This is a genomic window from Pseudomonas sp. MWU12-2345, assembly GCF_023242385.1.
GTDB lineage: Bacteria > Pseudomonadota > Gammaproteobacteria > Pseudomonadales > Pseudomonadaceae > Aquipseudomonas > Aquipseudomonas gingeri_D.
This window is the reverse complement of sequence record NZ_JALLJA010000004.1, coordinates 55,245-111,335: the sequence shown is the minus strand read 5'-3', so window position 1 is coordinate 111,335 and position 56,091 is coordinate 55,245. Positions and strand designations below refer to the sequence as shown.

General features: G+C 61.7%; 52 protein-coding genes and 1 tRNA gene (2 of these 53 running past the window's edge). 27 read left to right on the top strand and 26 right to left on the bottom strand.

The genetic code is table 11. The features are described from left to right. Positions 1-824, top strand: partial view of a DMT family transporter gene (locus tag M5C71_RS10700; protein ID WP_103498157.1) — the 3' portion only. Its footprint begins 88 nt before the window's first position; only the last 824 of its 912 coding nucleotides appear in the window; its start codon lies beyond the left edge, outside the window; it ends in the stop codon at positions 822-824. On the opposite strand, the gene M5C71_RS10695 is transcribed toward M5C71_RS10700, so the two are convergent. The 4 genes from M5C71_RS10695 to M5C71_RS10680 all read right to left on the bottom strand — a co-directional run bounded on the left by M5C71_RS10695 (position 812) and on the right by M5C71_RS10680 (position 4,117). Then, positions 812-2,029 (bottom strand): SAM-dependent methyltransferase, encoded by a 1,218-nt coding sequence (locus M5C71_RS10695; protein WP_103498156.1) that lies wholly within the window; start codon positions 2,027-2,029, stop codon positions 812-814. The two genes, M5C71_RS10700 and M5C71_RS10695, sit on opposite strands and share 13 nt — an antisense overlap. A 54-nt stretch (positions 2,030-2,083) precedes the next feature. Then, positions 2,084-2,701, bottom strand: coding sequence for a hypothetical protein (locus tag M5C71_RS10690; RefSeq protein ID WP_103498155.1), 618 nt, complete (start codon positions 2,699-2,701; stop codon positions 2,084-2,086). Between the two features lie 29 nt (positions 2,702-2,730). After that, positions 2,731-3,438, bottom strand: coding sequence for a TPM domain-containing protein (locus tag M5C71_RS10685; protein ID WP_248767798.1), 708 nt, complete (start codon positions 3,436-3,438; stop codon positions 2,731-2,733). Between the two features lie 67 nt (positions 3,439-3,505). Further along, positions 3,506-4,117 carry a LemA family protein gene (locus tag M5C71_RS10680; protein ID WP_248745100.1) on the bottom strand — a complete coding sequence of 204 codons (612 nt, stop codon included), beginning with the start codon at positions 4,115-4,117 and terminating at the stop codon, positions 3,506-3,508. Positions 4,118-4,362: 245 nt separating this feature from the next. Between M5C71_RS10680 and bglX the strand changes: the two genes are divergently transcribed. The 6 genes from bglX (at position 4,363) to M5C71_RS10650 (ending at position 13,308) form a co-directional block, all read left to right on the top strand. Beyond that, positions 4,363-6,654 carry a beta-glucosidase BglX gene (gene bglX, locus M5C71_RS10675; RefSeq protein ID WP_248767797.1) on the top strand — a complete coding sequence of 764 codons (2,292 nt, stop codon included), beginning with the start codon at positions 4,363-4,365 and terminating at the stop codon, positions 6,652-6,654. A 159-nt stretch (positions 6,655-6,813) separates the two neighbouring features. Next, entirely contained in the window at positions 6,814-8,577 is a 1,764-nt protein-coding gene (locus M5C71_RS10670; RefSeq protein WP_248767796.1) for an ATP-binding protein, read from the top strand. Next, a complete protein-coding gene (locus M5C71_RS10665) occupies positions 8,574-9,905 on the top strand; it encodes a sigma-54 dependent transcriptional regulator (protein ID WP_103498150.1) in 1,332 nt (443 codons plus the stop codon). The genes M5C71_RS10670 and M5C71_RS10665 overlap by 4 nt, the downstream gene beginning before the upstream one ends. A 321-nt stretch (positions 9,906-10,226) precedes the next feature. After that, entirely contained in the window at positions 10,227-11,549 is a 1,323-nt protein-coding gene (locus M5C71_RS10660; RefSeq protein ID WP_103498149.1) for an MFS transporter, read from the top strand. Between the two features lie 445 nt (positions 11,550-11,994). After that, complete coding sequence (locus M5C71_RS10655) at positions 11,995-12,438, top strand: hypothetical protein (RefSeq protein ID WP_248767795.1); 444 nt, start codon at positions 11,995-11,997, stop codon at positions 12,436-12,438. Positions 12,439-12,684: 246 nt separating this feature from the next. Then, on the top strand, positions 12,685-13,308 hold the full coding sequence (locus M5C71_RS10650) for a flavin reductase family protein (RefSeq protein ID WP_248767794.1): 624 nt from the start codon (positions 12,685-12,687) through the stop codon (positions 13,306-13,308). A gap of 132 nt (positions 13,309-13,440) precedes the next feature. Here M5C71_RS10650 and M5C71_RS10645 read toward each other — a convergent pair whose 3' ends face one another. Continuing rightward, positions 13,441-13,680 (bottom strand): hypothetical protein, encoded by a 240-nt coding sequence (locus M5C71_RS10645; RefSeq protein WP_248767793.1) that lies wholly within the window; start codon positions 13,678-13,680, stop codon positions 13,441-13,443. Between the two features lie 42 nt (positions 13,681-13,722). Beyond that, entirely contained in the window at positions 13,723-14,088 is a 366-nt protein-coding gene (locus tag M5C71_RS10640) for an antibiotic biosynthesis monooxygenase family protein (RefSeq protein ID WP_100938753.1), read from the bottom strand. A gap of 341 nt (positions 14,089-14,429) precedes the next feature. On the opposite strand from M5C71_RS10640, the gene M5C71_RS10635 reads away from it, so the two are divergent. Continuing rightward, the gene (locus M5C71_RS10635) at positions 14,430-15,359 is read left to right on the top strand and encodes an AraC family transcriptional regulator (RefSeq protein ID WP_103497877.1); all 930 of its coding nucleotides are present in this window, start codon (positions 14,430-14,432) and stop codon (positions 15,357-15,359) included. Between the two features lie 3 nt (positions 15,360-15,362). Here the strand turns inward: M5C71_RS10635 and M5C71_RS10630 are convergent, their stop codons facing one another. The 6 genes from M5C71_RS10630 to M5C71_RS10605 form a co-directional block, all read right to left on the bottom strand. Further along, positions 15,363-16,421, bottom strand: a complete 1,059-nt coding sequence (locus M5C71_RS10630; RefSeq protein WP_248767792.1) for an ABC transporter ATP-binding protein — start codon at positions 16,419-16,421, stop codon at positions 15,363-15,365. A gap of 18 nt (positions 16,422-16,439) precedes the next feature. After that, a complete protein-coding gene (locus M5C71_RS10625; RefSeq protein WP_152738047.1) occupies positions 16,440-17,288 on the bottom strand; it encodes an ABC transporter permease in 849 nt (282 codons plus the stop codon). Next, a complete protein-coding gene (locus M5C71_RS10620; protein ID WP_103497883.1) occupies positions 17,285-18,193 on the bottom strand; it encodes an ABC transporter permease in 909 nt (302 codons plus the stop codon). The genes M5C71_RS10625 and M5C71_RS10620 overlap by 4 nt, the downstream gene beginning before the upstream one ends. Before the next feature lie 211 nt (positions 18,194-18,404). Continuing rightward, positions 18,405-19,508: an extracellular solute-binding protein gene (locus tag M5C71_RS10615; protein WP_103496369.1), complete on the bottom strand. Its 1,104-nt coding sequence runs from the start codon at positions 19,506-19,508 to the stop codon at positions 18,405-18,407. 208 nt (positions 19,509-19,716) lie between these two features. Then, on the bottom strand, positions 19,717-21,165 hold the full coding sequence (locus tag M5C71_RS10610; protein WP_103496368.1) for an aldehyde dehydrogenase family protein: 1,449 nt from the start codon (positions 21,163-21,165) through the stop codon (positions 19,717-19,719). Beyond that, positions 21,165-22,802 carry a 5-guanidino-2-oxopentanoate decarboxylase gene (locus M5C71_RS10605; RefSeq protein WP_248767791.1) on the bottom strand — a complete coding sequence of 546 codons (1,638 nt, stop codon included), beginning with the start codon at positions 22,800-22,802 and terminating at the stop codon, positions 21,165-21,167. Before M5C71_RS10605 ends, M5C71_RS10610 begins: the two co-directional genes overlap by 1 nt. A 142-nt stretch (positions 22,803-22,944) precedes the next feature. Here M5C71_RS10605 and M5C71_RS10600 point away from each other — a divergent pair, with 142 nt between their 5' ends. Next, positions 22,945-23,829 carry a LysR substrate-binding domain-containing protein gene (locus M5C71_RS10600; RefSeq protein WP_248767790.1) on the top strand — a complete coding sequence of 295 codons (885 nt, stop codon included), beginning with the start codon at positions 22,945-22,947 and terminating at the stop codon, positions 23,827-23,829. Positions 23,830-23,948: 119 nt separating this feature from the next. Here M5C71_RS10600 and M5C71_RS10595 read toward each other — a convergent pair whose 3' ends face one another. Together M5C71_RS10595 and M5C71_RS10590 are read right to left on the bottom strand one after the other, a co-directional pair. After that, entirely contained in the window at positions 23,949-24,563 is a 615-nt protein-coding gene (locus M5C71_RS10595) for an NAD(P)-dependent oxidoreductase (protein ID WP_152738037.1), read from the bottom strand. A gap of 107 nt (positions 24,564-24,670) precedes the next feature. Then, positions 24,671-25,555 (bottom strand): MBL fold metallo-hydrolase, encoded by an 885-nt coding sequence (locus tag M5C71_RS10590; protein ID WP_152738034.1) that lies wholly within the window; start codon positions 25,553-25,555, stop codon positions 24,671-24,673. A gap of 112 nt (positions 25,556-25,667) precedes the next feature. Here M5C71_RS10590 and M5C71_RS10585 point away from each other — a divergent pair, with 112 nt between their 5' ends. Both M5C71_RS10585 and M5C71_RS10580 read left to right on the top strand, forming a co-directional pair. Continuing rightward, the gene (locus M5C71_RS10585; RefSeq protein WP_103496363.1) at positions 25,668-26,573 is read left to right on the top strand and encodes a LysR family transcriptional regulator; all 906 of its coding nucleotides are present in this window, start codon (positions 25,668-25,670) and stop codon (positions 26,571-26,573) included. A 422-nt stretch (positions 26,574-26,995) separates the two neighbouring features. Continuing rightward, positions 26,996-28,513 carry an MDR family MFS transporter gene (locus tag M5C71_RS10580; protein WP_248767789.1) on the top strand — a complete coding sequence of 506 codons (1,518 nt, stop codon included), beginning with the start codon at positions 26,996-26,998 and terminating at the stop codon, positions 28,511-28,513. A 26-nt stretch (positions 28,514-28,539) separates the two neighbouring features. On the opposite strand, the gene M5C71_RS10575 is transcribed toward M5C71_RS10580, so the two are convergent. Further along, entirely contained in the window at positions 28,540-29,382 is an 843-nt protein-coding gene (locus tag M5C71_RS10575) for a cache domain-containing protein (RefSeq protein WP_103496361.1), read from the bottom strand. 169 nt (positions 29,383-29,551) lie between these two features. On the opposite strand from M5C71_RS10575, the gene M5C71_RS10570 reads away from it, so the two are divergent. The 6 genes from M5C71_RS10570 (at position 29,552) to M5C71_RS10545 (ending at position 34,804) form a co-directional block, all read left to right on the top strand. Continuing rightward, positions 29,552-31,042, top strand: coding sequence for a sensor domain-containing diguanylate cyclase (locus tag M5C71_RS10570; protein ID WP_248745113.1), 1,491 nt, complete (start codon positions 29,552-29,554; stop codon positions 31,040-31,042). Next, positions 31,035-31,253, top strand: a complete 219-nt coding sequence (locus M5C71_RS10565) for a cysteine-rich CWC family protein (RefSeq protein WP_248767788.1) — start codon at positions 31,035-31,037, stop codon at positions 31,251-31,253. The genes M5C71_RS10570 and M5C71_RS10565 overlap by 8 nt, the downstream gene beginning before the upstream one ends. 34 nt (positions 31,254-31,287) lie before the next feature. Next, complete coding sequence (locus tag M5C71_RS10560) at positions 31,288-31,980, top strand: pseudouridine synthase (protein ID WP_103496358.1); 693 nt, start codon at positions 31,288-31,290, stop codon at positions 31,978-31,980. A gap of 316 nt (positions 31,981-32,296) precedes the next feature. Beyond that, positions 32,297-33,184 carry an alpha/beta hydrolase gene (locus M5C71_RS10555; protein WP_248745115.1) on the top strand — a complete coding sequence of 296 codons (888 nt, stop codon included), beginning with the start codon at positions 32,297-32,299 and terminating at the stop codon, positions 33,182-33,184. A gap of 282 nt (positions 33,185-33,466) precedes the next feature. Further along, positions 33,467-33,540, top strand: a tRNA-Gly gene (locus tag M5C71_RS10550). Between the two features lie 718 nt (positions 33,541-34,258). After that, positions 34,259-34,804, top strand: coding sequence for a hypothetical protein (locus tag M5C71_RS10545; protein WP_248767787.1), 546 nt, complete (start codon positions 34,259-34,261; stop codon positions 34,802-34,804). 38 nt (positions 34,805-34,842) lie between these two features. Here M5C71_RS10545 and M5C71_RS10540 read toward each other — a convergent pair whose 3' ends face one another. Beyond that, complete coding sequence (locus M5C71_RS10540) at positions 34,843-35,478, bottom strand: hypothetical protein (RefSeq protein ID WP_248767931.1); 636 nt, start codon at positions 35,476-35,478, stop codon at positions 34,843-34,845. Between the two features lie 188 nt (positions 35,479-35,666). Here M5C71_RS10540 and M5C71_RS10535 point away from each other — a divergent pair, with 188 nt between their 5' ends. Continuing rightward, on the top strand, positions 35,667-36,530 hold the full coding sequence (locus M5C71_RS10535) for a LysR family transcriptional regulator (RefSeq protein ID WP_152737990.1): 864 nt from the start codon (positions 35,667-35,669) through the stop codon (positions 36,528-36,530). Here the strand turns inward: M5C71_RS10535 and M5C71_RS10530 are convergent, their stop codons facing one another. The 8 genes from M5C71_RS10530 to M5C71_RS10495 form a co-directional block, all read right to left on the bottom strand. Beyond that, positions 36,531-37,655, bottom strand: coding sequence for an HPP family protein (locus M5C71_RS10530; protein WP_177099888.1), 1,125 nt, complete (start codon positions 37,653-37,655; stop codon positions 36,531-36,533). A gap of 679 nt (positions 37,656-38,334) precedes the next feature. After that, complete coding sequence (locus M5C71_RS10525; protein ID WP_177099882.1) at positions 38,335-38,760, bottom strand: hypothetical protein; 426 nt, start codon at positions 38,758-38,760, stop codon at positions 38,335-38,337. 104 nt (positions 38,761-38,864) lie between these two features. Next, positions 38,865-40,142, bottom strand: coding sequence for a GGDEF domain-containing protein (locus tag M5C71_RS10520; protein ID WP_103496371.1), 1,278 nt, complete (start codon positions 40,140-40,142; stop codon positions 38,865-38,867). An 81-nt stretch (positions 40,143-40,223) separates the two neighbouring features. After that, positions 40,224-40,862 (bottom strand): LysE family translocator, encoded by a 639-nt coding sequence (locus M5C71_RS10515; RefSeq protein ID WP_248767786.1) that lies wholly within the window; start codon positions 40,860-40,862, stop codon positions 40,224-40,226. A 40-nt stretch (positions 40,863-40,902) separates the two neighbouring features. Beyond that, the gene (locus tag M5C71_RS10510; RefSeq protein ID WP_248767785.1) at positions 40,903-42,060 is read right to left on the bottom strand and encodes a phosphatidylserine/phosphatidylglycerophosphate/cardiolipin synthase family protein; all 1,158 of its coding nucleotides are present in this window, start codon (positions 42,058-42,060) and stop codon (positions 40,903-40,905) included. A gap of 1 nt (position 42,061) precedes the next feature. Then, the gene (locus M5C71_RS10505; protein WP_248767784.1) at positions 42,062-42,640 is read right to left on the bottom strand and encodes a YceI family protein; all 579 of its coding nucleotides are present in this window, start codon (positions 42,638-42,640) and stop codon (positions 42,062-42,064) included. Between the two features lie 64 nt (positions 42,641-42,704). After that, the gene (locus M5C71_RS10500) at positions 42,705-43,034 is read right to left on the bottom strand and encodes an amidase (RefSeq protein WP_152737966.1); all 330 of its coding nucleotides are present in this window, start codon (positions 43,032-43,034) and stop codon (positions 42,705-42,707) included. Next, positions 43,031-44,131 carry a serine hydrolase gene (locus M5C71_RS10495; RefSeq protein ID WP_103496347.1) on the bottom strand — a complete coding sequence of 367 codons (1,101 nt, stop codon included), beginning with the start codon at positions 44,129-44,131 and terminating at the stop codon, positions 43,031-43,033. Before M5C71_RS10495 ends, M5C71_RS10500 begins: the two co-directional genes overlap by 4 nt. A 224-nt stretch (positions 44,132-44,355) precedes the next feature. On the opposite strand from M5C71_RS10495, the gene olsB reads away from it, so the two are divergent. After that, complete coding sequence (gene olsB / locus M5C71_RS10490) at positions 44,356-45,111, top strand: L-ornithine N(alpha)-acyltransferase (protein WP_103496346.1); 756 nt, start codon at positions 44,356-44,358, stop codon at positions 45,109-45,111. Beyond that, positions 45,111-45,923, top strand: coding sequence for a lysophospholipid acyltransferase family protein (locus M5C71_RS10485; RefSeq protein WP_248767783.1), 813 nt, complete (start codon positions 45,111-45,113; stop codon positions 45,921-45,923). The genes olsB and M5C71_RS10485 overlap by 1 nt, the downstream gene beginning before the upstream one ends. Before the next feature lie 15 nt (positions 45,924-45,938). On the opposite strand, the gene M5C71_RS10480 is transcribed toward M5C71_RS10485, so the two are convergent. Further along, positions 45,939-46,532 (bottom strand): ACP phosphodiesterase, encoded by a 594-nt coding sequence (locus M5C71_RS10480; protein ID WP_103496344.1) that lies wholly within the window; start codon positions 46,530-46,532, stop codon positions 45,939-45,941. A gap of 156 nt (positions 46,533-46,688) precedes the next feature. Here M5C71_RS10480 and M5C71_RS10475 point away from each other — a divergent pair, with 156 nt between their 5' ends. The 4 genes from M5C71_RS10475 (at position 46,689) to M5C71_RS10460 (ending at position 50,055) form a co-directional block, all read left to right on the top strand. Continuing rightward, the gene (locus tag M5C71_RS10475) at positions 46,689-46,991 is read left to right on the top strand and encodes a helix-turn-helix transcriptional regulator (protein ID WP_100938725.1); all 303 of its coding nucleotides are present in this window, start codon (positions 46,689-46,691) and stop codon (positions 46,989-46,991) included. A gap of 16 nt (positions 46,992-47,007) precedes the next feature. Further along, positions 47,008-48,174 carry an MFS transporter gene (locus M5C71_RS10470; protein WP_248767782.1) on the top strand — a complete coding sequence of 389 codons (1,167 nt, stop codon included), beginning with the start codon at positions 47,008-47,010 and terminating at the stop codon, positions 48,172-48,174. Positions 48,175-48,208: 34 nt separating this feature from the next. Beyond that, entirely contained in the window at positions 48,209-49,258 is a 1,050-nt protein-coding gene (locus M5C71_RS10465; RefSeq protein WP_103496342.1) for an alkene reductase, read from the top strand. Positions 49,259-49,536: 278 nt separating this feature from the next. Beyond that, the gene (locus M5C71_RS10460) at positions 49,537-50,055 is read left to right on the top strand and encodes a hypothetical protein (protein WP_103496341.1); all 519 of its coding nucleotides are present in this window, start codon (positions 49,537-49,539) and stop codon (positions 50,053-50,055) included. A gap of 343 nt (positions 50,056-50,398) precedes the next feature. Here the strand turns inward: M5C71_RS10460 and M5C71_RS10455 are convergent, their stop codons facing one another. Beyond that, positions 50,399-51,031 (bottom strand): TetR family transcriptional regulator, encoded by a 633-nt coding sequence (locus M5C71_RS10455; protein ID WP_103496340.1) that lies wholly within the window; start codon positions 51,029-51,031, stop codon positions 50,399-50,401. A 254-nt stretch (positions 51,032-51,285) separates the two neighbouring features. On the opposite strand from M5C71_RS10455, the gene emhA reads away from it, so the two are divergent. The 3 genes in view from emhA to M5C71_RS10440 are tightly spaced (at most 3 nt apart) and all read left to right on the top strand, a layout consistent with a single transcriptional unit that may run on beyond the window. Further along, positions 51,286-52,446: an efflux RND transporter periplasmic adaptor subunit EmhA gene (gene emhA, locus M5C71_RS10450; protein ID WP_248767781.1), complete on the top strand. Its 1,161-nt coding sequence runs from the start codon at positions 51,286-51,288 to the stop codon at positions 52,444-52,446. Between the two features lie 3 nt (positions 52,447-52,449). Further along, positions 52,450-55,602, top strand: coding sequence for an efflux RND transporter permease subunit (locus M5C71_RS10445; RefSeq protein WP_103496338.1), 3,153 nt, complete (start codon positions 52,450-52,452; stop codon positions 55,600-55,602). Further along, positions 55,599-56,091, top strand: partial view of an AdeC/AdeK/OprM family multidrug efflux complex outer membrane factor gene (locus M5C71_RS10440; protein WP_248767780.1) — the 5' portion only. The gene runs 959 nt beyond the window's last position; the window shows 493 of its 1,452 coding nt (coding positions 1-493); the start codon lies at positions 55,599-55,601; its stop codon lies beyond the right edge, outside the window. Before M5C71_RS10445 ends, M5C71_RS10440 begins: the two co-directional genes overlap by 4 nt.

Sequence of the window (56,091 nt, the reverse complement as noted above, 5' to 3'; positions counted from 1 at the left end):
TGCAGGAAATCCATCCGCTGCTCAACGGCCTCGGTCGCGCCCTGATCGCCGCCCTTCCGGCGGCGGCGCTGCTGCTGTGGCGTCGGGAAAAGTGGCCGACCTGGCGCCAGGTCAAAGGCCTGTCACTGGTGATCATCGGGGTCATCCTGGGTTTTCCGGTACTCTCGGCCTGGGCCATGCAGACCCTGCCGGCCTCCCACGGCGCCCTGGTCAATGGCCTGCAACCCTTGTGCGTGGCGTTGTACGCGGCCTGGTTGTCCCACGAGCGGCCATCAAAGGCCTTCTGGGCTTGCGCGGCCCTGGGCAGTGCGCTGGTGCTGGGTTATGCGCTGATCAGCGGGGCCGGGAGTATCCAGCCCGGAGACCTGTTGATGATCGGCGCCATCGCCCTCGGCGGCCTGGGCTATGCCGAGGGCGGTCGCCTGGCCCGGGAGATGGGCGGTTGGCAAGTGATCTGCTGGGCGCTGGTGCTGTCGGTGCCGATCCTGATCGGCCCGGTGCTGTACCTGGCCTGGCAGCACCAGGGCGCGATTTCCGGCAAGACCTGGTGGGCCTTCGGTTATGTGGCGTTGTTCTCGCAGTTTCTCGGCTTTTTTGCCTGGTACGCCGGGCTCGCCCTGGGCGGTATCGCCCGGGTCAGCCAGATCCAGCTGTTGCAGATTTTCTTCACCATTGCCTTTTCGGCGCTGTTCTTCGGCGAACACGTCGAGCCGATTACCTGGCTGTTTGCCGGTGGCGTGATCATCACCGTGATGCTCGGGCGCAAGACCAGCGTCCGCCCGGCGCAACCGGGCGGTTTGCCGGCGGGGGTTCAGCTCAAGTAGCCGTCGGCCCGCAGCAGGGTTTCCAGGCAGTGCTCCTGGATGTGATAGAACGCCTTCAACTCCTCGATCTTCACCAACAATTGCGCCGGGTCCACAGGCTCGGCGCGCTTGACCGCGAGGATCATCTTGTTCTTGTTGGTGTGTTCCAGGGAAATGAACTCGAAGACCTTGGTCTCGTAGCCGCAGGCTTCCAGGAACAGTGCGCGCAAGCTGTCGGTGACCATCTCCGCCTGCTGCCCCAGGTGCAGGCCATATTGCAGCATCGGCTTGAGCAACACCGGACTCTGGATCTGCAAGCGGATCTGCTTGTGGCAGCACGGCGAGCACATGATGATCGCCGCGCCGGAGCGGATACCGGTGTGGATCGCATAGTCGGTGGCGATATCGCAGGCATGCAAGGCGATCATCACTTCCAGTTCGCTCGGCGCCACGCTGCGCACATCGCCACATTTGAACACCAGCCCCGGATGCTCCAGGCGCGCCGCCGCCGTATTGCACAGGTTGACCATGTCTTCGCGCAACTCGACCCCGGTCACCTGGCCTTCGACCTGCAAGGTATTGCGCAGGTAATCGTGGATGGCAAAGGTCAGGTAGCCCTTGCCCGAACCGAAGTCCGCGACCCGCACCGGCTGGTCGAGCTTGATCGGCGAGTGGCTCAGGGCATGGGAAAACACTTCGATAAATTTGTTGATCTGCTTCCACTTGCGCGACATCGCTGGAATCAGCTCGTGCTGCGGGTTGGTCACCCCCAGGTCGGTGAGAAATGGCCGGCTGAGTTCCAGATAGCGGTTCTTCTCGCGATTGTGCTCGGCGGACGGCACTTCCCGCGTCTGCTGGGCCTTGCCCTTGAACAGGGTGCTCTTGCCCTTTTTGCTGTACTCCAGCTGCACTTCGTCGGTGAGTGACAGCAGGTGCGCGTTCTTGAAGGACGCCGGCAGCAGCCCGGCGATGATCGCCTGGCCTTCGGCGAGGGCGAAGTTCTTGGTGATATCACGGGTCTTGTAGCGATAGACAAAGGACAGGCACGCCTGCTCCTTGACCGTCACCTGCTTGATGATCAGCCGTTGCAGGTCCGCTTCGTCGCCCACGTACTTGGCCAGCACCAGCTTGATAAAAGCGTTCTGCGCCAGACCGGTCTCGAGCAACTCGAGAAACTGTGCGTGATGGTCCGGCACGGACTGGGCGGGGGTTGCAGTAGCTGACATGTAAAGGGCGCCTCGGGCGTGCGGGAGTCGGATCAGGGAATAGCGGCTATTGTATCAGCCCAACAGGACCAACCGGTTAGGCAACTCGTTGCGTGCCTGGGTCACCGGCACATGAGACTTGAGCAGTTCGCCGCAGGACTCGATGCAGCTGATAAAGCCCTGCAAGGTCTGCCCCTGCCTGACCCGCTCGGTGAAGGCCTTGACGATGGGCTCCCAGGCGCTGTTGTCGAGCCGCTGGGAAATCCCCTTGTCCACCAGGATTTCGACATGGCGCTCGGCCTCACAGACAAAGATCAGGATACCGGTACCGCCGACGGTATGGTGCAGGTTCTGTTCGAGAAACTGCCGCCGCGCCAGGTTCGATGCCCGCCAGTGCCGCACCGATCGCGGAATCAGCCGGCTGGTGATCGACGGGATGCGGAACACCAGGCACAACACGATAAAGCTGCTCCACTGCACTGCCAGCAGGCTGTGGCTGTTCAGCCAGCCGAAGACGAAGTTGAGCAGCCCGGGGACCAGCAGCGCCGCCAGGCTGGCCCACAGCAACGGGATATAGGCATAGTCGTCGGCACGCCGCGCCAGCACCGTCACCAGTTCCGCATCGGTCTGCTGCTCGACCCGGGTAATCGCTTCGGCAACCTGCCGTTGTTCGTATTCAGTCAGTAAGGCCATGGTTGTGCACACTCTCTAATAATGATGGATTACCAACTGCCCGATGATCCGCCGCCACCGAAACCGCCACCGCCACCGCTGAAGCCACCGCCGGAACGTCCGCCACCGCCGCCGCCAAAACCTCCCGATCCGCCCCTCGGGCCATAGCCCATCAGTTGCATCATCGCGCAGATCAGCACGAAGAGAATCATGAGGAAGCCGATCAGTACCGGGTGCCGAGATCCGAAATCCCCTTCGGGCTCGGTTTTCTCCACCAGCGGGCTGCCCAGGACCTTGAGCATCGCGTCGACCCCGGAACTGATGCCGCTGGAAACATGGTCGCGTTTGAACTGCGGCACGATCAACTGGTTGATGATCAAGGATGACTGGGCGTCGGTCAGGCGGTCTTCCAGGCCATAACCCACTTCAATGCGCACCTTGCGCTCGTCCCGGGCGACGATCAGCAGCGCGCCGTTGTTCTTGTCCTTCTGGCCGATGCCCCAGTGACGCCCCAACTGGTAACCGTAATCCTCGATGGTCGCGCCTTGCAGGTTCGCCACGGTGACCACCACGATCTGCTCGCCGGTGGCCTTCTCATGGGCCTGCAACTGCTGATTCAAGGCCTCGCGCACCGGCGCGTCGATCATCTGGGCGCTGTCCACCACCCGCCCGCTCAATTCGGGAAACTGCAAATCGGCCCTGGCCGTCAGCGCCAGCGTGCAGAGCAACAGCCACAGGGCACCTTGGAAAATACGCATGCCTACCTCGTTCGTGATGAAGCAGGATCCAGCGCTGCCACAATTCAGCACGGCAACGCCCATCGGGTTACTGGAACTTCACCTGCGGTGCTTTATCGGCGTCCTGGGCGGTCGCCTCGAACGTCGGGCGCAACGGCAGGTTGCTGTACATCAGGCTATGCCAGAGGCGGCCGGGAAAGGTGCGGATCTCGGTGTTGTACTTTTCCACACTGAGGATGAAGTCACGTCGCGCCACACTGATACGGTTTTCCGTGCCTTCGAGTTGGGACTGCAGGGCCAGGAAGTTCTGGTTTGACTTCAGATCCGGGTATCGCTCCGAGACCACCATCAGACGACTGAGGGCGCCGGTCAACTGGCCCTGGGCGTCCTGGTACTGCTTGAGCTTCTCGGGATTATCCAGGGTGCTGGCATCGACCTGGATCGAGGTGGCCTTGGCCCGCGCCTCGACCACCGCGGTCAGGGTTTCCTGCTCCTGTTTGGCGTAACCCTTGACCGTTTCCACCAGATTCGGGATCAGGTCCGCGCGCCGCTGATACTGGTTCTGTACCTGGGCCCAGTTGGCCTTCACCTGTTCATCATAAGTGGGAATATTGTTGATGCCGCAGCCGGCCAGCAACGTCGCCAGCAATGCCAGTGCGGCGAATCTGCAACTCGAACGTAAGCCCTGTTGTGCCTGCATGCTCGAAACCCTCCTTGAAACGTTAAAAAGAGAAAAATCCCAGGATTTTTCGTACGCGGGACTCAGGCATAATCCGCCACCGCCACTGGAATGTGTGAAGCCAATCAGCTAAAAGATGCCCAGCGCGAAAAACAGTTCACAACTGTGCTGGATTATTAGCACAACAAGAGTCGCTCCCTACAACTAAACAGCCCGGCTAGTGCGCAACGATTGATCGCCGGACCGGGCCCCCGAGATAATCATTCATGAAGAAGCTGTGTTTGCTGGGCCTCGCTATTGGCCTGGCCAGTCTCCCGGTAGTGGCTGACACAAAGCCCGCCTCCCTGGAAAACAAGGACGCTTTCATCGCCCAGTTGATGAAGCAGATGACCCTCGAGGAAAAGATCGGCCAATTGCGTCTGATCAGTATTGGCCCGGAAATGCCCCGGGAACTGATCCGCAAGGAAATCGCCGCGGGCAACATCGGCGGCACCTTCAACTCCATCTCCCGCCCGGAAAACCGTCCGATGCAGGACGCCGCCATGCGCAGCCGGTTGAAGATCCCGATGTTCTTCGCCTATGACGTGATCCACGGCCACCGGACCATTTTCCCCATCAGCCTGGGCCTGGCGTCGAGCTGGGACATGGACGCCATCGGCCATTCCGGACGCATCGCCGCCCAGGAAGCCAGCGCCGACAGCCTGGACATCACCTTCGCGCCGATGGTCGATATTTCCCGCGACCCGCGCTGGGGCCGGACCTCCGAGGGCTTCGGCGAGGACACCTACCTGGTCTCGCGCATCGCCCAGGTGATGGTCCACGCCTACCAGGGCAAGAGCCCGAGCGAACCGGACAGCATCATGGCCAGCGTCAAGCACTTCGCCCTCTATGGCGCGGTCGAAGGCGGTCGCGACTACAACGTGGTCGACATGAGCCCGGTGAAAATGTACCAGACCTACCTGCCGCCTTATCGCGCCGCGATCGACGCCGGCGCCGGCGGGGTGATGGTTGCCCTGAACTCGATCAACGGCGTGCCCGCCACTTCCAACACCTGGCTGATGCAGGACCTGCTGCGCAAGGACTGGGGTTTCAAGGGCCTGGCGGTGAGCGACCACGGGGCGATTTTCGAACTGCTCAAGCACGGCGTTGCCAAGGACGGGCGCGAAGCGGCCAAGCTGGCGATCAAGGCCGGCATCGACATGAGCATGAACGACTCGCTGTATGGCAAGGAGCTGCCGGGGCTGATCAAGTCTGGTGAAGTGCCGCAGAGCGACCTGGACAACGCCGTGCGTGAAGTGCTCGGCGCCAAGTACGACATGGGCCTGTTCAAGGACCCGTACCTGCGTATCGGCAAGGCCGAGGATGATCCGGCCGACACCAATGCCGAAAGCCGCCTGCACCGCAGCGATGCCCGCGACATGGCACGCCGCAGCCTGGTCCTGCTGAAGAACCAGGGCCAGACCCTGCCACTGAAGAAGTCGGCGAAGATCGCCCTGGTCGGCCCGCTGGCCAAGGCCCCGATCGACATGATGGGCAGCTGGGCCGCCGCCGGCCTGCCGGCGCAATCGGTCACCCTGTATGACGGCATGAGCCGCGCCCTGGGCGACAAGGGCCAACTGGTCTATGCCCGCGGTTCGAACATCACCGCCGACAAGAAGGTCGTGGATTACCTGAACTTCCTCAACTTCGCGGCGCCGGAAATCGTCGATGACCCGCGCCCGGCGCAGCAGATGATCGACGAAGCGGTCAAGGCCGCCGAGCAGGCCGACGTGGTGATCGCCGCGGTGGGCGAGTCGCGGGGCATGTCCCACGAGTCGTCGAGCCGTACCGACCTGAATATCCCGGCCAGCCAGCGTGAACTGATCAAGGCCCTCAAGGCCACCGGCAAGCCGTTGGTGCTGGTGCTGATGAACGGCCGTCCGCTGACCATCGGCCACGAGCAGGACCAGGCCGCTGCCGTGCTGGAAACCTGGTTCAGCGGCACCGAAGGCGGCAACGCCATTGCCGACGTATTGTTCGGTGACTACAACCCGTCGGGCAAGCTGCCGATCACCTTCCCACGCTCGGTCGGCCAGGTACCGATGTACTACAACCACCTGACCATCGGTCGTCCGTACACCCCAGGCAAGCCGGGCAACTACACCTCGCAGTATTTCGACGAGGAAAACACCCCGCTGTACCCCTTCGGCTATGGCCTGAGCTACACCGACTTCAGCCTGAGCGACATGGCGCTGTCTTCGACCACGCTGAACAAGAGCGGCAAGCTCGATGCCAGCATCACGGTGAAGAACACCGGCAAGCGTGATGGCGAGACAGTGGTGCAGCTGTATATCCAGCAGGTCGCCGGTTCCATGATCCGTCCGGTCAAGGAACTGAAAAACTTCCAGAAGGTGATGCTCAAGGCGGGCGAGCAGAAGGTCCTTCACTTCAGCATCGACGAGGAAGACTTGAAGTTCTACAACACCCAGTTGAAGTACGCCTCGGAGCCGGGCAAGTTCAACGTGCAGATCGGCCTGGACTCCCAGGATGTGACGCAGCAGAGTTTCGAGTTGTTGTAAGCCCTGCCACTGACCGCTCTTGTGGGAGCGGTGCTTGCCCGCGAAGCTTTTGGCGACCTCAAGGTCCCTTTCGCGGGCAAGCTCCGCTCCCACAAGTCAGCGCCTAGCTGATTCGACATGCTATCTTTCCCGCCCCTCCCCAAGCCTGTCGTTGCCCGTATGTCGCCGCTTCCTCGTCCCCTGCGTCTGGCGTTCTACACTCTGCTGATTGTCGCCGGTACCGTCCTGGCCGCCGGCTGGGCCGTGCATCGCGCCGAACAACAGGCCCTGGTCGACGACGCCTCGCGGGGCAAGATGCAACTGACGCTTTACGCCAACGCCCTGCACACCCTGATCGAACGCTACCGCGCCCTGCCTGCCGTGCTCGCCCTCGACCCGCAATTGCGCACGGCCCTGGCCGGCCCCATCGATGCGGCAGAACAGGACGCCCTGAACCGCAAACTGGAACGGATCAATGGCGCCGCGCGCTCTTCCACCCTGCAACTGCTGGATCGCAATGGCCTGTCGGTGGCTGCCAGCAACTGGAGCCTGCCGAGCAGCTACGTCGGTCACAACTACGGCTTTCGCCCTTACTTCAACCAGACCCGCGTCGAAGGCAGCGGGCACTTCTATGCCGTGGGCGTGACCAGTGGCATTCCCGGTTATTTTCTCGCCAGCGCGGTAACCGGCGACAACGGCGAATTCCTCGGCGCCATGGTGGTGAAACTGGAGTTCCCGGAACTCGAGCGTGAGTGGAGCAAGGGCAACGACACCCTGCTGGTCAGCGATGCCCGCGACATCGTGTTTATCGCCAACCAGCCCGGCTGGCGCTATCGCCTGCTGCGCCCGCTGCGTGACAATGACCGCAGTGAAATCGGCAGCACCCGGCAATATGACAAGCAATCCCTCAGCCCCCTCGAATACCGCCCCTTGCGAATGTTCGGCGACAACAGTTACCTGACCCGGGTCGACGGCCCGGACGGCAGTGCCGACTACCTCTGGGAGTCGCAGCCACTGCCTCCGGAAGACTGGACCCTGCACCTGCTGCGCAAACCGCAGATGGCCGCCGAGGAACGACGCAATGCCGCACTCGCCGGTGCCGGCCTGTGGCTGGCCCTGGTGTTTCTGCTGCTGTTCCTCAGCCAACGCTGGCGCCTGTCGCGCCTGCGCCAACGCAGTCGCGAAGAGCTGGAGCGTCTGGTGGAGGAACGCACCCGCGACCTGCGCACCGCCCAGGACGGTCTGGTGCAATCGGCCAAACTGGCGGCGCTGGGGCAGATGTCCGCCGCCCTGGCCCATGAAATCAACCAGCCGCTGACCGCCCAGCGCATGCAATTGGCGACCTTGCGCCTGCTGCTCGACCATGGCCGGATCGAGGACGCCTACCAGGCCCTCGCCCCCCTGGATCAGATGCTGACCCGCATGGCGGCCCTCACCGGTCACTTGAAGACCTACGCCCGACAAAGCCCCAGCGGCCTGCGTGAGCCCCTCGACCTGGCCGGCGTGGTCGATCAGGCGTTGCAACTGCTCGACCCGCGTCTGCGTGAAGACGCGGTCAGCACGGTGCTGCATCTGACCCGCCCGGCCTGGGTCCGGGGCGACGCGATTCGTCTGGAGCAGGTGCTGATCAACCTGTTGCGCAATGCCCTGGATGCCATGCACGACAAACCGCTCAAGCGCCTTGAAATCCGTATCGAAGCCCGCCCACCGGTATGGCTGCTGACCGTGGGCGACAGCGGCGGTGGGATTGCCGAGGAACACCTGGGCAAGGTCTTCGACCCGTTCTTCACCACCAAACCGGTAGGCGATGGCCTCGGCCTGGGCCTGGCGGTGTCCTACGCCATCGTCCATGAACTGGACGGTCGCCTGAGCGTCGACAATCGCCACGGCGGCGCCCACTTCAGCCTGACCCTGCCCATTGCCCCGGAGATGGACACTCGATGAACGCCGTGATCGTGGTCGATGACGAAGCCAGCATCCGCACAGCTGTCGAGCAATGGCTGAGCCTGTCGGGTTTCCAGGTGCAGACCTTCAGCCGCGCCGAAGAGTGCCTGGCGCAACTGCCCCGGGATTTCCCCGGGGTGATCCTCAGCGACGTGCGCATGCCCGGCATGGGCGGCCTGGAATTGCTGGCGCGTTTGCAGGCACACGACAGCGATCTGCCGGTGATCCTGCTGACCGGTCACGGCGACGTGCCCATGGCGGTGGAAGCCATGCGCGACGGTGCCTACGACTTCCTGGAAAAACCCTTCAGCCCGCAGACCCTGCTCGCCAGCCTCGCCCGGGCCATGGAGAAACGCCGCCTGGTGCTGGAGAACCGCCAGTTGCATCAACAGGCCGATCACCGCTCCCGACTCGAGCGCAGCCTGCTGGGGGTTTCCCGCAGCCTGCAAACCCTGCGCCGGCAGGTGCTGGAGCTGGCGGCGCTACCGGTCAACGTGCTGATCCGTGGTGAAACCGGCAGCGGCAAGGAACTGGTTGCCCGTTGCCTGCATGATTTCGGGCCGAGGGCCGCCAAGCCGTTTGTCGCCCTCAACTGCGCGGCGATTCCCGAGGCCTTGTTTGAAGCCGAGTTGTTCGGTCATGAAAGCGGGGCTTTCACCGGGGCCCAGGGCAAGCGTATCGGCAAGCTGGAATACGCCGATGGCGGCACCTTGTTTCTCGACGAGATCGAAAGCATGCCGCTGGCCCAGCAGGTGAAGCTGCTGCGGGTGTTGCAGGAGCAGAAGCTGGAGCGGCTGGGTTCGAACCAGAGCATCGCGGTGGACCTGCGTATCGTCGCCGCGACCAAACCCGACTTGCTGGACGAGGCCCGGGCCGGGCGCTTTCGCGAGGACCTGGCCTATCGGCTGACGGTGGCGCAGTTGCGCCTGCCGCCGTTGCGCGAGCGTCGCGAAGATATCCCGTTGTTGTTCGAGCACTTCGCCTACGGTGCGGCCGAGCGAATGGGGCGGCCCTCGACGCCGCTGAGCGGGCCGCAGTTGAGCCGCCTGTTGAGCCATGACTGGCCGGGCAATGTGCGGGAACTGGCGAATGCCGCCGAACGTTCGGTACTCGGCCTGGGTGAGTCGGAGCCTGACGCAATCGATCCAGGCCAATCCCTCGCGGCGCAGCAGGAGGCCTTTGAAGCGCAATGCCTGCGTTCGGCCCTGACCCGGCACAAGGGCGACGTCAAGGCAGTACTCGAAGAGCTGCAACTGCCACGCCGCACCTTCAATGAAAAGATGCAACGTCATGGCCTGGCGCGCGAGATGTTCCTCAAGGACGACTGAACCCCTGCCTGGAAAACACCGCCTATCAACCTGTGGGAGCGGAGCTTGCCCGCGAAGCTTTTAGCGTTCTCAAGGGCCTATTCGCGGGCAAGCTCCGCTCCCACAGGTTGTGCCGTGTTTGTCTGGTTCATGTTTCATCCAGCACATCCCGCATCGGCGATTTTCCGCTTATTGATTTATCGCCCATGAGCGGATTTCCGCTCACCCAATCCCGCCAGCCCCTCTAAACCGGGCCTTCCGCCGTTGGCACAGCTCCTGCTATAGCCCTGGCAGGCCGCGCTCGCGCGCGCTCCACAAAAACAATGACTTGAAGGTTCCCTGATGGAAAACTCCTCTACCCTGCCCCTGGGGTCGGCGGCCGCGCCGGCCAAAGAAAGAACCACCTCCAGCCGTCTGAAATCGATCTTCAGCGGTTCGGTCGGCAATATGGTCGAATGGTACGACTGGTACGTCTACGCCGCGTTCTCGCTGTACTTCGCCAAGGTCTTCTTCCCCAAGGGCGACACCACCGCCCAACTCCTCAACACCGCCGCGATCTTCGCCGTGGGCTTCCTGATGCGCCCGATCGGCGGCTGGCTCATGGGCCTCTACGCCGACCGCAAGGGCCGCAAGGCCGCGCTGATGGCCTCAGTCCTGCTGATGTGCTTCGGCTCCCTGATCATCGCCCTCACCCCGGGCTATGAAACCATCGGCGTCGGCGCCCCGATCCTGCTGGTGGTCGCCCGCCTGATGCAGGGCTTGTCGGTCGGCGGCGAATACGGCACCTCGGCCACCTACCTCAGCGAGATGGCGACCAAGGAACGTCGCGGCTTCTTCTCCAGCTTCCAGTACGTGACCCTGATCTCCGGCCAACTCATCGCCCTGGCGGTGCTGATCGTGCTGCAACAGACCCTGACCACCGAACAGCTGCAAGCCTGGGGCTGGCGGATTCCGTTCGCCATCGGCGCCCTGTGTGCCGTGGTCGCGCTCTATCTGCGTCGCGGCATGGAAGAAACCGAGTCCTTCACCAAGAAGAAAGAAGAACCTAAAGAAAGCCTGATGCGCACCCTGATGCGTCATCCCAAGGAGCTGATGACCGTGGTCGGCCTGACCATGGGCGGCACCCTGGCGTTCTACACCTACACCACCTACATGCAGAAATATCTGGTGAACACGGTCGGCATGAGCATCTCCGACTCCACCACCATTTCGGCGGCGACGCTGTTCCTGTTCATGTGCCTGCAACCGCTGGTCGGTGCGCTGTCGGACAAGATCGGCCGGCGGCCGATCCTGATTGCCTTCGGTATCCTCGGTACGCTGTTTACCGTGCCGATCCTCAGCACCCTGCACACCATCCAGACCTGGTGGGGCGCGTTCTTCCTGATCATGGCGGCGCTGATCATCGTCAGCGGCTACACCTCGATCAACGCGGTGGTGAAGGCCGAGCTGTTCCCCACTGAAATCCGTGCGCTGGGCGTCGGCCTGCCGTATGCCCTGACCGTCTCGATCTTCGGCGGTACGGCGGAATACATTGCGCTGTGGTTCAAGAGCGTCGGCATGGAAACCGGCTACTACTGGTACGTGACGGCCTGCATCGCCTGTTCGCTGCTGGTGTACGTGACCATGAAAGACACCCGCAAGCATTCGCGGATCGAGACCGACTGAGTGACCTGGAAACCGGCGATATACCCCGGTCTATTGCCGTACTCAAAACCTTGTAGGAGCAGGGCTTGCCCGCGAAGCTTTTGGCGGTCTTGAGGCCCCTTTCGCTGGCAAGCCAGGCTCCTACAAGGTTCGGCGTTGTTTTCAAGACCTCGTTCCCCCGTTCACTCGCGTCCTTACAGGGCGATCTCGGCGCATTTCTGCGCAATCGCAAAAGAATTATCGGCATTAATAGCCAGTTAATTTCCAAGCGACATTCTGAACCTACGTTAAATCGACCTGGCCCCGGCCCCTTGGCATCACGTTGAATACCGACCTTTTCTGGCGCCATACATATCGATTTATACGATTGATTTAAGCGTTTATTTGCGCTTTTTAATCAAATTTACAAGCGTAAAATCACTTCCACACCCACTGAACAAAACGAACACCTTTAGGAGCAACCACCATGAAAACCAAACTGATCCTCGCCTTGACCCTCTCGGTACTGGCTGCCAACACCTTCGCCGCCGATGGTTATGACAAAACCCCAGGCGGTGCCTACACCGTAGCGGCCGATGGTTACGACAAGACTCCGGGCGCCAACGCTGTTGCCGCTGACGGTTACGACAAGACTCCAGGTGCCAACGCTGTTGCCGCTGACGGTTACGACAAGACTCCAGGTGCCAACGCTGTTGCCGCTGACGGTTACGACAAGACTCCAGGTGCCAACGCTGTTGCCGCTGACGGTTACGACAAGACCCCAGGTGCCAACGCTGTTGCCGCTGATGGTTACGACAAGACCCCAGGTGCCAACGCTGTTGCCGCTGACGGCTACGACAAGACTCCAGGCGCCAACGCTGTTGCCGCTGACGGCTACGACAAAACCCCTGGCGCTGCCGCCATCAGCTAATCCGTGCGTTAGCCTTGCAGCCCGGCTTCGGCCGGGCTTAGTTGTTTCTGGGGATCCTGAAAATGCCACGCCCCCTTGTAGGAGCCGGCTTACTGGCGATGACGGCCGATCAGACGACGCAAGACTCCCTGGCCTCATCGTCAGCAAGCAGGCGCCTGCAAGGGCCAACACCTATCGCATTTCCCCGCGACGCATCGCACACTGTCGCCTTCCCTTGATGATCCGATCCCTGGAAACCCTCGAACCATGTCCGACGCCATCCACTACTACGAACCCGCCAACGGCCACGGCCTGCCCCACGACCCGTTCAATGCCATCGTCGGCCCACGGCCCATCGGCTGGATTTCCTCGCAGGATGCACAGGGCCACCTGAACCTGGCGCCCTACAGTTTTTTCAACGCGTTCAACTACATTCCGCCGATCGTCGGCTTCGCCAGTGTCGGCCGCAAAGACAGCCTGAACAACATCGAACAAACCGGCGAGTTCGCCTGGAACCTCGCCACCCGGCCCCTGGCCGAAGCCATGAACCAGAGTTCCGCGGCCGCGCCCGCCGAGGTCGATGAATTCGAACTGTCCGGCCTCACGCCCGCCGCCTCGCGGATCATCAAGGTGCCACGGGTACAGGAAAGCCCGGTGTCATTCGAATGCAAGGTCACCCAGATCATTCAACTGCAGCGGGCCGATCAGGCGTTGGTGCCTACCTGGCTGGTGCTCGGCGAAGTGGTCGCCGTGCATATCGCCAAGTGGCTGCTCAAGGATGGGGTCTACGACACCGCCGCCGCCGAACCGATTCTGCGCGGCGGTGGCCCGGCGGACTACTTCCAGTTGGGCCCGGAAGCCTTGTTCAAGATGTACCGTCCACGCGCCTAGTGACCAGCGCACGTCCGTGCAGGAGCCAGCTTGCTGGCGATGGCGGCCGAATGAGCGTTGCAAGGCTCAAGGGCCTCATCGCTGGCAAGCCAGCTACAAGGGACCGTGCCCGGCAGAGGATCAGCTGCAAACCTAGGCGACAGACCAGGCCAACTCACCCTCTTCGTCGACATCAGCCAGTCGCGCAAGCTCTTGCGCGGCAGCCTCGTCGGCCTCGAAGGCGGTCTTGAACTTCTGTTCATCGAGTATTTTGTGAAACCGTGGTGCACCGGAACCGTCCAGGGCTTTCACGGCAATCGCCGCGCTATAACCGCCCTCACCGGGAACCACCGCCGAAACGGCTTCGAAGTGTGTGAATGCTTTACGTGCCATGCCTGTTATCCCGGCCAATTGATTGGCCGGCATTCTAAACCTTCAGCTGGCCAACTGCTGCAAGGCACCTGCGCTGGACAGATGAAAATCGCACTGGGCCCGGGCCGCGCTGACATCGCTGAAGGTATGGAAGTCGAAGCTGTCGACCACCAGGTCCTGGACCAGCTCGGCAAAGACCTGCATGGCCGGGGTATTGAAGTAGGCCGTCATGGCCGGTTGGTTGACCCAGAATCCGGACACCAACCACAGGTCGGCATCGGCCAGGGAGTGCTGCAGGGAAAATTGCAGGCAACCGGGGGCCTGGCGGGAGGGTTCGATCAGGCTGCTCAGCCGTGCGCCCAGCTCGGCGGAACGCCCAGGGCGTGCACGAACAAAGGCCATATGACTGACGGGGATAGGCTTGGACATGCGCGACGCTCCCGAAGAGAAGTTGTACTCGCTCAATCAGCCCGGGGACTGACTGCGACAGGAACAGAGATTAGAGTGTTTGCCGAGGGGTCGTTAGTCGATTCCTGCCGGCTTATTGCACAATCCTGCCGCGACGCCGATTCCCGCCAGCGCCGAGGCCCCCGGACTGCCCTCCCCCTCCCCACCGCGTTTTGAGCAACTTCCCGGCGCCTGGCCGCCTGTAATATGACCGTCATATGAAAAGACTGCAGAATCAGGCAAGAATTGCGCAGTATTGTCCTGGCGCTACGGCTTGCCCAAACTTAAGCTTGCCCCATTCGCAATCACCTCCAGGGCCCGCCATGTCCTTGCTCGATCAACCCCAAGTCCCCCTGCCGGTAGAAATGGAAAAGTTGCGCGCGGAGCTGGCCGAGATCATCTACCGCAACACCGGTGAAGACGGCAGCTACGCCACCGCGGTGGGCTCGCTGCACCTGTCGCGCCATGGCCAGCCCCACGAATTCTCCCCGGTACTGGCCCAGCCGGCCCTGTGTGTCATGGCCCAGGGTCGCAAGGAAGTACGCCTGGGGGATGAGAACTTTGTCTACGACCCGCTGAACTACATGGTGGTCTCGGTTTCCATGCCGATTTGCGGGCGGATCACCAGTGTCTCGCCGGAACACCCGATCCTCGCCTTGCGCGTGGATATCGATCCGGCCGAAATCAGTGCCTTGATTGCCGAGGCCGGTCCCATGGGCGTGCCCAGCCGGCCCACCGGGCGCGGCTTGTATGTCGAGCGCCTGGACACACAGATGTTCGATGCCCTGCTGCGCCTGACCCGCCTGCTCGACAGCCCGAAAGACATCAACATGCTCGCGCCGCTGATCCGTCGGGAAATTCTCTATCGACTACTGCGCAGCCCCCAGGGCTACCGGCTGTATGAGATCGCCATCGCCAATAGCCAGAGCCACCGGGTCAGCCAGGCGATCAAGTGGTTGAACGGCAATTTCGAACAACCGCTGCGCATCGACAGCCTGGCCCGCGAGGCCAACCTGAGCGTGTCGACCCTGCACCACCGGTTCAAGGCGATGACGTCCATGAGCCCGTTGCAGTACCAGAAGCAGCTGCGCCTGCAGGAAGCGCGGCGGCTGATGCTGATCGAAGGCCTGGACGCCTCGGCGGCGGGCTACCGCGTGGGCTATGAAAGCCCCTCGCAGTTCAGCCGCGAATACAGCCGGCTGTTCGGCGCGCCACCGCTGCGCGACCTGGCGCGGTTGCGCCTGAGTGTCTAGGCGCTAAGCCGCCAGTACACGACACGCCTCGGCCGGGATGGTCACCGAGACCCTATGCCCCACCCCCAGGCCGATGCCCTGGCACGGCGTGCTCAGCGCCGTGAACGACACGCCGGAACACTCGACGATGGTTTCAATGGTCGAGCCGATATCGCGGACGAAGATCACCGTGCCGAGCAGACGATTGTGCCCTGCCGTCGACTCGGGCGTGGAGAGTTGCAGGTCTTCCGGACGCACCAGCATCCGCACCTGCTTGCCGGTCTCGACACCTGCGCTGCTCGGTACCTCGATGCTCTCGCCTCCTGGCAACCCGATCCTTCCGCCGCCCAGCACGGTGGCCGGAAAGATATTGCCCGAACCGATAAAGTCGGCGACGAACTCGTTGGCCGGGTGCCGATAGATCTCGATCGGCGTGCCCACCTGCTGCACCCGATGCTCGCCCAGCACCACCACGATATCGGCCATGGTCATCGCCTCGCGCTGGTCATGGGTGACCATGATGGTGGTGATGTTCAGGCGCTGTTGCAGCTGGCGGATTTCCACCTGCATCGATTCGCGCAACTTGGCATCCAGCGCCGACAGCGGCTCATCCAGCAGCAGGAGCTTGGGCCGCGCGGCAATCGCCCGGGCAATCGCCACCCGCTGGCGCTGGCCACCTGAGAGCTTGGACACCGGCCGGTCGATCATCTCGCTCAGTTGAATCAGTTGCAGCAGTTCGACCACCCGCGCCTGCTGTTCGGCCTTGCCGACCCCGCGCAGCTTCAGCGGATAGGCGATGTTCTCGCCCACGGTCATATGGGGAAACAGCGCCAGGGACTGGAACACCATGCCGAAGTTGCGCAGGTGCGCCGGGGTCTGGCCGATGTCCTCGCCGTCCAGGCGGATCTCGCCACCGCTGAGGGTTTCCAGGCCGGCAATCATCCGCAGCAAGGTGGTCTTGCCGCACCCCGAAGGGCCGAGGAAGCACACCAGCTTGCCCTCGGGCAGGTGCAGATTGACGTCCTTCACCGCACAGGCCATGCCGTAGTGTTTTTCGACGTTTTCCAGAATCAGTCCAGTCATGTTGCTTACCTCAAGAAATCAGAAGGAAACGCCGCCCTCGCCCACCAGCTTCTCCAACGCCCAGATCAGGACGAAGTCGATCAGCACGATCAGCACGGCAAAGGAGAAAACAGTAGGGTCCAGGGACGAGACGGTGCGGCTGTACATCCAGATCGGCACGGTCATCACGTCGATGGTGTAGAGGAAATAGGTCACGGTGAACTCGTTGAACGAGACGATGAACGCCAGCAGCATCCCGGCGAGAATCCCCGACTTCATCAACGGCACCACCACATCGAGGATCGCCCGCTGCGGCGAAGCACCGAGCATCTGCGCCGCCTCCTCGACCTCGCTGCCGATGGAGAGCATGGCCGCCGTGCAGTTCTTCACCACGAAGGGCAAGGCCAGGATCACGTGGGCAATCACCAACCGCGAGAAGCTCATCTGGAATGGCAGGCTGTCGAACACCAACAGCAACGCCAGGCCCAGCACCACCATCGGAAACACCAGGGGCAGCGACATCAGTTGCAACGCCACGGCCTTGCCACGAAATTCGCAACGCACCAGCGCATAAGCGGCGGGCACCGCCACCAGGGTCGCAAACACCATGGTCAGGCAGGCCACCAGCAAACTGGTGGTCATCGCCTTGCCCAGGCTCAGTACATCGCTGCTATCGGGTGAGACGAAGGTCTGCCAGGCCGCGCGATACCATTGCAGGCTGTAGCTGCTGGGCGGGAAGTCGAGGTTCGAGGCACCGCTGAAGGACATGACGATCATGGTCAGGATCGGCAGCACCGCCAGCAGCAGGATGATCCCCGAAAGAATCCCGGCGAAGCGCCCGGTCTCCCCCGGCAGGATCGACAGGCGTTTGGACGACGACAGGCTCATTGGCAGGACTCCAGCATCCGGCGCCGACGGCCGGTGACGTATTCGGACAAGGTCATGATCGCCAGGGTGGTGATGATCAGGACCACGCCGGCCGCCGAAGCCGCCGGCCAGTTCATCAGCGGGGCAATCTGGTCATGGACCATCACCGCCAGCATCGGTACACGCCGACCGCCCAGCAGCAGGGGCACGACAAAGCTGCTGGCGTTGTAGGCGAACACCAGGGTCGCGCCAGTGATGATGCCCGGCAGGCTCATCGGCAGGACCACTTGGCGAAACACCTGGAAGCGGCTGGCGCCGAGGGTCGCGGCGGCCTCTTCGTAGGTGCGGGCGACACCGCGCATGGCGCTGGCGATCGGCAGGACCGCAAGGGGAAAAGCGGTCTGCACCAAGCCCATCAACACGCCGTTCTGGTTGTATAGCAGCATGATCGGGCGCTTGATCAGGCCCAGGCCCATCAGCGCCTGGTTGAGCATGCCGCCGGGACCGAGAATCACCAGCCAGCCATAGCTTTGCAGCAAAAGGTTGACCAGCAGCGGCAGGAGCACCGCGGCGAGGAAGATTCGCCGCAGAAACGGCGAGGTCAGGCGCGACATGGTGTAGGCCACGGGGATCGCCAGCAGCACCGCGATCACGGCGCTGAACAGCGCCAGGCGCAGGGTCAGCAGCAACGACTTGAGGTAGTAGGGTTCAAGCAGTTGCGCATAGCTGGCGAGGCTGAAGCCGGTCCATTCGGCGCCCTTGGTGCCGACGCTCATCCTTAGCACCAGCAGGCTGGCGAGGATCAGCACGGCAAGAAACAGCATCGACGGCGAAAGGAAAAGCCAAGCCCGGGCGGTGGGCGAAATCCCCGTAGAGGGACGCGGCAAAACCACGCCGACCGGCCGGGTCAGAGGTTGGTGTTCCATAAAAAGAGTCTCGACTGAGAGAAATCATCAACAAGGCAGAAGCTGGCGGACACGCCTGATCGCCAGGATTGAACGCGGTCCCTTGTAGGAGCCTGGCTTGCCAGCGAAGGCGTCCTCAAGAACGCCAAAAGCTTCGCGGGCAAGCCGGGACGACGGACCGCCTGCTCCTACAGGTTGCGCGGTGTCTTCGAATCCTGGCGCGACCTGAACCTCAGGACGAAAAGATTTCCGTATAGCGGCGAATCCACTGGTCATGCACCGTCGCCAGGAAAGCGTTGTCGTGCATGATGGCCTTATCGGCAATCTGCTCCGGCGTCAGGATGTACGGGCTTTTGCGCGCTTCGGCGGAGATGATCGCCTTGGCATTGACTGGACCGTTGAAGATGTCTTCGGCCATCTTGCCCTGCACCAGCGGGTCGAGCGAATGGTCGATAAAGGCGTAGGCCAGGTCGGTATCGCCAGGGCGATTCTTCGGCATCACCGAGAGCATCAGGTCGGTGTAGAAGCCTTCCTTCATACCGAATGTGGCACCCAGGCCGTAGGCCGGATCACGGATCTGTTTCGGAAAGAACGCCGGGGCATACAGGCCGCCCAAGTCCAGGGAGCCGGTACGGAACAGCTCGGCGATCTGGTTGGGGTTTTCCCCGAGGGTGACCACGCGGTCCTTGAGCTCGGCGAGCTTCTTGAAGCCCGGCTCGATATTGTGCTCGTCGCCACCGGCCAGCTTGGCGGCGATGATGATCAGGTCCATGGCCTCGGTCCAGTTCGGCGGCGGCAGGAACAGATTGCTGGCGAAGTCCTTGTCCCACAACGCCGCATAACTGTCCGGCGCCTCTTTCACGGTGCGGGTGCTGTAGACCAGGCTGTTGCACCAGAGCAGGTAGCCGATGCCATGGCCGTTGGCGCCGGTACGGTATTTTTCCGGCACGTCGACCAGGTTGGGAATTCGGTTCAGATCGGGTTTTTCCAGGAGCCCGGCAGCGGCCAGGCCTTCGGCGCCGACACCGGCCAGGGTGATGATGTCGTACTGCGGACGATCACCGCCGGCCTTGAGCTTGGCGACCATTTCCGAGGTGCTGCCGGTGCGGTCGGCGATGACCTTGGCGCCGGTCTTGGCCTCGAAGGTCGCGGCGATATTGCGCAGGGCGGCAAGGCCGGTGTCATCGGACCAGGTCAGCAGCTTCAGGGTCTTGCCCTGGAAGCGGGTGTCGCTGGCATTGGCCCGGATAAACGGCATGCTCATGGCGGCGGCGGCCACCGAAGCGACGCCCACGGTCTTGATGAACTGCCTTCTGTTCAGGTCGTACTGGCCCATTTCGGACTCCCTTTATTCTTTTAGGTATGAGGTCGGTCGCAACGTCTGCGGCCGGTCTTCGATCTCGCTGGAGCCCCCGTGGACCGTGGGTCGTAGCTGAGTCGGCGGGTTCATCCTGAGGTCGCCTGGGACCGGCAACAATCGAAAGTTTGTCATTGAAGCCATGCACTCGGCGCATGCCTCATTTCGAGGCATGCACTGCCCTGTTTTACAGGGCGCGAATCACATGTTTGATTTCCTGGAAGGCCTGCAAGCCCCAAGGCCCCAGCTCACGGCCCAGGCTGCTCTGCTTGTAGCCGCCCCAGGCGGTTTGCGGGAAGATCACCTGCGGCGCGTTGATCCATACCAGCCCGGCCTGCAAGGCATTGGCGATACGTTGCGCGGTCTGGGCATTGCTGCTGACCACGCTGGCCACCAGGCCGAACTCGCTGTCGTTGGCCAGCGCCAACGCCTCGGCCTCGCTGGTAAAACTGCGCACACAGAGCACCGGGCCGAAAATCTCTTCACGCCATAACGCACTGTCCAGGGGCACTTCGGTGAAGATGGTCGGTCGCAAAAAATAACCGCGCGCGAGCTCCGGCGGACGTCCGCCGCCACAGACCAGTCGGGCACCGACACTCAGGCCACGGTCGATATGAGCGAGCACACGCTGGTATTGCGCCTGGTTGACCAGCGCGCCCATTTCCACCTCGGGGTCGAACGGGTCCGCCACACAAATGGCCTCGGCCCGCGCAGTGAGGCGCAGCAGGAATTCATCGGCGATCTCCTCCGCCACCAGCACCCGGCTGGTGGCCGAGCACATCTGCCCGGCATTGAAGAAACCGCCGCCACTGGCGAGCTCAACCGCCAGATCGAGGTCGGCATCGGCCATCACCAGCAGCGCCGATTTGCCCCCCAGTTCCAGGCTGACGCCCTTCACGGTTTCCGCTGCCCGCTGCATCACCTGGACTCCCACCGCATTGCTGCCGGTGAAGGAAATCTTCGCCACCCGAGGGTCGGCCGCCAATGGTGCGCCGACGGCCAGGCCGGTGCCGCAGACCAGGTTGAAGACCCCGGCCGGCAAGCCGCTCTCAGCGATGATCGACGCCAGTTCCAGCTCCGGCAGCGGCGTGACTTCCGACGGTTTGAGCACCACGCAGCAACCGGCGGCCAGGGCCGGAGCCAGCTTCCAGGCAGTGGTGACCATCGGGAAATTCCACGGCACGATCAGCCCCACCACCCCGCACGGCTCGCGGCGGACATGGGCGGCGAAGGCGTCGCTGGGCAGCTCGACCGTTTTGTCCTGCTGCCCGTCGAGGGCCTCGGCCAGGCCCGCGTAATATTCGAAGGTGGCAATCACATCATCGACATCGATGCCCGCCTCGAACAGCGGTTTGCCGTTGTTGCTCGACTGCAGGTGCATCAGGGTTTCGCGGCGCTCGCGCACGCCCTCGGCAATCCTGCGCAGTACAGCGCCACGCTGTGCCCCGGTGGTCGCCGACCAACCGGCAAAAGCCCGGTTCGCCGCGCTCACCGCCTGATCCACCGCCTGCCCATTGCCACCGGAAACGCTGCCGAGCAGAGCCTCAGTCGCCGGATTGATCACCCGTAGCTGTTCGCTGCCGGAACGCCATTGGCCGTCGATATAGAGGCCGTCCTGATTCATTTGCGCTTTCATCACCAGGCCTCCCCTTCCATCCACAGGTGCTGGTCGATTTCGATCAGGGTCGGTCCCTGGCGATCCGCGGCGGCCTCCAGGGCGCTACGCAAGGTCTCAACACCGGAAACGGCCTCGGCCACGCAACCCAGGGCCCGGGCCACACCGATAAAGTCCGGGGTATAAATATCCACGCCAACCGGGGTGATAGCGCGATTGACCATGTATTTCTTGATCTCTTCGTAGCCCTGGTTGTTCCACAGCAGCACGATGATCGGGGTCCGCGCTTCCACCGCACTGGCCAGTTCCGACAGGGTGAACTGCAAGCCGCCATCGCCGATCAGGCAGACCACAGGAGGCCGCTGGCTGCGTTCGCTGGCGCCGCCCAACCAGGCACCGATGGCCGCCGGCAAGGCATAACCGAGGGTGCCGTAGCCGGTGGACGAGTTGAACCAGCGCCGTGGGTGCTCCGGGTTCAGGGTCAGGTTGCCGGTGTAGACCGGTTGGGTCGAGTCACCCACCAGCACCGCCTCCGGCAACACCTCGAGAACGGTGTTGAGGAATTGCGTCTGGGCACGGGTCGGAGCGTCCCAAAGCGCATCCAGTTCGGCGCGCAAGGCGGCAGCGCGTTGCGGTCCCCAATCGCCTTGGCGTGCAGCCAGCGCCTGGCCTTCGACGGCGGCGAGCAACGCCTCGGCGGCGGTCCGCGAATCGGACACCAGCGCGACCTTGGGCGGATAGTTGCGCACGGTCTGATCCGGGTCGATATCGACCCGCAGCAAGGTGCCGGGAATCTCGAAACCACCGGCAAAGGTGATGTCGTAGTCGGTTTCCGCCAGCTCCGTGCCGATGGCCAGGACCACGTCGGCATCCGCCACCAGGGCACGGGTCGCGACCATGGATTGGGTCGATCCGATCAGCAGCGGATGGCGCGACGGCAACATGCCCTTGGCGTTGATGGTCAGGGCCACCGGAGCCTCCAGCCGCTCTGCCAACCGGGTCAGCGCGGCGGCCGCATCGATGGCACCGCCACCGGCGAGGATCAGCGGATGGCGGGCCTTGGCCAGCAGTTCGGCCATTTGCGCGATCGCCGCGGGGGCGGCGCCGGCACGGGTAATCTGCACCGGCTGACTGTCGAGCAAGGCATCGGCGTTTTCCACCAGTACATCGAGAGGAATCTCGATATGCACCGGACGCGGCCGCCCGGCCTGGAACAGCGCGAAGGCCCGGGCCAGCACCGCCGGCAATTCGGACGCCGACATCAGCGTATGGGAGAACGCTGCAACACCCGCGACCAGCGTGCCCTGGTTCGGCAACTCGTGCAGCTTGCCGCGCCCACCGCCCAGTTGACTGCGGGACTGGACGCTGGAGATCACCAGCATCGGGATCGAGTCGGCATAGGCCTGGCCCATCGCCGTGGTGATATTGGTCATGCCGGGGCCGGTGATGATAAAGCACACACCCGGCTTGCCGCTGGTGCGGGCATAGCCGTCGGCCATAAAGCCGGCGCCCTGTTCATGGCGCGGCGTGACATGCTCGATGCTCGATGATGCCAGCCCGCGATAGAGCTCCACGGTATGCACGCCGGGAATGCCGAACACCTGCTCGACCCCGTAACCTTCCAGTAACTTGACCAATACTTCGCCGCACGTCGCCATCTGTCCCGCCCTTCTTGTTCGTATAAGCCATGCTGCCGATGAGCACAGCGATAGGGTTATTGGAGCGTTTGGCCGATGGCGGGCACAAGGCAAAAATAGTCATACTAGGCATGTCCTGTCGTCATGCCTGAGCTGCCCCGCCATGAAACGTCCGCCACCGCTGCCCGCTCTGCATACCTTCCTGGTCACCGCCCAGTGCTGCAACTTCACCCGCGCGGCCGAGCTGCTGCACATCACCCAGGGGGCGGTGAGCCGGCAGATCGCCGGGTTGGAGAGCCACCTGGGTTATGCGCTGTTCCAGCGCCAGGCCCGTGGCCTGAGCCTGACGGCCCAGGGCCGCGAGTTGTTTCCGCGGATCCAGCAGGTGTTCAACCTGATCGACGAAGCGGTGGATCAGGTCGGCGCCCGGCGCGAGGCCCTGCAACTCAAGGCCCCGACCTGCATGATGCGCTGGCTGCTGCCACGCCTGTTGCAATGGCAGAAGGAGCGCCCGGACGTGCCCGTGGAGCTGACCACCACGGTGCAGCACGCGGTGGATTTCCGCCGGGAAGAATTCGATGCCGCCGTGGTCTATGGCCCGGCGCCGGGGCCCTCGGTGGCGTCTCACCATCTGTTCGACGAGCAACTGACGCCGGTTTGCTCACCGCAACTGCTGGAAGGTCCGGTGCCGCTGAACAGCTTCGCCGACCTCGAGCAGCATATGCTCCTGCATCCCACGCGCGACCAACGGGACTGGGAAGCCTGGCTCAAGGTCGCGGGCGCGCGGGTCAGCAATATCAGCAAGGGACAGCATTTCGACACCCTGGACCTGGCGATGAGCGTGGCATCCCAGGGCACGGGCGTGGCAATTGGCGATTGGGCGTTGATCGGCGAGGACCTGAGTGCCGGAAGGCTGGTCATGCCGTTCGATCTGCGGGTGCGCACCGGGCAGGCGTATTACCTGGTCTACCCGGAACGGGCCGGGACGGCGCCAGAGTTGCGGGAGTTGATGGAGTGGCTGGTGGCGCAGGCGGCCGCGCGGGTTTGATAAGACCTGCAGGAGCCGGCTTGCTGGCGATGCAGACGCCGCGGTGTCTCAGACAGACCGCGTTATCGTTCATCGCCAGCAAGCCGGCTCCCACGGGAGGCACGGTGTATCGCTAAAACTCAGTAGCCGACGGCGAAGCGCTGACGCGAGTGTGCCGGTTTCTCGACTTCATCCAGCAGGGCGATGGCGTAATCGGCAAAGGTGATCCAGCTGCGACCTTCGGCACTCACCAGCAGGTCATCCTTGCCCAGGCGGAAGTGCCCGGTACGCTCGCCTTCGACAAACTCCGCCGACGGCGACAGAAAGCTCCAATCAAGTTCCTTTTCCTGGCGCAAGCTCTCAAGGAACTCCGCCCCCGCACTGGCCTCAGCCTTGTACTCCGCCGGAAAGCCCGGGCTGTCGATCACCCGACCGCCACCTGGCAACAGCAGCGAACCGGCACCGCCGACCACCAGCAGGCGCTTGACCCCGGCCTTCTTCACCGGACCGATCACCGCCGCGGCCGGCAGGGTGGCGAAATGCGCGGCGCTGATCACCACATCGTGACCGGCAACCGCCGCTTCCAGCGCCGCGGCATCCAGCGCATCGACCGCCTTTTTCACCACACCGGCACGCTCGGCGATCTTCGCCGGGTTACGGGCAATGGCGGTCACGCTGTGGCCGCGACGCAGGGCTTCTTCCAGCAACTGGCTACCGGCACGGCCGGTGGCACCAATGATTGCAATCTTGCTCATGACACTCTCCAGTTCCAATCGAATGACGCTGTGCGTCGAGGGGGCCTTCCCGCCCAGGGAGCAGGAAGGCTGATCTACAGATACGTCCAATCAACAGGTGAGCGAACTCACCACTTCATCTCGCCCTTGGCGACCTTGGCGCTGAGCTCCAGGGAGGACTCCTCGCCGAGGCCCGGATAACGCTTCTTCATCGCCGCAATCAGTTCAGCGGAATCCTTGGCCTTGGCGGTCTCTTCGTCGAAGGCCTTGATGTAGTCCGCGGTAAATTGCACCGCCGCAAGGGAACGCGAGCTGTCGCCAAGGAAATGACCGGGCACCAGGGTCTTGGGTTTCAGCGCCTGGATGTGTTGCAGCGTTGCCAACCAGGCCCGATGGGACTGCGCGGTCTGGGTGTCGGCCATCCACACATGGATGTTTTCCGCCACCACCACACCGCCCACGACCGCCTTGATCGACGGAATCCAGACAAAGGTGCGATCCGGTTGCTGGCTGTTCAAACCGATAACTTTCAGCTCACGCCCTTCCAGCGTCAGGCGATCGCCCTTGAGCACCTGGGGCACCACCGTGTGCGCCGGCACATCGGCGCCCATTTTCGGCCCCCAGAAAGCCAGCTTACCGTCGACGGTGGCCTTGATATGCGCCACGGTCGGCGCCGATGCCAGCACCTTGGCCTGGGGGAACGCCTGGGTAAGGGTATCCAGGCCGAAGTAGTAGTCCGGGTCGCCATGGCTGATGTAGATGGTGGTCAGTTGCTTGCCGCTGGCGCGGATTTTCTCCACCAGTTGTTCGGCCTGGGATTTGCCGAACTGGGCATCCACCAGGATTGCCTCCTTCTCACCGCTGACCAGCACCGAACTCACCGGGAAAATCGCCGAGGTCCCAGGATTGTAGACATCCAGGGTCAAGGCCGGCTGGGCTGCCGCCGCGTGGGCGACAAAACCCAGGGTGGCGCTGGCGAGCAAGAGGCGACGAAACAAAGACAATCCGATCATGTGCAACTCCGAGATCTGTTGGCCGTGATGGCGATGAACAGAGCTTAGTTGCCCGAACCGATACAAAAAATGCGATGCTGGAACATAGTTTGTTTCTGAAAGTGGTCAAATCATGGATCGTCTTACAGCAATGCGGGTATTCGTCACGGTGGTCGACCTGGGCAGCCAGTCGGCGGCGGCCGACCATCTGGACCTGTCGCGCCCAGTGGTATCGCGCTACCTCGCGGAGCTGGAGGACTGGGTCGGCGCCCGGCTGATGCACCGTACCACCCGCAAGCTGAGCCTGACCGCCGCCGGCAACGAAACCCTGCCACGCTGCCGCCAGATGCTGGAATTGTCGGCGGACCTGCAAGCCGCCGTCAGCGTACCGGACGAGGCGCCGCGCGGGCTGTTGCGGATCAGCGTCAGCACCTCATTCGGCCTGGCACAACTGGCCGATGCCATGGCCGAATACGTCAAGCATCATCCGGGTGTCAGCGTCGACCTGCAGATGCTCGACCGCACGGTGAACCTGGTGGACGAGCGCATCGACCTGGCGATTCGCACCAGCACCGAGCTGGACCCGAACCTGATCGCCCGCCGACTGACCGTCTGTCGCTCGGTGATCTGCGCTTCCCCGGCCTATCTGCGCGAACATCCGGCGCCGCAGCGGGTGGAAGACCTGAGCCGACACAACTGCCTGACCCACTCCTACTTCGGCAAAAGCCTCTGGCATTTCAAGCAGGACGGAGAACAGGTTTCAGTGCCGGTGCAGGGCAATATCAGCGCCAACGAGGCCAGCACCCTGATGCAGGCGGTGATCGCCGGGGCCGGTATCTCGATGCTGCCCACCTACCAGGCAGGGGCCTATATCAAACGAGGCGAATTGGTGCGCCTGCTGCCCCAGGCCGAACCGATACTGATGAACATCTATGCGGTGTACGCCTCACGCAAACACATGCCGGCGACGCTGCGCAGCATGCTCGACTTCCTGGTGCGGCGCTTTCCCGAAGTGCCACTCTGGGACGAGGGATTATAAGGACTGGCCGATCCACCGGCTGAATAGCGCACCGACGATATGCCAGGTATGACTGGCAACTCCCGACAACTGACCTAGGCTTGAATCAGTACCTTCTAGCGAACTGAGTTCGGCAGAGTCAGAGGTCAAGAGCATGAATATTCTAAAAACAAGAAAGTGTGCCGCCGTATTAGCTGTCACCGCCGTTGTAGCGCTCTACGCCACCGCGGCCTGGCGGGTAGAACAGATACGACAGACGCCACGGGGGTTATCCACCTGCCACCTGGATTTCTGCGTGCCCCATACGGCCAGCCTGAGTGCATTGAGATAATCTCGGCGGTTGTACTTACGAGGCTATCGAATAGCAGGCTATCGAGTACACTGGCAAGCATCCCCGCGCACTTGCCTGGTGAGCGGGTCAACCACTGCTTGCAGGTTCTACCGTGACCAATCTCAATCAGCCCGGCCAAACGAAGCCGGCGATTCGCAGTATCCTGATCGCCTTGATGCTGGCGATTTTCCTCGGTGCGCTGGACCAGACCATTGTCGCTGTCTCGATGCCCGCCATCTCCGCCCAATTCAAGGATGTCGGCCTGCTCGCCTGGGTGATTTCCGGCTATATGGTAGCCATGACCGTGGCCGTGCCGATCTACGGCAAGCTCGGCGATCTCTACGGTCGACGCCGGCTGATGCTGTTCGGCATGGGCCTGTTCACCCTTGCCTCGCTGTTCTGCGGCATGGCCCAGAGCATGGAGCAACTGGTGCTGGCGCGGATCATCCAGGGCATCGGCGCTGGCGGCATGATTTCGGTCAGCCAGGCGATTATCGGCGACATCATCCCGCCCCGCGAACGCGGCCGTTACCAGGGTTATTTCAGCAGCATGTACGCGGTGGCCAGCGTGGCCGGGCCGGTCCTCGGCGGCTATATGACCGAGTACCTGTCGTGGCGCTGGGTGTTTCTGATCAACCTGCCGCTGGGCCTGGGTGCCTGGCTGGTGGCCCACCGCACCCTGGTCGGCCTGCCGATACCGCAGCGCAAGCCGATCATCGATTATCTCGGCACCGTGCTGATGATCATCGGCCTGACCGCCCTGCTGCTGGGCATCACCTTCATCGGCCAGGGCCACCACTGGAATGACGGGCAGGTCCTGGGCCTGCTGGTCACGGCGCTGATCGCCCTGCTGCTGTTTGTCCTGCACGAACGGCGCACCGTGGAGCCCTTGCTGCCGATGCACCTGTTCCTCAACCGCAACGCCCTGCTGTGCTGGTGCACGATATTCTTCACCAGCTTCCAGGCGATCTCCCTCACCGTACTGATGCCCCTGCGCTTCCAGAGCGTGACCGGGGCCGGCGCCGACAGCGCGGCCCTGCACTTGCTGCCGCTGGCGATGGGGCTGCCCATGGGCGCCTACTTTGCCGGACGGCGGACCTCGGTGACCGGCTACTACAAACCGCTGATCCTGATCGGTGCGCTATTGATGCCGCTGAGCATCCTCGGCATGGCGTTTACCCCACCCCAGGCGGTGCTGCTCAGCAGCCTGTTCATGCTGCTCAGCGGGATCGCCGGCGGCCTGCAGTTCCCGACCTCGCTGGTGGGTACGCAGAACTCCGTGGCACAGCACGATATCGGCGTCGCCACCAGCACCACCAACCTGTTCCGCTCCCTCGGCGGCGCGATGGGCGTGGCACTGATGTCGGCGTTGTTGCTGGCGCTGTTGCAGGACTCCAGCCTGAGCCATTTGGCCGGCGCTTCGCTGGTCACCGAAGGCAGTTCGGGCAATGCCCTGCTCGAAGGCCTGAACAGCGCTGAAGGTCCGGCGCGCGACGCCTTGCGCGCCGAGCTGCTGTTGACCTTCCGGCACCTGCTGCTGATCAGCGCCGCCGTCGCCCTGCTGGGTCTGGCGGCGGCGCTGGCGATGCCGAACAAGGTCCTGCGCGGGCGCGAAGACAAGGCCCGCTAGTCGAAGGAATTCCCTGGTGGGGTCGGTCAAGGGCTGTAGTAGCCGACCGCCACCAGGTACTGCCCGACCCGCCTCAGGTAGGCATGCTTGTCTTCGATCTTTCCGGTCACCGGGTTCTTCCAGCGATACTCATACTCTGCGCGCTCCTGCTTGGCCATCAGCGCCAGGATCGGCTCCCCCACCGGTTTGCCGTCGGGGTCCCTGATCTTGCTGAAGTCGGTGTTCACCAGTCGCAGGTTGGTCCCGTGGGCCAGGTAACGATGGGTTTTCAGGTCCACCACGAAGACATACAGGTCGTCCTCCAGGAAACCCAGTGCATTGATCGACTCGAGCGTGGCCTGCTTGTCCTTGCCCAGATCGGTCGCCGCCCTGGCCAGCAAGGCTTCGGCCTGCTGCGGCGAGGCTCGGGGCAGGTAATAACCGACCGCGAGGATGCGCTCACCGACCCTCTGGAAAAACACCCGCTTGCGCTCGACCTTGCCATCATTCCAGTTCTGCCAGCGATACTCGGCCTCGTGGATGCCGCTGCCTTCCGGGGTCTTGAGCGTGTCCTTGAATGCCTTGCGCAAATCCAGGCCCAGGGCCTCGGATACGTCGCGCCCGATCAACGCTGAAGACGGCCCACCGCTGGCCAGCATCACCCCTCGGGTGTCGACCACAAACACATAGCGGTCCTGATCGACGAACTCGCCCTGGCGACTGAACGCCGCGAATGCCTTGTCGCCCTGGTCGCGGTAATAAGCCACGGCCTTTTCCAACAGCGCCTTGGCCGCCGGCGCCTCATCCGCCGGTGCGGTCGCTGCCAGCGCCGACCCCAGGCACAGCAACATCAAACAGCCTGACAAGGCCCGTGTTAAAGCAAACCCCATGATGCAGCCCTCATTCGTGTTGGTCGCACAGGAGCGTAGACCGCCACCGCCTATACGGAAGCATTCAGCAAGCCGTGGTCGGGACGCCCGAACTCCCTGCAAAATGTGCAGGCATTTTTTATCCGTGCCACTAGAATGCGTCCATCGGGAACCCGCCTACGGAATCGTCATGCCGCTTCGCTCAGTACTCTACTCGCAACGCTCGCTGATCCTGACGCTGATCGCCCTGCTCGCCAGCGGTTTCCTCGCCACCTCCCTGCTCAGCTACTATGCCTCGCGCGCCTCGATCCGCGACGGTATCGTCAACACCGAACTGCCCCTGACCTCCGACACGGTCTACTCGGAAATCCAGAAGGACCTGGTCCGCCCGGTGCTGATTTCCTCGATGATGGCCCGCGACACCTTCATGCGTGACTGGGTGGTGGCCGGCGAACGCGACCCGCAGCAGATGACCCGCTACCTCAACGAGGTCATGACCCACTACGGCACCTACACCGCCTTCTTCATATCCGCCAGCAACCTGACCTACTACCAGGCCAAGGGCGTGTTGAAGAAAATCCGCATCGACGACCCCAACGACCTCTGGTATTTCCGCGTGCGGGACATGCAGGCGCCCTACGAGATCAATGTCGATCCGGACACCGCCAACAATAACCGCCTGACCTTCTTCATCAATTACAAGGTCTTCGACTACGACGAGCACTTCATCGGCGCGGCGGGTGTCGGCCTGACCGTGGACGCGGTGGTCAAGCTGATGGACAAGTACCAGCAGCGCTACCAGCGCAGCGTGTACTTCGTCGACACCTTCGGCCGCCTCGTACTGACCGGTGCCGACGGCGGCCCCGAAGGTGCCCCGGCCGGGCAGTCGCTGAACGACCTGGCGAGCATGAAGAACCTGCAGGCCAAGCTGCCCAAGCCCCACGATGGCAGCTACGAGTACACGGAGCCGGACGGCAAGGAGCACTTCCTCAATGTGCGCTTTATTCCGGAGCTGAATTGGTACCTGTTCGTCGACAAGCGCGAAGACGGCGCCCTCAGCGGGATTCGCCAGTCGCTGTACCTGAACCTGCTGATCTGCCTGGTGGTGACCCTGATCGTGCTGGCCCTGCTCAACCGCGTGATCCATCGCTATCAGCGCAAGATCCAGGCCCTGGCGACCCTCGACAGCCTCACCGGCCTGCCCAACCGCCGGGGCTTCGACCTGCTGGCGGCCCAGGCTTTGCACGAGGCTCACCGCGAACCCAAGCCGCTGACCGCGCTGCTGCTGGATCTGGATCACTTCAAGCAACTCAACGATAGCCACGGCCACCTTGCCGGCGATGCCGTACTGAGCGGATTTGCCCGGGACCTGGAAGGCTGCCTGCGTCAGTCGGAAATCATTTGCCGCTGGGGTGGCGAGGAATTCATTGTCCTGCTCAAGGACACCGACGGCGCCAATGCCCAACTGATCGCCGAGAAAATTCGCCAGCATATCGAACAACAACGCTACAGCTACAACAGCCAAAACCTGCAACTAACCGTCAGTATCGGCCTGACCTCGCTGCAACCTGACGACACCCTGCACAGCCTGCTGGCCCGGGCCGATCATGCGCTGTACCGGGCCAAACAGAGCGGACGCAACCGCGTCTGCAGCGACCTGTCGAAATCCGCCCATGAATAACCCAGGCCTCTGCCCGGCCTGCGGTGCACGCAATGACTGCACCCTGGCCGACCCGCGCACAGCCGACCGGCCCTGCTGGTGCTACAGCGTCAGCATCGACCCGGCGATACTCGAAGCCTTGCCCGACGAAGTGCGCAACGCCGCCTGCCTGTGTCCGCGTTGCGCGCAAGTGGACGAGCAACTGAAGGCGCCCCCAGCCCCTGCGCCATAACCTAAAATGCTCGCCCACCCCGAAGTTTTCAGCCATGCGCCTTGACCGTTTCCTCAGCAACCTGCCCCGCTTCAACCGCCAGCAGGTGCGCCTGTTGCTGGTGCAAAAACGAATCAAGGTCGACGGCCTGATCGTCGCCGATCCCCATCATGAAGTTCGCGAGTTCAGCCAGGTCGAGGTCGACGACGACGTGCTGCAGGCAGGCCGCCCGCCACGCTACTTCATGCTGCACAAACCCCAGGGCTGCGTCAGTGCCACCCGCGACCCGGAGCACCGCACCGTCCTCGACCTGATCGACGAACCCGAAGCCGCCGAGTTGCACATCGCCGGCCGCCTGGACTTCAACACCACCGGGCTGATGATCCTGACCAACGATGGCCAGTGGTCGCGCCGGCTGACCCAGCCGCAGACCAAACTGCCCAAGGTCTACTACGTGGAGACGGAGCAAATCATCGGCCCCGAGTACGCCGAAAGTTTCGCCCGTGGCCTGTATTTCGCCTTCGAAGACCTCACCACCCAGCCCGCCACGCTGGAGTTGCTCGGCCCGCGCAGCGCCCGGTTGAGCATCGTCGAAGGCCGTTATCACCAGGTCAAGCGCATGTTCGGCCACTTCGACAACAAGGTCCTGCGCCTGCACCGTGAAGCCATGGGGCCGCTGGTGCTGGATGAACAACTGGCCCCGGGACAATACCGCCCGCTACGCAGCGAAGAAATCGACCGGATCTGAGCGCGACGACGACCGCTGAGCAGAAGTCACCGAGTTATGACAAATCGTTCCTTGCACAATCGGCACATGCCTGCTTGAATCAGACCGTCAGCCAAAATATGACTGACGAGTCACATGACTATTCCAAGAAACTCTTTGTCGGCTGCGAGGCCCACCGGCTCCCGCTCTCCGGCAGATTGCCCGCCTATAACAATACCCGTCGGCCAGGCTTCAACGGACCGACATGGGCCTGCAACATTCCAGGCGAATGCCTACCTGTCATATAGCTCGTGCACAGTTCGTTGCGCGCATACCCGCTTGCCAGGAGTCTTTTGACATGAGGCCAGAAATTGCTGTGTTGGATATACAGGGGCAGTATCGGGTTTACACGGAGTTCTATCGCGCAGATGCCGCAGAAAAGACCATCATCCTGGTCAACGGCTCGATGGCCACCACTGCGTCGTTTGCACAGACAGTGAAGAACCTGCACCCGCAATATAACGTCGTGTGCTACGACCAGCCCTACGCGGGCAAGTCCAAGGCCCACAACCGTCACGAGAAAATGCTGACCAAGGAAGTCGAAGGGCAGATCCTCCTGGAGTTGATCGACCACTTCGCCGCCGAGCACGTGATGTCCTTTTCCTGGGGCAGTGCGGCGACCCTGGTGGCCCTGGCGCATCAGCCACGGCGGATCGAAAAGGCGGTGATCAGTTCCTTCTCGCCGGTGCTCAGCGAACCGATGCGCGACTATCTGGAACGGGGCGTCGGCTACCTCCGCGCCTGCGACCGCGACCGCATGGGCCACCTGGTCAACAGCACCATCGGCAAGCATTTGCCGTCGCTGTTCAAGCGCTACAACTACCGGCATGTCAGCAGCCTGGCCGAGCATGAATACGAGCAGATGCACTTCCATATCGGCCATGTGCTCAACAGTGACCGGCTGTGCTACCTGACGGCAGCGAAACGAATCGAAGTACCGGTGCTGTTCATGAATGGCGAATGGGACGAATACACCTCGCCCAAGGATGCGCTGCAGTTTGGCCAGCATGTGCGCCACAGCCACTTCAGCACGATTCGCAGCACCGGGCACTTTCTCGACATGGAACACAAGTCCGCCTGCCGCGACAGCCGTCATGCGTTGCTGGAGTTCCTCAAGCCGACGCACCAGGAAAGTCGATCGCGGTACTACCGACATGTTCAGGAGCACCATGCACAGGCCATGTGAACGTGGGCTATCGCGGGGTTGCCCAGTTCTGGCGAACGAAAGCAAATCCCTCGATGAACGCAAATCCCTTGTAGGAGCCTGGCTTGCCAGCGAAGAGGCCCGAGTGGCCAGCAGAAGTCTCGCAGGCAAGTCCAGCACCGACAGGAGCCACGCTCGATCCTGCTGAAGGGTATTGGCCTTCCCGGCACTACCGCCGACCCGACGCCCGCGTTAAAACACAGATTTCCAAAGAAAAACTTCAAATCCCCGGCCACATCTGGTACAAAGTCAGCCGTTCGATCTGCGGGTATAGTTTAGTGGCAAAACGAAAGCTTCCCAAGCTTTAGTTGAGGGTTCGATTCCCTCTACCCGCTCCAATCAAATCCAGTCCGACGTTGCTGAACAGCGCGACGAAGACAAAAAAAACGGCCCTGGAGGCCGGTTTTTTTATGGTCGGGATCGCGGTTGAGCGTCCAAAATAACGCCTCCCCCAGAAACGACAAAGGCGCCTTTCGGCGCCTCATTCACAGACAGATCGGCCTGTCATCACCCCTCTACCTGTCCGGCTCTACGATTGCTGGTTGCCCAGGATCCTCAGAGTCTCACAAGCCCCTTGCGGGAACGGAATGACTTTAAAACCTCCTCATACCCGCGCAACTGCCTGCTAATCCTTTTGGACGCATGACACGGCACGAACATCGAGAGGCAGGATCACTTCAGCTTAATTCATACCCTCCTATTCCAGGACCGCCCCCCAACCCACCGCGTTCATTCAACATAGAAACCATCGACCCCAAAGCCGCCGACCGCGCCTTGTCCCACTATCTGCCGCAAGACAATCCACCGAAACGATCTAGCATCATCGCAAGGTGGCGATGGGCATAGTGCATCTGATTGAGCTGGCTCAACGGCAGGTGGATTCGCTGTTGGAAGAAGAACCGCCAGCTGCAGCGAACTGACGGGAACAGGCAGGCCACGAAAGGGAAGCTCAGCTCCCCTTTCCTTCATTTTCTCCATCCAAAGCTGAAACATGGTTGATAGCCATAGGCCATCTAACGATAATCCGGCCTCCCTACACTCACGCAAGGATATGCCGTGAAAAAATCCCTTCTGTTGGTCCCCCTGCTCGCCCTGCTGCTGCAAGGTTGTGGTGTAACCATGATGCCTTATGAGCCGAACTTCGCGAATGTCCAACAGCTCAAGCAGACCCCACCGCTGCAATCGATCAGCAATGCCGAGGTGAAAGCAGCCTCTGGCCAGGGCTCGCTGACGGTTCGGGCTAACCCGATTCGTTCGCCGAGTGGCAGCATCCCCCTGCACATTCAGCAAGCTATCAACGAAGAGCTGCGCAAAGCCGGCCTGCTGGATCCGCGAGCAGAGCGACACCTGAATGTATTGCTGGTCAAGAATGAGCTGACGGCAGGAGCCAGTACCGGTACAGGGCAGCTCTCTGCTCGCTTTACTTTGCTCAAGGGCAATGAGGTGGTCTATGACGCGACCAAGGACGTGAACCACGAGTGGAGCAGCAGCTTTTTCGGATTCATTGCGATTCCGAATGCCGCCAACGCCTACAACCCGATGGTGCGTGATTTGCTGAACGCCTTGTACAGCGATCCGCAGTTCATTCAGGCCTTGAAATAAAGGTAAAAAGGGCCGCTATTATTGCGGCCCTTTGTTTATCAGACCCGGGGAACGCCGGAGTCAAGTGCCGAGTATTTCAGGCTATTGCTCTCGACCATTTGCTTGAGCAGCGCATTGACCTGGCGGCTGAAGGTGTCGCTGATCGCCGCTTTCGGGGTATTGCCCATCAAAGGCACAAACCAGATCCCCATCCAGGTATTGATAGAGTCATGGTTGCTCGCATTGCTGATTGACACCCCTTGTTGGTCAACCGCTTCGAGACTCATGCTGTATTGATCAGTGGCCATCGCCGGGATGATCATAAGGCTGAGGCCACTGATAAAGCCCATGACCAACTGACCACCACCTGCCGGATGGTTGTAAACCTTGAGACGCAGGTTGTAATCACCAGGCTGCTTCTGGAACTCATCCAGCGTGACCCGACCAAAGAGCCCGGAATCGTTCAACACTTTTTGTAGTTCAGGCTTGAGCATGTCGCGCGCTTGCGGAATTTCAACGGCTGAAGCGTTTTTTGGCACACCTTGGTAGAACTTGAAGTCCACATAAACATTCGGCTTGTTCGAATAACTGGACATCGACGGCAGCTTCACCGGCGCCACTTCGTCCTTGGTAAAGCTGGCGCAACCACTGAGTCCGAGCACCAGGGCCAACCCCAGAATTTTTCCCATTTGCATGATGACTTCCCTAATTGATGGCATAGCGCCTCCATGGCCGGAGCGCGGAGCGGATTCTAGAGAGCTGCCAGTAATAACAAAAGGCCATATTCGAAAAGTCTGGCTAAAAATTGGAAAAAACACCCTCAGACTGACCTTTACAAGGCCTGCCTCGCATGGCTCCATAACGTATTTTTTGGCGCATGAGCATGGATATCGAGCTGGCTAAAACCTTCCTGGAAATCGTCAGATGCGGCAGTCTGATTGCCGCCGCGCAGCGATTGCATGTCACCCAGACGGCGATCACCGCACGCGTGCAAAAGCTGGAAAGCAGCCTCAACAGCAAGTTGTTTGTGCGCAATAAAGCGGGGGCCAAACTGACCGCGGACGGGGAAGCCTTCGTTGTCTATGCCAACCAGTTGGTGCAAACCTGGGAGGCCGCAGTCAGGGATTTACCCTTGCCCGAAGGTTTCCATAAAATATTGCATATCGGTGGCGAAGTCAGTTTATGTAATCCGCTTATTCTGGATTGGGTGCGCGAGATCCAGAAATCAATACCGACCCATGCCATCAAAACCGAGATCAGGGACGGCTCAATGCTATTGCGGCAATTGGAGCTCGGCCTTTTAGATGCGGCCCTGGTTTATCAACCGGCCTACTGGCCCGACCTGCAGGTCGAGCAGATTCTCGAAGAGAAATTGATACTGGTCCGCCTGATCGCCAAGCCTGAACCTTATGTCTACATTGATTGGGGCGATGGTTTTCGGCAATCCCATGATGCGGCCCTGCCGGAGAAGGCAAAGGCGGCGCTTTCCTTCAACCTCGGGCCAGTAGCCCTGCAATATATCCTCGACAATGGCGGGGCCGGCTACTTCAGGACCCGCGTCGTGCAATCCTATATTGAAAGCGGCATTCTTGAGCGCGTCAGCTCAGCGCCTGAATTCAGCTACCCGACCTTCCTGGTCTACTCCCGTAGCCGATCATCAACCGAACTGCAGCTTGCCATAAAACTATTGAAAGACATTGTCACTCGGGATAGCGATTGGTCTCAACGCTGGGACCCACTGATCTGACTAATGCAGGTGCACGATCAGATCGCGGTGCAAGGCCGCGATCAAGTCCGTCTGTGTGATCACCCCAACAAACACGTCATCTTGCAGGACCGGAATACAGTGCAAACCCTGCTTTGATAATAACGGTATCAGCTCAACCATGTGGGCCGTTGTCGTGACACAGGTCACGGGGGCATGCATGATGTCTTTCAACAAGGTTTTTTTCTTGCCCCCAAATACGCCTGACAACCCGCGACTCCGACGGGTTACCGGGTGCTTGATAATATCCGTCAGGCTGATAATGCCGACAATATGTTTTTCTTCATTCAACACCGGCAAGGTTTTGATGTGGTGGTGCATCAGGATCCGCACCGCCTCTTTAATAGTGGTTTCCGGCGTCCCTGACAGCACGTCCCTCGACATGATATGGGAAGCTTGAATATCCCCCATGCTCCGTCTTAAAGCATGCTTTTCAGTGGATCGAATAATACTTTCCAGATCCTCTCTCGTAACGTCAACAAATCCGTCAATATCCGCCAGGGCTGCGTCCAGGTCATCACTATTAAAACCTAGCCTCTCGAACGGCGGGATGTCCCTGGTGTGATTGATCTCTGCCGATGGATTGATATGGGCTTTAGGGTAACGAACCCCTGTCAGATTGTTGAATACCAGCGCACACCCCAAGAGAACCCCGGCATTCAGCATCACGGGATAAAAAACCTGCAGCCCCAAGGGTGCCAAATCGGTTTGAGACAAGACCACACAGAGCGCCACAGCCCCACCGGGAGGGTGCAGACAACGCAGCATGCACATGCCGCCAATGGCCAATCCCACGGCGACACTGGCACTCAGGAACGAATGACCGAGTAGCGGCACTGCTACCAGCGCAGCCACCGTAGCGACAAAATAACTGCCGACGATCGACCAGGGCTGAGCCAGCGCGCCCGTAGAAACAGCGAACAATAAAACAGCCGATGCGCCGACGGGCCCTACAAGATGAAGCGTCAGCTCCAGCCCATAGAAGTATTGGCACACCAGGGCCGTCACAAGAACACCTGCACACGCCCCCACTGATGCGCGCAACCATTCTCTGGGCTTGGTATTCGAGGGTGCCGGATAAAAACCCGACAAAGCAGACTTGATCATTTTTCACACTGAATAAAAAAGGCTCATTAATATTAATGAGCCGGTGTACCGGGGGAGGCACGAAAAAGAGCATTCGTTGGAGTCAGGCCGATATTTTGGCAACGCTGGACGTGGCTGACAAACGCAAAATATTGCTATTTGAATTCATTTTTTTTGATATAAAACTCCATCCCTCATCTTTCCCACCACTTTTCGAGCGTACAGGCCCAGTCCCAGCGCTCGGCTACGAACAGGCGATTACGTTCTTACGATCTAAAGAGAAAGTTTTTTCTGAGGAGGGAGACTAGTGGGTCGAATGAGCCTTGACCCAATCACTCACCTTTTGCACTACTACGCTTTCGGCTCCGTTGTAACTGAGCATATCGGTAACTGTCTCGCTCAACCCCGTCGGAGGGTATATCGACGACTGACCATTCCCTCCAGAAAACAAGATCAGACTGGCTAGCGGGCGGTCAGGTGTAATCAGAACAAATCGTTCCGTTACCCCTGGCCGTGTAGGTAGGGTGTTTACGGTTTTAGTCGTCGCCGCCAATGCCGGAACGGAAACGCAGCTAATCAGCAGTATTCTGACAATCAATGAAACGGGTTGTACATGCCACAGGCCTGACATTTGCCTCCATCGCGGCAGCCTGAAAGAGCCTGGTCAACCCCGATCACGCCTTGCCACCTGAATCAGCCTTTACTTCCCGTCAGCCTGCTTCTTCAAGGCCGAGATCAACGAGCTGTTCAGAGTGGCCAACGACCCGAACAGGGCCGACAACTCGGTATTCAGGGCGTTGACCTGCGCTGCCTTCTGATCCGGACTCATGCTCTTGTTCGCCTGAAGTCGCTGCAGTTCGGCCTGTTTCTGGGCGATCATCTTCTGAATCTGCTCGATCTGCTTGCGCAGTTGCTTGATCCCCGGCGGTTCCGAGGCCGCCGCCTGGGCCTGGGCGGCTTTGGACGCATCGACCCCGGCACCGGACAAATTGACCTTGACCCCTGTCGAGCTTTCAGCTTCGGTCTTGCCGTCTTTACCGGCATTGGCGGAATTCGCAGTACCGAGCGCAGACGATGCGGGAACGACAGTGGGGGTATTGATGGTAACGCTACTGATGGAAACCATGGCAGAAGCTCATTCAGGTTTAGGTCTCCTTGACATCGACCTGAAACCACCGAACTTTAGCGATTTTGTACAAACACAGATACAAATCACTACAATCGCCTTTATCAGTGCGTCACCGCCCCCCGCTTGACCCCATACATCGCCTCATCCGCGTGCTTGAACAGTTGCTGTGCTTCTTCGCCATTTTCCGGATACAGCGCAATCCCGATACTCGCCACGATGATCAGGCCGCAATCTTCCCATAGCACGGGCTCGCGCAGCAGGCTGCGGACCTTGTCGGCCACCCGGTTCGCGTGCTCCGGCAGTTGCAGATGCTCCAGCAGAATAACGAATTCGTCACCACCGATACGCGCCACGGTATCGGTATCCCGGACACATCGTTGCAGGCGCCGGGCCACTTCCTGCAGGAGCAGATCGCCCACCGCATGCCCAAAGCTGTCGTTGACCTGCTTGAATTTGTCCAGATCGACATAAAGCAACGCCAGTAGCGCCCCCTCGCTCCGCGCCCGGACCAATGCGCTCTTCAGGCGCTCGTGGAGGAAAGCCCGGTTGGGCAGATGAGTCAGTTGATCGTAGCGCGCCATGTACTCCAGGCGTGCATGCAATTGCTTGCGCTCGATAGCCGCCGCGACCTGGGCCGAGACGAATTGCAGCAGCTCCAGGTCGTGTTCGGTGTAGCGCTCGCCACCGCTGCTTTTTACCAACAACGCACCAATGGTGCCGTTCTGTGAATTCAACGGCACGCCCAGGCAAGAGGGTGCGCCTTCAATGTTCAGCAACAGGGGCTGGCCGCTGCGCACGATCTCGGCACAGTTACGGTCGACCGTGTGCGGTTGGCGGCGGTCGTCAATATGGTAGGGAAAACTCAGCTGATCGCGCTGCTGATCGTAAAGCGCCACGCAAAAATTCTCCGCCGGCAGCCATTCGCCGATGATCTGGTGCACCCGCTGGAACAGCGCCAGCAGATCCTCGGTGGCGTGGGCGGCCTCGGAAATCGCGTAGAGCGCCGCCTGCCGGGACTCCGCCAGTTTGCGCTCGGTGATATCCCGGGCCACGGCGATACGCAACTGATCGACCTCGGACCAGCGCGCCGACCACATGATATGCACCACCTGGCCATCTTTGCGCACATAGCGGTTTTCAAAATACGGTTTGGGCTGACCGCCCATGATTTCGCTGGCGGCCATCAACGTGCGCTCGCGGTCTGCCGGCAGCACCAGGTTGATCATCGGCATACCGATCAGTTCGCCCTGGGTGTAGCCGAAAATCCGCTCGCAGGCGGCGCTGACAAAAACGAATCGCCCTTCGATATCCACCGCGCACACGGCATCCATCAACAGGTCGATAAAGCTGGCCAGCGGTGTGACAGTCTTGGATTCCATCAGAAAGAGATCGCCCAAAAAAGTAAGCGTCAGCATCTATCCATGGAAACACCGGCTTCCTGCCCTCCCCTTGCAGCAGATTCAAGCCTTGTTCGGCATCAATCCCGGCAACGCATGGACCAGCGCATTGATGGCGAAGCCGATAAACATAACCCCACATAAGCGGGTGATGATCAACTCGTGCCGCTGGTAAAACGCCCTGACCCGCCGGGCACCGACAACACCAATGAGGATAGCGTATGCCGCGACACCGCCAAGGAAACTGAGAAAAATCAGCCAAGGCAACATCGACCACTGCAACAGTTCGGCACGACTGGAAAGCAAGGCAGTAAAAGTTGCGACCGCCACCGGGTAGGCCTTGGGGTTGGTCAGGCCGAACAGGATGCCGTGCACGAAGGGTTGCCGCGCCGCGCCCTGGGGCGTCTCGGCACTGGAGCGCCGGGTGCGGATCGCCCGCAGGCCCAGCCAGAACAGGTAGAGACCGCTGAGTACGCCAAGGATATCGAACGCACTGCTGCCGATTTCCCGGGCGCCGACGATGGCCACCAGCGCCGTGCTGCACCAGATCACATCGCCCAACAAGTGTCCACAGAGAAACCCCGCCCCCGCCCCCCGTCCGCGGGCCGCACCGATGCCGAAGACCGCCAGCACACCGGGCCCCGGGGTAATGCCGTAGATAAAGCCGGAGGCGAGCACAGCCATGAGCAACGAAGCAGTCATCGGCAATTCCTGGGCGCGGGGCGTATTGGACTGGAGTCTATCAACCCCGCCGATTCAGCGCATTGACTACCAACCGATCAACCCAACCCCATAGCCGCTGCTTGACCCGCCGCCATAGCGGCCGTGCCTTCCAGTCCTGCAGGCTGACCGGCTCGCTGAGGGCGAAATCGTAGAGGAAACTGGCCTCCACCGCCCGGGTCAACGACGGATCGAGGGCTTCGAGATTGGCCTCCAGGTTGAAGCGCAGGTTCCAGTGATCGAAATTGCACGAGCCAATGCTGACCCAGTCATCGATCAGCACCATTTTCAGATGCAGGAAGCACGGCTGGTACTCGAAAATCTGCACCCCGGCCCTGAGCAGGCGCGGATAATAACGATGGCCGGCATAGCGCACCGAGGGATGATCGGTACGCGGCCCGGTCAGCAGCAGCCGCACATCAATGCCTCGATTGGCGGCCCGGCGCAGGGAGCGGCGGACTTTCCAGGTCGGCAGGAAATACGGGGTCGCCAACCAGACGCGCTCCTGGCCGCTGTTCAGCGCCCGCACCAGAGAGCGCAGAATGTCCCGGTGCTGCCGGGCATCGGCGTAGGCTACCCGGCCCAGGCCCTGCCCGGCCGGTGGAACCCGCGGCAGGCGTGGCAGACCGAAAGGCGTTACGGGTTTCCAGGCCGCACGCTGGGCGTTGGCCAGCCACTGGCGGTCGAACAGCAGTTGCCAGTCGAGCACCAGGGGACCGCGGATCCGCACCATGACTTCGTGCCACTCGAAGCGTTCTTCGCCCGGGGTCCAGAATTCATCGGTAACGCCGGTACCGCCGACCACCGCCAGGGACTGATCCACCAACAAGAGCTTGCGATGATCGCGGTAGAGGTTACGCACCCAACGGCGCCAGCTCAGACGATTGTAGAAACGCAGCTCGACCCCGGCCTCGGTCAAGCGTCGACGCAGGCCAAGGGTAAACGCAAGGCTGCCGTAATCATCGAACAGGCAACGCACCCGCACGCCCCGTTCGGCCGCTTCGGCCAGCACCCGGACCATGGCCTCGGCACAGGCACCGGCCTCCACCAGATAGAGCTCCAGCTCCACCTGCCGCTCGGCCCGGGCAATCGCCTCAAACATCCGTGGGAAAAAATTCGGGCCGTCGATCAACAGTTCGAAAGCGTTGTCGGCCCGCCAAGGGAAGATCGCCCCGGCCATGTCAGCGCGCCGCGAAAATCAGTACCGCACCCACCGGTACCGACAAACTGATGGCCGACAGACCGGCGGCCTTGCGTAATGTCGCCAGCCCCGGCAGCAGGTCGAAGTCTTCGGCATGCAGCACCAACGGCTCCAGGGTCACCACCTGGAAACGCCGGTCATCGAGTCGGGTCGCCAGCAGTTCGGCGTTGTAGCTGTGCTCCTTGCCGCGCAGCTTCACCACCAGCGGCAGGCGCAGCTCCAGTTGTGCGCCAGACGCCAGGTCGCTGATCGGCTGGACATTGATCTGCGCGACAATCTGCGCCTCGGGCCAGGTCTTGATCTCGAACAGGTCGCGACGCAAGCGCTCGTCGCGCAGGGGAATGCCAGTGCTGACCGATTCCAGTTCCACTTCCAGGGTCGCCAGGCCCTGACCGTCGATCTTGCCGTGCAAGGTCAGGAAACGATGGACTTCGGAAATATCGGCGTTGTGGGTGCTGATGAACGACAGGCGTGAGGACTCATTGTCCAGGTACCAGTTGGCCTGGGCCGGCAGGGCGAGCACCCCGAGCAGGGCCAGAAATAGGCGGGACCGGTGCATGCAAGCTCCTGATTGAACGTAGGCACCACCTTACCCGCCACGGATAGAGGTGGCAAACCACGGATCAGGGCTCCAGCCGGCAGCCCTCGCGCGGGCCAACCCAGACAGCACTGCTGCTGCGCCCCAGCCCCCGGGCGGTGACCCGGTGTTGCTGGGGATCATCATGGAAATCACTGACCGGAACCGACTGTTTGACGTACCCCAGGCAATAGTCCGCCGAATTGTTCATCACATAACGGCAGGAACAGTATTCCTTGGCGGTATAGGCGCTGATGATCCCCGGAAAGGCGTGCAAGGCCTGCCGCTCATGCCATGTCCAGGTGCCCAGGGCCACCAGCAACACCAACAACAGACTGACCAGCGGACGCCGGCGCACAAATCCCTTGGTACTCATGGCGCCACCGTCGGCGCGAACGCCGCCAGTGCTCGTTTGAGCAGTTCGTTGTGCCGGTAGCTGCCGTCGCGGTCATCGCCGTAGCGCACGATGACCAGGTCCGCGCTGGGGATCACGTACAACACCTGGCCCCAATGCCCGAGGGCGGCGAAGGTGTCCGGCGGCGCATCCGGCCAAGGCTTGGCGGCGCCCTTGATCGAACGATTGAGCCACCACTGGCCGCCGCCCACGGCTTCGTCCTGCCCTGGTTTGTAGCCGGCGAAGGGCCGCAGGTTGAAATTCACCCAGGCCCTGGGCAGCAGTTGCCGTTCCCCCCAGCGTCCCTCGCGCTCCATCAACAGGCCGATCCGCGCCAGATCCCTCGCCGTCATATAGACATAGGATGAGGCCACGAAAGTGCCGCTGGCATCGCGCTCCCAGACCGCGCTGCGAATACCCAGCGGGTCGAACAGAGCTGTCCAGGGATAGTTCGGGTAACGCTTGGCACCGACAATCCGGCGCAAGGCGGCGGACAGTACGTTGCTGTCGCCACTGGAATAACGGAAGGCCTGCCCCGGCCGGGCGAACTCACCATGACCGGCGGTGTAGCCAGCCATATCGGTGTGCCCAAGGGTGTAGAGCATCGCCACCACCGATGACTTCAGCGGCGCGTATTCGTAGTCCTCCTGCCAGTCGATACCGGAGGACCAGTTCATCAGGTGTTCCAGGGTCACATTGGGATGGGCGCGCATGGGTCGATAGAAGCGCGCCGCCGAATCATGCAGCTGGAACAGGCCTTGGCCATAGGCCACGCCAAGCACGGCGGCCATCACGCTTTTGCTGACGGACCAGGTGAGGTGCGGGGTGTTGACGCTGGTGGGACCGGCATAACGCTCATAGACGATCTGGCCATGGCGAATCACCAACAGCGCATCGCTGCGAATGCCTTTTCGCGTGTCATCGTCACGGGCGGGAAACGCGTAGGACTCCAGGGCTGCAACCGCCGGCCCGGACACCTGCGGCCCCAGGGACCAGTCTTCAGCCGGCCAGACCTCGGCACGCGCGGTGACGCAGAACGCCAACAACAAGGCAGGGAAAAAGGTCGAACCCTTGGACATGGAGCCCGCTCGCAGAAATAGCCTCGCGCCAGCTTAAGCGCGCTTGATGACAATCCTGGTGCACGGCGCTTACGAGGCTCAATACAGGCCTCCAGGAGAGGTCCCAAGCCCCTGTCATATAAGCATCACCAAAGCTTCATGGCGATGACACCGGGGCTAAATAGCCTGACTTTGCACAACAAAGTCGACTGGCCGCACCCCTGGCCGGCAACCGGAGACTCGTAATGACCCAGATCGCCCGCATCAGCGACACCGGCAGTGAACGCCGCCTGCAAGCCGAACGCCTGTTGGGCGCCGCGGCATTGCAAGAAGCCCAGGCCTTGCGCTTCAACGTCTTCAGCGGCGAATTCAATGCCAAGCTCAAGGGCGCTGAACTGGGCCTGGACATGGATGATTATGATGTGCACTGCGCCCATATCGGCGTGCGCGACCTGAACAGCGGTCGCCTGGTGGCCACCACCCGCCTGCTCGACCACAAGGCCGCCAACACCCTGGGCCGTTACTACAGCGAAGAAGAATTCAGCCTCCACGGTCTGGGCCATCTGCAAGGGCCGATCCTGGAAATCGGCCGTACCTGCGTCGATCCGGCCTACCGCAATGGCGGTACCATCGCCGTGCTCTGGAGCGAACTGGCCGAAATCCTCAACGAAGGCGGCTACAGCTACCTGATGGGGTGCGCCAGCATCTCGATGCAGGACGGCGGAATCCAGGCCCAGGCGATCATGCAGCGCCTGCGCGAACGCTACCTGTGCAACGAGCACCTGCGCGCCGAACCGAAAAAGCCGCTGCCGTCACTGGATATTCCCGGCAACGTCATCGCCGAAATGCCTCCTTTGCTCAAGGCCTACATGCGCCTGGGCGCGAAGATCTGCGGCGAGCCGTGCTGGGACGAAGACTTCCAGGTAGCCGACGTATTTATCCTGCTCAAGCGCGACGACTTGTGCCCACGCTATGCGCGGCACTTCAAGGCGGCAGTCTGATGAGCCGCCTACGGGTATACGGCCGCATCGCACGGGTGCTGGTGGTGGTGGGGCTCGGCCTGAGCATGGCCAGCGCGTTCGGGGTTTTCGAACGTCTGGGGGTCGCCAACTCCATGGTCCGGCGGCAACGCTGGTCACGTTTTTTCATGGCGCGCCTGAGCAATGCCCTGCCCTTTCGCGTAACCGTGCGTGGCGAACTGCCGAGCCGGCCGATGCTGTGGGTCAGCAACCACGTGTCCTGGACCGATATCGCCCTGCTCGGCGGCTTGGCCCCGATGTCCTTCCTGTCCAAGGCCGAAGTACGGACCTGGCCAGTGGCCGGGTGGTTGGCGGCGAAAGCCGGCAGCCTGTTCATCCGCCGTGGCTCGGGCGACAGCCAACTGATCCGCAAGCAGATGACCCGTCACCTGGAGCAGCAACACCCCTTGCTGATGTTTCCGGAGGGCACCACCACCGACGGTCGTTCGCTGCGCACCTTCCATGGTCGCCTGCTGTCGGCGGCGATTGATGCGGACGTGGCCTTGCAACCGGTGGCCATTCGTTATCTGCGCGACGGCAAGCCGGACCTGCTGGCCCCGTTCATTGGCGACGACGATCTGCTCTCGCACCTGATGCGCCTGTTTTCCAACGACCAGGGCGATGTGGAGATCCAGATTCTCGAACCGATCGCCTGCAACGGCCAGGAACGCGCGGCGCTGGCCTTCCAGGCGCAACAGGCGGTTCAGATGGCGTTGTTCGGTGAGGTGGCTGAAGTGAAACGCTCGGCACCGCGTCAGGCCGAAACCGAAACGGCTCGATCGGAAGCGGCATAAAACCGGCAAGCCAGGCTACAGGGGATCGCGCTCACTCAGCGAGTGAGCGCGGGAAAACGCCAGCAGCTCGGGATAGAACAGCCGGAAGTCCTCGCTCAACGGCTCATACAACCCCTCCAATTCGCCCATCGCATGCAGCAGCGCCTCCGGCCGCGACAAACGCCGCGAAATCCCTCGCAACACCTGTCCCAGCACCTCGAAATCGCGGTAGGAACCCAGCCAGTCGTTCGCCACCATATAAGGCACGATCTCGGCCAGACGCCCCGGCAGATTCCGCTCACTTTCCAGCACGCGATAGACCTGGGCGGTAAAGCTGTCCAATTCGCCTTCGGCATAGAGCGCCCAATCCCGCGCCAGGCAGTGATCGAAGAACACATCCAGGGCGATCCCGGCATAGCGCCGCCGCGTCAGGGAAAACCGCGACAAGGACTGACCCACCAACGGGTGCCGATCGGTAAACACATCGATATGGCGATGCAGCTGAATCGCCGCTTCGATCGAGGGGGTGAACTGCCCTTGCACGCGACCCTTGACGAAATCGCCATAGAGGCTGCCGAGCAGTTGTTCCGGGCGCTGGCCGCCCAGATGCAGGTGTGCGAGATAATTCATGGTCGACAGCTTAGCACCTCGTCAGCCTATATCGTTATAACCCGATATAGCGAACCACACTGGGTTCAGATCAAAATCATATTGGTGTATCGCGAAATACCGATATATATTTCGCCCCATCGCGATATAACGTTTTACCCACCCCGAGCAACGACCATGCCCCTTGACCTCGACGAAATAATAAAAGCGCTGGCACACCCAGTACGCCGAGACATTCTCAGCTGGCTGAAAGACCCGAAAAACCAGTTCCCTGAACAGCACCACAACCATGAGTACGGCATCTGCGCCGGACAGATCGACCAGCGCTGCGGCCTGTCGCAGTCCACCGTGTCCGCGCACCTGGCGACCCTGCAACGCGCCGGGTTGATCAGCAGCCAGAAAGCCGGTCAATGGCACTTCTTCAAACGCAATGAGGAAACCATCCAGGAATTCCTCCGCATCATGAGCCAAGAGCTCTAAACAAGGACCGCACAAGATGCCCCTCTCGTTACTCATCCTGGCCCTCAGCGCTTTCGCCATCGGCACCACGGAGTTCGTCATCATGGGCCTGCTGCCCAATGTGGCGGCGGACCTCGGCGTGTCGATTCCCGGCGCCGGCTGGCTGGTGACCGGCTATGCCCTGGGCGTGGCGATCGGCGCACCGTTCATGGCCATGGCCACCGCACGGCTGCCGCGCAAGACAGCCCTGGTCGCGCTGATGGGGATCTTTATCGTCGGCAACCTGCTCTGTGCCATCGCCAGTGACTACAACGTGCTGATGTTCGCCCGGATCATCACCGCCCTGTGCCACGGTGCCTTCTTTGGTATCGGTTCGGTGGTGGCGGCCAACCTGGTGACCCCGGACAAGCGTGCCTCGGCGGTAGCCCTGATGTTCACCGGCCTGACCCTGGCCAACGTGCTCGGTGTACCGCTGGGCACCGCACTGGGCCAAGAAGCCGGCTGGCGCTCGACCTTCTGGGCGGTGACCGTGATCGGCGTGATCGCGCTGATCGGCCTGATCCGCTACCTGCCGGCCAAGCACGACGAGGAGAAACTCGACATGCGCGCCGAACTGGCCGCACTCAAGGGCGCCGGGCTCTGGCTCTCTCTGAGCATGACCGCACTGTTCTCCGCCGCCGTGTTCGCCCTGTTCACCTATATCGCGCCGCTGCTCGGCGAAGTCACCGGCGTCTCGCCACGGGGCGTGACCTGGACCCTGGTGCTGATGGGCCTGGGCCTGACCCTCGGCAACATCATCGGCGGCAAGCTGGCGGACAAGAACCTCGCCGCGACGCTGATCGGCGTGTTCATCGCCATGGCCGTACTGGCAACCGCGCTGACCTGGAGCAGCCTGGTGCTGATCCCCGCCGAGATCACCCTGTTCCTCTGGGCCACGGCCTGCTTCGCCGCCGTGCCGGCCCTGCAGATCAACGTGGTGACCTACGGCCAGGCCGCCCCCAACCTGGTCTCGACCCTGAACATCGGCGCCTTCAACGTCGGCAATGCCCTCGGGGCCTGGATCGGCGGCAGCGTCATCGCCAACGGCTTCGGCCTCACCAGCGTGCCCCTGGCCGCCGCGGCATTGGCGGTCCTGGCCCTGCTGGTGACCCTGATTACCTTTCGCCAGAGCGACAACGACGAACTGGCGCCTGCTACCCACTGAATTCCGCGACTAACTGATAACGAGGGTTGTACACATGGCAACTATTTTCGATCCGATCAAACTGGGCGACCTCGAACTGCCCAACCGCATCATCATGGCCCCGCTGACCCGCTGCCGCGCCGATGAAGGTCGCGTACCCAACGCCCTGATGGCCGAGTACTACGTACAGCGCGCCTCCGCCGGCCTGATCCTCAGCGAAGCCACCTCCGTGACCCCAATGGGCGTCGGCTACCCGGACACCCCGGGTATCTGGTCCAACGACCAGGTGCGTGGCTGGTCCAACGTGACCAAGGCTATCCACGCTGCCGGCGGGCGGATTTTCCTGCAACTGTGGCACGTGGGCCGGGTTTCCCATCCCTCGTACCTGAACGGCGAACTGCCGGTCGCACCGAGCGCCATCCAGCCCAAGGGCCATGTCAGCCTGGTGCGCCCACTGTCGGACTACCCGACCCCACGCGCCCTGGAAACCGCTGAAATCGCCGACATCGTCGACGCTTACCGGGTCGGCGCGGAAAACGCCAAGGCCGCCGGTTTCGACGGTGTGGAAATCCACGGCGCCAACGGCTACCTGCTCGACCAGTTCCTGCAAAGCAGCACCAACCGGCGCACCGACAACTACGGCGGTTCCGTGGAAAACCGTGCGCGCCTGATGCTCGAAGTGACTGACGCCGTGATCGAAGTCTGGGGCGCAGGTCGTGTCGGCATGCACCTGGCGCCACGCGCCGATTCCCATGACATGGGCGATGAGAACCTTTCGCAGACCTTCACCTACGTCGCTCGTGAACTGGGCAAGCGCGGTATCGCGTTTATCTGCTCCCGCGAGAAAGAAGCCGGCGACAGCCTCGGCCCACAACTGAAGGCGGCGTTCGGCGGCCCTTACATCGCCAACGAACGTTTCACCAAGGACAGCGCCAACGCCTGGCTGGCCAGCGGCAAGGCCGATGCGGTGGCCTTCGGCGTGCCGTTCATTGCCAACCCGGACCTGCCAGCCCGTCTGAAGGCCGATGCGCCATTGAACCCGGCGCACCCGGAAACCTTCTACGGCAAAGGCCCGGTCGGCTATATCGACTACCCGACGCTGTAAGCGCGCGCGCCCACAAAGCTCGCCAGCAGCAAGCCCCGGCCCGAAAGTGCCGGGGCTTTTTTGTGGGCGGCGGGTAGGACAGTCGCCTGCAACTCGCCATATTCATTGAAGCAACTCACCCCAATACAGGAATAAGCCTACATACGACACTGCCCTTTACTCCGGGTATTTTCGGTAGCAAACCCCATACTTACCCAGCAGCCCGCCGGAATCGGCCAGGCGCGCAGTGTCATGGGATGACGCTGTCTCAAAAGACCTCATTAAAAGGAATTAATAAGATGACACCCCTCTTGCAGTCCATCAGCCTCGCCCTGTTCTGTGCCGTACTCTCGGGCCTGATTTCATTGGCCGCCTTCGCCACCGGCGCGGCTGACGGCGACACGTTCGGACCTGGCGCCGCAGAACCAGACCCGTCAACACCGGGCTTTTCCAAAATAGTCACGTCCATCGAGATCAGCAACGACTCCCCCGAGCCCCTCGAACTCCTGGGCACCGGCCTCGACCTGCACGGCGCGGCGCCGTCAAGTTTCAACATCGCCAGTGGCGAGCGCCGTGAACTGGTACTGGACGGGCCGCGGGCCTGGTTTATCTATGGCGCCGGGCCGCGCAAGTGCCGATTCGTTGCCCAACATACCCTGGAAGAACGCTTCGCCCACACCCAGCGCCCCAACTACCTGCCCATCTGGATCAGGAAAGCCGAGTCCATCGGTGAGCGCCAGGCTTCCTGCAAGGCGCGCCTGAGCAAAACCCTCAAGGCGCCCCCCTACAGCTACAACGTCAAGTTCAGCATGAGTTGAGTTGTATCGAGTATTGAACAATCGCGGTGGTCAACACCGGGTCAAGACGGAGCCTGCGGGGAAAAACACCGGGCCTTGTCGCCGCCGGCCCCTCCCCCAGGCCACCGCCAGCCCGCAGAGAGCCAGCATCACCATGCCGTTGAGCGCCAGCTCAGCAATTTGTGCAACAAATCGGCACATTCATTCACAGAGTCGCAACACTTTCGCTACAAAATACGTAGCTTACTAACTACCAAGATAAAGCTGTCGGGTAGATAATGGTCAGCTGATATCTGTCGATATGACGCATCAACTTTGCTCGCGTCCGACTCTGATACAACTAGAATCAATTACGCATTTTGACTTAATTGCGCAGGCCCGGGCTCAAGCGCAGCATGTCCAGCCCGGTGTCGACCAGACGCTCCGCTTCCGTCTGCAGTTCAAAGCTGTCGGAGACCAACAGCCATTGAGCAATGATCCCATGGATGTAAGCGTGTATGGCAATGGCCGCACGGGCCGGGTCGAGTTGCTCGGGCAATTGTCCGCGGGCAATGGCGTTACGCAAGGTCAGGCCGATCTTCAGATTGCAGTCCACACTGGCGGCCTGGCGCTGACGGCGCAGGTCACACATTTCATCGGTGAACTCGCACTTATGAAACAGAATTTCGTTGATTCGCCGGGTCTGGGGGTCCAGCGCAACCTGACGAAGCACATGGATCAACAACGTGCGCATGCAGCCCAGCGGATCGACTTCCTCTTCACTCTCGCTCGCCCGGGCCAACGCATCCAGCGGCTCGTGGAGGCTGTCGAGCATCGCCTGCACCAACTCGGCCTTGTTGCTGAAATGCCAATAGATGGCCCCCCGGGTCACGCCCGCCAGGGTCGCGATGTCGGCCAGGGTCGTGCGCGCCACACCACGCTCATAGAAGGCCTTCTCGGCAGCTTCGAGTATCTGTCTCCGGGTCTCCTGAGCTTCCTCTTTGGTGCGACGGACCATGGCAGTAAAACCTCAATCAGGGTGCCACGGAGCAACGCCGGGCGTAATCGGAACTTAATGGCGGGAGGCGATTCTTGTGCCTTTTCCCGGGCTAAATTACATGCTTTGTAACTATTTCTGCGCAAAGCGCAAGTATTTACAAACAACCATGAATGTAAGTATATTCATTAGCAACCTATTTATCCACCCGGATCACCTTTCTTACCCTTCCACTTTTCTTGTGCGCATCGTGCGCGCCTGACCCGAGGATCTTCATGCAACTCAAGCCAGCTGTTACCGCTCTGGTCACTGCCGTCGCCCTGGCATCGCTGCTCAGCGGATGTAAAGAGGAAAAGGCGGCTGCGCCAGCTCCTGCCGCGCCTCAGGTCGGCGTCGTCACCCTGCAAGCCCAACCGTTTACCCTGACTTCCGACCTGCCCGGCCGGACCACGGCGTACCGCATCGCGGAAGTTCGCCCACAGGTCAATGGCATCATTCTCAAGCGTCTGTTCAAGGAAGGCGGCGATGTCAAAGCCGGCCAGCAGCTGTACCAGATCGACCCATCGGTCTATGAAGCGACCTTGAAAAGCGCCGAAGCGAACCTGCAATCGACCAAGTCGATTTCCGATCGCTACAAGCAACTGGTGAATGAGCAAGCCGTCAGCCGTCAGGAGTACGACACCGCCGTCGCCAACCGCCTGCAATCGGAAGCGGCCCTGCAAAGCGCCCAGATCAACGTGCGTTACACCAAGGTCTACGCGCCGCTGTCCGGCCGTATCGGTCGTTCCTCGGTGACCGAAGGCGCGCTGGTCAGCAGCGGCCAGACCGATGCCATGGCCACGATCTCGCAGCTCGACCCGATCTACGTCGACGTGACGCAGTCCACCGCCGAACTGCTGCAACTGCGTCGCGAGCTGGAAAGCGGTCGCCTGCAGAAAGCCGGCGACAATGCCGCCTCGGTCAAGCTGACCCTGGAAGACGGCAGCCAGTACAAGCAGGACGGCAAGCTGGAGTTCTCGGAAGTCACCGTGGATGAAACCACCGGCTCCGTGACCCTGCGGGCGGTGTTCCCGAACCCGGATCACACCCTGCTGCCCGGCATGTTCGTGCATGCCCAATTGCAGGCCGGTGTGAACAGCGCCGCGATTCTCGCCCCGCAACAAGGCGTGACCCGCGACCTGAAAGGCACCCCGACCGCCCTGGTCGTCGGCCCGGACAACAAGGTCGAACTGCGTCAGCTCAAGGCCAGCCGTACCGTCGGCAACCAATGGCTGATCGAAGACGGCCTGAAAGCCGGCGATCGGGTGATCACCGAAGGTCTCCAATTCGTACGTCCTGGCGTTGAAGTCAAGGCCTCCGAAGCCACCAATGTGAAGGCAGCCAACCCGGCACCTGCCCCGGCCACAGATAAAGCCGCAGGCAGCAAAGGGGAGTAAACCATGTCGAAATTTTTTATCGACCGCCCGATTTTCGCCTGGGTGATCGCCCTGGTGATCATGTTGGTCGGGGCTCTATCGATCCTCAAGTTGCCGATCAACCAGTACCCGGCCATTGCACCGCCGGCCATCGCGATTGCCGTGACCTACCCGGGCGCTTCGGCGCAGACCGTGCAGGACACCGTGGTCCAGGTGATCGAGCAGCAACTCAACGGTATCGACAACCTGCGTTATATCGAGTCGTCGAGTAACTCCGACGGCAGCATGACCATTACCGCCACCTTCAATCAGGGCACCAGCCCCGATACCGCCCAGGTCCAGGTGCAGAACAAACTGAACCTGGCCACCCCGCTGCTGCCGCAAGAAGTGCAGCAGCAGGGTATCCGCGTGACCAAGTCAGTGAAGAACTTCCTGATGGTGATTGGTGTTGTCTCGACAGACGGCAGCATGAACCGCGACGACCTGGCCAACTACATCGTTTCCAACATGCAGGACCCGATCTCGCGGACCGCCGGTGTCGGTGACTTCCAGGTGTTCGGTGCCCAGTATGCGATGCGCATCTGGCTTGACCCGGCCAAGTTGAACAACTTCAAGCTGACCCCGGTGGACGTGAAAACCGCCATCGCCGCGCAGAACGTCCAGGTAGCCTCCGGGCAACTCGGTGGGCTGCCGGCCATGCCCGGCCAACAGCTGAACGCCACCATCATCGGCAAGACCCGCCTGCAGACCGCCGAACAGTTCAAGGCGATCCTGCTCAAGGTCAACCAGGACGGCTCGCAAGTACGCCTGGGGGATGTCGCCGATGTCGCCCTCGGCGGTGAAAACTACAGCATCAACGCCCAGTACAATGGCAAGCCGGCCTCCGGCCTGGCAGTGAAACTCGCTGCCGGCGCCAACGCCCTGGACACCGCCAAGGCCTTGCGCCAGACCATCGCCACCCTGGAGCCGTTCTTCCCGCCGGGCATGCAAGTGGTCTACCCGTACGACACCACCCCGGTGGTGACCGAATCGATCAAGGGCGTGGTTGAAACCCTGGTCGAGGCGATCGTGCTGGTGTTCCTGGTGATGTTCCTGTTCCTGCAGAACTTCCGCGCCACCATCATCACCACCATGACCGTACCGGTGGTACTGCTCGGGACCTTCGGGATCCTCGCTGCGGCCGGTTTCAGCATCAACACCCTGACCATGTTCGGCATGGTACTGGCCATCGGCTTGCTGGTGGACGATGCCATCGTCGTGGTGGAAAACGTCGAACGGGTGATGAGCGAGGAAGGCCTGTCACCCAAGGAAGCGACCAAGAAATCCATGGGGCAGATCCAGGGCGCATTGGTGGGTATCGCCCTCGTGCTCTCGGCGGTACTGCTGCCCATGGCGTTCTTCGCCGGCTCCACCGGGGTGATCTACAAACAGTTCTCGATCACCATCGTCTCGGCCATGGCCCTGTCGGTGATGGTTGCCCTGATCTTCACCCCGGCGCTGTGCGCCACCATGCTCAAACCGATTGCCAAGGGCGACCACGGCACGGCCAAACGCGGCTTCTTCGGCTGGTTCAACCGCAATTTCGATCGCAGTGTGCGTGGCTATGAGCGCACCGTCGGCAGCATCCTGCGCCACAAGGCGCCGTACCTGCTGGTCTACGTGATCATCTTTGCCGGCATGATCTGGTTGTTCATGCGCATTCCGACCTCGTTCCTGCCGGAAGAAGACCAGGGTGTACTGTTCGCCCAGGTACAGACGCCATCCGGCTCCAGTGCCGAGCGGACCCAGGCGGTCCTCGACGAAATGCGTGAGTATCTGTTGACCAAGGAATCCGACACCGTGGCCTCGGTGTTTACCGTGAACGGTTTCAACTTCGCCGGTAATGGCCAGAGCTCGGGCCTGGGCTTCATCATGCTCAAGCCATGGCATGAGCGCACCAGCCAGAACAGCGTGTTCGGCCTCGCCGCCCGCGCGCAGCAGCACTTCTTCTCCTTCCGCGATGCGATGGTGTTTGCCTTCGCCCCTCCGGCCGTACTGGAGCTGGGTAACGCCATCGGTTTCGACGTCTATCTGCAAGACAAGGCCGGTATCGGTCACGAGAAGTTGATGGCCGCCCGCAACCAGTTCCTCGGCATGGCCGCGCAGAGCAAGGTGCTCAGTCAGGTGCGTCCGAACGGACTGAACGATGAGCCGCAGTACCAACTGAGCATCGACGACGAACGCGCCAGTGCCTTGGGCCTGTCCCTATCGGACATCAACAACAGCTTGTCGATTGCGCTGGGTGCCAGTTATGTCAACGACTTCATCGACCGTGGTCGGGTGAAGAAGGTGTTCGTGCAAGGTAAACCGAGTTCACGGATGAGTCCTGAGGACCTGCAGAAGTGGTACGTGCGCAACACCGCCGGGGTCATGGTGCCGTTCTCCGCCTTCGCCAAGGGCGAGTGGGTCTACGGTTCGCCGAAGCTCTCGCGTTTCAACGGCGTCGCCGCCGTGGAGATCCTCGGTGCTCCGGCCCCCGGCTACAGTACCGGCCAGGCCCTGGCGGAAGTCGAAGCCATCGCCGCGAAACTGCCGGCCGGCGTCGGGATTTCCTGGACCGGCCTGTCGTACGAGGAGAAGCTGTCCGGCTCCCAGGCGCCGGCGTTGTTCGCCCTGTCGCTGCTGATGGTCTTCCTGTGTCTCGCCGCACTGTACGAGAGCTGGTCGATCCCCATCGCCGTGGTGCTGGTGGTACCGCTGGGGATCATCGGCGCGCTGTTGGCGACGACCTTCCGCGGGCTGTCCAACGATGTGTATTTCCAGGTGGGCCTGTTGACGACCATCGGCCTGGCGGCGAAAAACGCCATCCTGATCGTCGAATTCGCCAAGGAACTGCATGAACAGGGCCGCAGCCTGATCGATGCCGCCGTCGAGGCTTGTCGGATGCGTCTGCGTCCGATCATCATGACCTCCCTGGCGTTCATCCTCGGCGTGGTGCCGTTGGCGATTTCCACCGGTGCCGGTTCGGGTAGCCAGCACGCCATCGGTACGGGCGTGATTGGCGGTATGATCACCGCGACGATTCTGGCGATCTTCTGGGTTCCGCTGTTCTTCGTATCGGTGTCGTCCATCGGCGGCGAGAAGAAGCACAAGAAGTCAGACACTACTGAAACTCCAAGCAACGAGGCTGGCCAATGAGCAAGTCCCTTCTCAGTGTAGCGGTCGCGGCCTTCGTGCTCAGCGGTTGCTCGTTGATCCCCGACTACCAGCGTCCCGCAGCGCCGGTAGCGGCGCAGTACCCGCAAGGGCCGGCCTACTCGCCGGCCCAGGCGGCAAACACCGCCGCCGCCGAACAGGGCTGGCGCCAGTTCTTCAACGACCCGGCGCTGCAACAGCTGATCCAGGTGGCCCTGGAAAACAACCGTGACCTGCGGGTTGCGGCACTGAATATCGACGCCTACCGCGCCCAGTACCAGATCCAGCGCGCCGACCTGTTCCCGGCGGTCACCGCCAATGGCAACGGCAGTCGGCAACGGGTACCGGCCGACGTCTCGAGTACCGGCAAGGCAACGATCAATGGTCAGTACTCGGCGACCCTCGGGATCAGCGCCTATGAGCTGGACCTGTTCGGCCGTGTCCGCAGCCTGAGCGAAAAGGCGCTGCAGACCTACTTCGCCAGCGAAGAAG

What these genes read in the sequence shown, in the direction of transcription:
- M5C71_RS10685 (WP_248767798.1), bottom strand. Translation starts at nt 3,438, where the DNA reads ATGCGTATTTTCCAAGGTGCCCTGTGGCTGTTGCTCTGCACGCTGGCG.
- M5C71_RS10695 (WP_103498156.1), bottom strand. Translation starts at nt 2,029, where the DNA reads ATGTCAGCTACTGCAACCCCCGCCCAGTCCGTGCCGGACCATCACGCA.
- M5C71_RS10515 (WP_248767786.1), bottom strand. Translation starts at nt 40,862, where the DNA reads ATGACTGCTTCGTTGCTCATGGCTGTGCTCGCCTCCGGCTTTATCTAC.
- emhA (WP_248767781.1), top strand. Translation starts at nt 51,286, where the DNA reads ATGCAACTCAAGCCAGCTGTTACCGCTCTGGTCACTGCCGTCGCCCTG.
- M5C71_RS10495 (WP_103496347.1), bottom strand. Translation starts at nt 44,131, where the DNA reads ATGTCCAAGGGTTCGACCTTTTTCCCTGCCTTGTTGTTGGCGTTCTGC.
- M5C71_RS10475 (WP_100938725.1), top strand. Translation starts at nt 46,689, where the DNA reads ATGCCCCTTGACCTCGACGAAATAATAAAAGCGCTGGCACACCCAGTA.
- M5C71_RS10610 (WP_103496368.1), bottom strand. Translation starts at nt 21,165, where the DNA reads ATGAAAGCGCAAATGAATCAGGACGGCCTCTATATCGACGGCCAATGG.
- M5C71_RS10465 (WP_103496342.1), top strand. Translation starts at nt 48,209, where the DNA reads ATGGCAACTATTTTCGATCCGATCAAACTGGGCGACCTCGAACTGCCC.
- olsB (WP_103496346.1), top strand. Translation starts at nt 44,356, where the DNA reads ATGACCCAGATCGCCCGCATCAGCGACACCGGCAGTGAACGCCGCCTG.
- M5C71_RS10575 (WP_103496361.1), bottom strand. Translation starts at nt 29,382, where the DNA reads ATGGGGTTTGCTTTAACACGGGCCTTGTCAGGCTGTTTGATGTTGCTG.
- M5C71_RS10510 (WP_248767785.1), bottom strand. Translation starts at nt 42,060, where the DNA reads ATGGCCGGGGCGATCTTCCCTTGGCGGGCCGACAACGCTTTCGAACTG.
- M5C71_RS10620 (WP_103497883.1), bottom strand. Translation starts at nt 18,193, where the DNA reads ATGGAACACCAACCTCTGACCCGGCCGGTCGGCGTGGTTTTGCCGCGT.
- M5C71_RS10660 (WP_103498149.1), top strand. Translation starts at nt 10,227, where the DNA reads ATGGAAAACTCCTCTACCCTGCCCCTGGGGTCGGCGGCCGCGCCGGCC.
- M5C71_RS10645 (WP_248767793.1), bottom strand. Translation starts at nt 13,680, where the DNA reads ATGGCACGTAAAGCATTCACACACTTCGAAGCCGTTTCGGCGGTGGTT.
- M5C71_RS10530 (WP_177099888.1), bottom strand. Translation starts at nt 37,655, where the DNA reads ATGATCAAGTCTGCTTTGTCGGGTTTTTATCCGGCACCCTCGAATACC.
- M5C71_RS10585 (WP_103496363.1), top strand. Translation starts at nt 25,668, where the DNA reads ATGGATCGTCTTACAGCAATGCGGGTATTCGTCACGGTGGTCGACCTG.
- bglX (WP_248767797.1), top strand. Translation starts at nt 4,363, where the DNA reads ATGAAGAAGCTGTGTTTGCTGGGCCTCGCTATTGGCCTGGCCAGTCTC.
- M5C71_RS10445 (WP_103496338.1), top strand. Translation starts at nt 52,450, where the DNA reads ATGTCGAAATTTTTTATCGACCGCCCGATTTTCGCCTGGGTGATCGCC.
- M5C71_RS10460 (WP_103496341.1), top strand. Translation starts at nt 49,537, where the DNA reads ATGACACCCCTCTTGCAGTCCATCAGCCTCGCCCTGTTCTGTGCCGTA.
- M5C71_RS10650 (WP_248767794.1), top strand. Translation starts at nt 12,685, where the DNA reads ATGTCCGACGCCATCCACTACTACGAACCCGCCAACGGCCACGGCCTG.
- M5C71_RS10670 (WP_248767796.1), top strand. Translation starts at nt 6,814, where the DNA reads ATGTCGCCGCTTCCTCGTCCCCTGCGTCTGGCGTTCTACACTCTGCTG.
- M5C71_RS10485 (WP_248767783.1), top strand. Translation starts at nt 45,111, where the DNA reads ATGAGCCGCCTACGGGTATACGGCCGCATCGCACGGGTGCTGGTGGTG.
- M5C71_RS10570 (WP_248745113.1), top strand. Translation starts at nt 29,552, where the DNA reads ATGCCGCTTCGCTCAGTACTCTACTCGCAACGCTCGCTGATCCTGACG.
- M5C71_RS10690 (WP_103498155.1), bottom strand. Translation starts at nt 2,701, where the DNA reads ATGGCCTTACTGACTGAATACGAACAACGGCAGGTTGCCGAAGCGATT.
- M5C71_RS10615 (WP_103496369.1), bottom strand. Translation starts at nt 19,508, where the DNA reads ATGGGCCAGTACGACCTGAACAGAAGGCAGTTCATCAAGACCGTGGGC.
- M5C71_RS10590 (WP_152738034.1), bottom strand. Translation starts at nt 25,555, where the DNA reads ATGATCGGATTGTCTTTGTTTCGTCGCCTCTTGCTCGCCAGCGCCACC.
- M5C71_RS10595 (WP_152738037.1), bottom strand. Translation starts at nt 24,563, where the DNA reads ATGAGCAAGATTGCAATCATTGGTGCCACCGGCCGTGCCGGTAGCCAG.
- M5C71_RS10680 (WP_248745100.1), bottom strand. Translation starts at nt 4,117, where the DNA reads ATGCAGGCACAACAGGGCTTACGTTCGAGTTGCAGATTCGCCGCACTG.
- M5C71_RS10560 (WP_103496358.1), top strand. Translation starts at nt 31,288, where the DNA reads ATGCGCCTTGACCGTTTCCTCAGCAACCTGCCCCGCTTCAACCGCCAG.
- M5C71_RS10635 (WP_103497877.1), top strand. Translation starts at nt 14,430, where the DNA reads ATGTCCTTGCTCGATCAACCCCAAGTCCCCCTGCCGGTAGAAATGGAA.
- M5C71_RS10535 (WP_152737990.1), top strand. Translation starts at nt 35,667, where the DNA reads ATGGATATCGAGCTGGCTAAAACCTTCCTGGAAATCGTCAGATGCGGC.
- M5C71_RS10605 (WP_248767791.1), bottom strand. Translation starts at nt 22,802, where the DNA reads ATGGCGACGTGCGGCGAAGTATTGGTCAAGTTACTGGAAGGTTACGGG.
- M5C71_RS10600 (WP_248767790.1), top strand. Translation starts at nt 22,945, where the DNA reads ATGAAACGTCCGCCACCGCTGCCCGCTCTGCATACCTTCCTGGTCACC.
- M5C71_RS10640 (WP_100938753.1), bottom strand. Translation starts at nt 14,088, where the DNA reads ATGTCCAAGCCTATCCCCGTCAGTCATATGGCCTTTGTTCGTGCACGC.
- M5C71_RS10655 (WP_248767795.1), top strand. Translation starts at nt 11,995, where the DNA reads ATGAAAACCAAACTGATCCTCGCCTTGACCCTCTCGGTACTGGCTGCC.
- M5C71_RS10565 (WP_248767788.1), top strand. Translation starts at nt 31,035, where the DNA reads ATGAATAACCCAGGCCTCTGCCCGGCCTGCGGTGCACGCAATGACTGC.
- M5C71_RS10630 (WP_248767792.1), bottom strand. Translation starts at nt 16,421, where the DNA reads ATGACTGGACTGATTCTGGAAAACGTCGAAAAACACTACGGCATGGCC.
- M5C71_RS10470 (WP_248767782.1), top strand. Translation starts at nt 47,008, where the DNA reads ATGCCCCTCTCGTTACTCATCCTGGCCCTCAGCGCTTTCGCCATCGGC.
- M5C71_RS10520 (WP_103496371.1), bottom strand. Translation starts at nt 40,142, where the DNA reads ATGGAATCCAAGACTGTCACACCGCTGGCCAGCTTTATCGACCTGTTG.
- M5C71_RS10555 (WP_248745115.1), top strand. Translation starts at nt 32,297, where the DNA reads ATGAGGCCAGAAATTGCTGTGTTGGATATACAGGGGCAGTATCGGGTT.
- M5C71_RS10525 (WP_177099882.1), bottom strand. Translation starts at nt 38,760, where the DNA reads ATGGTTTCCATCAGTAGCGTTACCATCAATACCCCCACTGTCGTTCCC.
- M5C71_RS10665 (WP_103498150.1), top strand. Translation starts at nt 8,574, where the DNA reads ATGAACGCCGTGATCGTGGTCGATGACGAAGCCAGCATCCGCACAGCT.
- M5C71_RS10505 (WP_248767784.1), bottom strand. Translation starts at nt 42,640, where the DNA reads ATGCACCGGTCCCGCCTATTTCTGGCCCTGCTCGGGGTGCTCGCCCTG.
- M5C71_RS10455 (WP_103496340.1), bottom strand. Translation starts at nt 51,031, where the DNA reads ATGGTCCGTCGCACCAAAGAGGAAGCTCAGGAGACCCGGAGACAGATA.
- M5C71_RS10500 (WP_152737966.1), bottom strand. Translation starts at nt 43,034, where the DNA reads ATGAGTACCAAGGGATTTGTGCGCCGGCGTCCGCTGGTCAGTCTGTTG.
- M5C71_RS10480 (WP_103496344.1), bottom strand. Translation starts at nt 46,532, where the DNA reads ATGAATTATCTCGCACACCTGCATCTGGGCGGCCAGCGCCCGGAACAA.
- M5C71_RS10625 (WP_152738047.1), bottom strand. Translation starts at nt 17,288, where the DNA reads ATGAGCCTGTCGTCGTCCAAACGCCTGTCGATCCTGCCGGGGGAGACC.
- M5C71_RS10540 (WP_248767931.1), bottom strand. Translation starts at nt 35,478, where the DNA reads ATGCAAATGGGAAAAATTCTGGGGTTGGCCCTGGTGCTCGGACTCAGT.